The 57,671-nt window shown below is 42.2% G+C and carries 62 protein-coding genes and 1 pseudogene (1 of these 63 running past the window's edge); 18 read left to right on the top strand and 45 right to left on the bottom strand.

Annotated elements, in window-relative coordinates; all coding sequences use genetic code 11:
• From ACQ96U_RS24095 to ACQ96U_RS24120, 6 genes are all read left to right on the top strand, one after another.
• Positions 1–326: cytochrome P450 (locus ACQ96U_RS24095; protein WP_431723827.1), on the top strand; the 326-nt coding region annotated here is incomplete at its 5' end.
• A 41-nt stretch (positions 327–367) separates the two neighbouring features.
• A complete protein-coding gene (locus ACQ96U_RS24100; protein ID WP_431723828.1) occupies positions 368–922 on the top strand; it encodes a DUF6817 domain-containing protein in 555 nt (184 codons plus the stop codon).
• A gap of 92 nt (positions 923–1,014) precedes the next feature.
• Positions 1,015–2,361, top strand: coding sequence for a hypothetical protein (locus tag ACQ96U_RS24105; RefSeq protein WP_431723829.1), 1,347 nt, complete (start codon positions 1,015–1,017; stop codon positions 2,359–2,361).
• A gap of 458 nt (positions 2,362–2,819) precedes the next feature.
• Positions 2,820–4,100, top strand: a complete 1,281-nt coding sequence (locus tag ACQ96U_RS24110; RefSeq protein ID WP_431723830.1) for a YncE family protein — start codon at positions 2,820–2,822, stop codon at positions 4,098–4,100.
• A gap of 533 nt (positions 4,101–4,633) precedes the next feature.
• Positions 4,634–4,852, top strand: coding sequence for a YgdI/YgdR family lipoprotein (locus tag ACQ96U_RS24115; protein ID WP_431723831.1), 219 nt, complete (start codon positions 4,634–4,636; stop codon positions 4,850–4,852).
• A gap of 357 nt (positions 4,853–5,209) precedes the next feature.
• Entirely contained in the window at positions 5,210–6,010 is an 801-nt protein-coding gene (locus ACQ96U_RS24120; protein WP_431723832.1) for a DUF817 domain-containing protein, read from the top strand.
• Between the two features lie 56 nt (positions 6,011–6,066).
• On the opposite strand, the gene ACQ96U_RS24125 is transcribed toward ACQ96U_RS24120, so the two are convergent.
• From ACQ96U_RS24125 to leuC, 15 genes are all read right to left on the bottom strand, one after another.
• Positions 6,067–7,284: an O-succinylhomoserine sulfhydrylase gene (locus ACQ96U_RS24125; protein ID WP_431723833.1), complete on the bottom strand. Its 1,218-nt coding sequence runs from the start codon at positions 7,282–7,284 to the stop codon at positions 6,067–6,069.
• 44 nt (positions 7,285–7,328) lie between these two features.
• Positions 7,329–8,840, bottom strand: coding sequence for an amidophosphoribosyltransferase (gene purF / locus ACQ96U_RS24130; RefSeq protein ID WP_431723834.1), 1,512 nt, complete (start codon positions 8,838–8,840; stop codon positions 7,329–7,331).
• An 85-nt stretch (positions 8,841–8,925) separates the two neighbouring features.
• A complete protein-coding gene (locus ACQ96U_RS24135) occupies positions 8,926–9,450 on the bottom strand; it encodes a CvpA family protein (RefSeq protein ID WP_431723835.1) in 525 nt (174 codons plus the stop codon).
• A gap of 74 nt (positions 9,451–9,524) precedes the next feature.
• Positions 9,525–10,208: an SPOR domain-containing protein gene (locus ACQ96U_RS24140; protein ID WP_431723836.1), complete on the bottom strand. Its 684-nt coding sequence runs from the start codon at positions 10,206–10,208 to the stop codon at positions 9,525–9,527.
• 170 nt (positions 10,209–10,378) lie between these two features.
• Positions 10,379–11,650, bottom strand: coding sequence for a bifunctional tetrahydrofolate synthase/dihydrofolate synthase (gene folC, locus ACQ96U_RS24145; RefSeq protein WP_431723837.1), 1,272 nt, complete (start codon positions 11,648–11,650; stop codon positions 10,379–10,381).
• Positions 11,640–12,686 (bottom strand): acetyl-CoA carboxylase, carboxyltransferase subunit beta, encoded by a 1,047-nt coding sequence (gene accD / locus ACQ96U_RS24150; protein WP_431723838.1) that lies wholly within the window; start codon positions 12,684–12,686, stop codon positions 11,640–11,642. The genes folC and accD overlap by 11 nt, the downstream gene beginning before the upstream one ends.
• Positions 12,687–12,737: 51 nt before the next feature.
• Positions 12,738–13,541, bottom strand: coding sequence for a tryptophan synthase subunit alpha (trpA, locus tag ACQ96U_RS24155; RefSeq protein ID WP_431723839.1), 804 nt, complete (start codon positions 13,539–13,541; stop codon positions 12,738–12,740).
• 14 nt (positions 13,542–13,555) lie between these two features.
• Positions 13,556–14,776 (bottom strand): tryptophan synthase subunit beta, encoded by a 1,221-nt coding sequence (gene trpB / locus ACQ96U_RS24160; RefSeq protein ID WP_431723840.1) that lies wholly within the window; start codon positions 14,774–14,776, stop codon positions 13,556–13,558.
• Positions 14,769–15,392: a phosphoribosylanthranilate isomerase gene (locus tag ACQ96U_RS24165; RefSeq protein ID WP_431723841.1), complete on the bottom strand. Its 624-nt coding sequence runs from the start codon at positions 15,390–15,392 to the stop codon at positions 14,769–14,771. Before ACQ96U_RS24165 ends, trpB begins: the two co-directional genes overlap by 8 nt.
• A 71-nt stretch (positions 15,393–15,463) precedes the next feature.
• A complete protein-coding gene (gene truA, locus ACQ96U_RS24170) occupies positions 15,464–16,300 on the bottom strand; it encodes a tRNA pseudouridine(38-40) synthase TruA (protein WP_431723842.1) in 837 nt (278 codons plus the stop codon).
• Between the two features lie 21 nt (positions 16,301–16,321).
• Positions 16,322–19,306, bottom strand: a complete 2,985-nt coding sequence (locus tag ACQ96U_RS24175) for a FimV/HubP family polar landmark protein (protein WP_431723843.1) — start codon at positions 19,304–19,306, stop codon at positions 16,322–16,324.
• 260 nt (positions 19,307–19,566) lie between these two features.
• The gene (locus tag ACQ96U_RS24180; RefSeq protein ID WP_431723844.1) at positions 19,567–20,589 is read right to left on the bottom strand and encodes an aspartate-semialdehyde dehydrogenase; all 1,023 of its coding nucleotides are present in this window, start codon (positions 20,587–20,589) and stop codon (positions 19,567–19,569) included.
• Positions 20,590–20,699: 110 nt separating this feature from the next.
• Positions 20,700–21,779 carry a 3-isopropylmalate dehydrogenase gene (leuB, locus tag ACQ96U_RS24185; protein ID WP_431723845.1) on the bottom strand — a complete coding sequence of 360 codons (1,080 nt, stop codon included), beginning with the start codon at positions 21,777–21,779 and terminating at the stop codon, positions 20,700–20,702.
• Between the two features lie 46 nt (positions 21,780–21,825).
• Entirely contained in the window at positions 21,826–22,473 is a 648-nt protein-coding gene (leuD, locus tag ACQ96U_RS24190) for a 3-isopropylmalate dehydratase small subunit (protein ID WP_431723846.1), read from the bottom strand.
• Between the two features lie 9 nt (positions 22,474–22,482).
• Entirely contained in the window at positions 22,483–23,904 is a 1,422-nt protein-coding gene (gene leuC / locus ACQ96U_RS24195) for a 3-isopropylmalate dehydratase large subunit (protein ID WP_431723847.1), read from the bottom strand.
• Between the two features lie 207 nt (positions 23,905–24,111).
• Here leuC and ACQ96U_RS24200 point away from each other — a divergent pair, with 207 nt between their 5' ends.
• Both ACQ96U_RS24200 and ACQ96U_RS24205 read left to right on the top strand, forming a co-directional pair.
• Entirely contained in the window at positions 24,112–25,020 is a 909-nt protein-coding gene (locus ACQ96U_RS24200; RefSeq protein WP_431723848.1) for a LysR family transcriptional regulator, read from the top strand.
• Between the two features lie 75 nt (positions 25,021–25,095).
• The gene (locus ACQ96U_RS24205) at positions 25,096–25,599 is read left to right on the top strand and encodes a SixA phosphatase family protein (RefSeq protein ID WP_431723849.1); all 504 of its coding nucleotides are present in this window, start codon (positions 25,096–25,098) and stop codon (positions 25,597–25,599) included.
• Here ACQ96U_RS24205 and ACQ96U_RS24210 read toward each other — a convergent pair.
• From ACQ96U_RS24210 to prmB, 3 genes are all read right to left on the bottom strand, one after another.
• Positions 25,596–26,759 carry an MFS transporter gene (locus ACQ96U_RS24210; RefSeq protein ID WP_431723850.1) on the bottom strand — a complete coding sequence of 388 codons (1,164 nt, stop codon included), beginning with the start codon at positions 26,757–26,759 and terminating at the stop codon, positions 25,596–25,598. The two genes, ACQ96U_RS24205 and ACQ96U_RS24210, sit on opposite strands and share 4 nt — an antisense overlap.
• Before the next feature lie 22 nt (positions 26,760–26,781).
• Positions 26,782–27,912 carry a chorismate synthase gene (gene aroC, locus ACQ96U_RS24215; RefSeq protein WP_431723851.1) on the bottom strand — a complete coding sequence of 377 codons (1,131 nt, stop codon included), beginning with the start codon at positions 27,910–27,912 and terminating at the stop codon, positions 26,782–26,784.
• Positions 27,913–28,036: 124 nt separating this feature from the next.
• Positions 28,037–28,975, bottom strand: a complete 939-nt coding sequence (prmB, locus tag ACQ96U_RS24220) for a 50S ribosomal protein L3 N(5)-glutamine methyltransferase (RefSeq protein WP_431723852.1) — start codon at positions 28,973–28,975, stop codon at positions 28,037–28,039.
• A gap of 155 nt (positions 28,976–29,130) precedes the next feature.
• Here prmB and ACQ96U_RS24225 point away from each other — a divergent pair, with 155 nt between their 5' ends.
• Positions 29,131–29,763, top strand: a complete 633-nt coding sequence (locus tag ACQ96U_RS24225; RefSeq protein ID WP_431723853.1) for a Smr/MutS family protein — start codon at positions 29,131–29,133, stop codon at positions 29,761–29,763.
• 102 nt (positions 29,764–29,865) lie between these two features.
• On the opposite strand, the gene ACQ96U_RS24230 is transcribed toward ACQ96U_RS24225, so the two are convergent.
• On the bottom strand, positions 29,866–30,591 hold the full coding sequence (locus tag ACQ96U_RS24230) for a hypothetical protein (protein WP_431723854.1): 726 nt from the start codon (positions 30,589–30,591) through the stop codon (positions 29,866–29,868).
• Positions 30,592–30,841: 250 nt separating this feature from the next.
• Between ACQ96U_RS24230 and ACQ96U_RS24235 the strand changes: the two genes are divergently transcribed.
• Complete coding sequence (locus ACQ96U_RS24235) at positions 30,842–31,597, top strand: substrate-binding periplasmic protein (protein WP_431723855.1); 756 nt, start codon at positions 30,842–30,844, stop codon at positions 31,595–31,597.
• Here the strand turns inward: ACQ96U_RS24235 and ACQ96U_RS24240 are convergent.
• Both ACQ96U_RS24240 and ACQ96U_RS24245 read right to left on the bottom strand, forming a co-directional pair.
• Positions 31,586–32,494 carry a dihydrodipicolinate synthase family protein gene (locus ACQ96U_RS24240; protein ID WP_431723856.1) on the bottom strand — a complete coding sequence of 303 codons (909 nt, stop codon included), beginning with the start codon at positions 32,492–32,494 and terminating at the stop codon, positions 31,586–31,588. The genes ACQ96U_RS24235 and ACQ96U_RS24240 overlap by 12 nt on opposite strands.
• A gap of 71 nt (positions 32,495–32,565) precedes the next feature.
• The gene (locus tag ACQ96U_RS24245) at positions 32,566–33,834 is read right to left on the bottom strand and encodes an NAD(P)/FAD-dependent oxidoreductase (RefSeq protein ID WP_431723857.1); all 1,269 of its coding nucleotides are present in this window, start codon (positions 33,832–33,834) and stop codon (positions 32,566–32,568) included.
• A gap of 182 nt (positions 33,835–34,016) precedes the next feature.
• Between ACQ96U_RS24245 and ACQ96U_RS24250 the strand changes: the two genes are divergently transcribed.
• The 3 genes from ACQ96U_RS24250 (at position 34,017) to ACQ96U_RS24260 (ending at position 37,415) form a co-directional block, all read left to right on the top strand.
• Positions 34,017–35,018, top strand: a complete 1,002-nt coding sequence (locus ACQ96U_RS24250; protein ID WP_431723858.1) for a 4-hydroxyproline epimerase — start codon at positions 34,017–34,019, stop codon at positions 35,016–35,018.
• A gap of 83 nt (positions 35,019–35,101) precedes the next feature.
• Positions 35,102–36,727, top strand: a complete 1,626-nt coding sequence (locus ACQ96U_RS24255) for an aldehyde dehydrogenase (NADP(+)) (RefSeq protein ID WP_431723859.1) — start codon at positions 35,102–35,104, stop codon at positions 36,725–36,727.
• Between the two features lie 106 nt (positions 36,728–36,833).
• Entirely contained in the window at positions 36,834–37,415 is a 582-nt protein-coding gene (locus tag ACQ96U_RS24260) for a hypothetical protein (protein WP_431723860.1), read from the top strand.
• A 213-nt stretch (positions 37,416–37,628) separates the two neighbouring features.
• Here the strand turns inward: ACQ96U_RS24260 and ACQ96U_RS24265 are convergent, their stop codons facing one another.
• Positions 37,629–38,045, bottom strand: coding sequence for a hypothetical protein (locus ACQ96U_RS24265; protein WP_431723861.1), 417 nt, complete (start codon positions 38,043–38,045; stop codon positions 37,629–37,631).
• 177 nt (positions 38,046–38,222) lie between these two features.
• Here ACQ96U_RS24265 and ACQ96U_RS24270 point away from each other — a divergent pair, with 177 nt between their 5' ends.
• A complete protein-coding gene (locus ACQ96U_RS24270; RefSeq protein ID WP_431723862.1) occupies positions 38,223–39,404 on the top strand; it encodes a glycoside hydrolase family 5 protein in 1,182 nt (393 codons plus the stop codon).
• Positions 39,405–39,576: 172 nt separating this feature from the next.
• Here the strand turns inward: ACQ96U_RS24270 and ACQ96U_RS24275 are convergent, their stop codons facing one another.
• From ACQ96U_RS24275 to ACQ96U_RS24315, 9 genes and pseudogenes are all read right to left on the bottom strand, one after another.
• On the bottom strand, positions 39,577–39,999 hold the full coding sequence (locus tag ACQ96U_RS24275; RefSeq protein WP_431723863.1) for a hypothetical protein: 423 nt from the start codon (positions 39,997–39,999) through the stop codon (positions 39,577–39,579).
• A gap of 278 nt (positions 40,000–40,277) precedes the next feature.
• The gene (locus ACQ96U_RS24280; protein WP_431723864.1) at positions 40,278–40,535 is read right to left on the bottom strand and encodes a hypothetical protein; all 258 of its coding nucleotides are present in this window, start codon (positions 40,533–40,535) and stop codon (positions 40,278–40,280) included.
• Between the two features lie 77 nt (positions 40,536–40,612).
• On the bottom strand, positions 40,613–40,984 hold the full coding sequence (locus tag ACQ96U_RS24285) for a hypothetical protein (protein WP_431723865.1): 372 nt from the start codon (positions 40,982–40,984) through the stop codon (positions 40,613–40,615).
• A 112-nt stretch (positions 40,985–41,096) separates the two neighbouring features.
• Positions 41,097–41,279: a DUF6210 family protein gene (locus ACQ96U_RS24290; protein ID WP_431723866.1), complete on the bottom strand. Its 183-nt coding sequence runs from the start codon at positions 41,277–41,279 to the stop codon at positions 41,097–41,099.
• A 187-nt stretch (positions 41,280–41,466) separates the two neighbouring features.
• The gene (locus ACQ96U_RS24295; protein WP_431723867.1) at positions 41,467–42,525 is read right to left on the bottom strand and encodes a transposase; all 1,059 of its coding nucleotides are present in this window, start codon (positions 42,523–42,525) and stop codon (positions 41,467–41,469) included.
• A 100-nt stretch (positions 42,526–42,625) separates the two neighbouring features.
• Positions 42,626–43,198, bottom strand: coding sequence for a hypothetical protein (locus ACQ96U_RS24300; protein WP_431723868.1), 573 nt, complete (start codon positions 43,196–43,198; stop codon positions 42,626–42,628).
• A gap of 107 nt (positions 43,199–43,305) precedes the next feature.
• Positions 43,306–43,653: pseudogene (locus ACQ96U_RS24305) on the bottom strand (DUF6389 family protein); the annotation flags it as partial.
• Between the two features lie 155 nt (positions 43,654–43,808).
• Entirely contained in the window at positions 43,809–44,030 is a 222-nt protein-coding gene (locus ACQ96U_RS24310) for a hypothetical protein (RefSeq protein WP_431723869.1), read from the bottom strand.
• Position 44,031: 1 nt separating this feature from the next.
• Positions 44,032–44,268, bottom strand: coding sequence for a macro domain-containing protein (locus tag ACQ96U_RS24315; protein WP_431723870.1), 237 nt, complete (start codon positions 44,266–44,268; stop codon positions 44,032–44,034).
• Between the two features lie 289 nt (positions 44,269–44,557).
• Here ACQ96U_RS24315 and ACQ96U_RS24320 point away from each other — a divergent pair, with 289 nt between their 5' ends.
• Positions 44,558–45,520, top strand: coding sequence for an integron integrase (locus ACQ96U_RS24320; protein WP_431723871.1), 963 nt, complete (start codon positions 44,558–44,560; stop codon positions 45,518–45,520).
• 70 nt (positions 45,521–45,590) lie between these two features.
• On the opposite strand, the gene ACQ96U_RS24325 is transcribed toward ACQ96U_RS24320, so the two are convergent.
• The 4 genes from ACQ96U_RS24325 to ACQ96U_RS24340 all read right to left on the bottom strand — a co-directional run bounded on the left by ACQ96U_RS24325 (position 45,591) and on the right by ACQ96U_RS24340 (position 47,691).
• Positions 45,591–45,962 (bottom strand): hypothetical protein, encoded by a 372-nt coding sequence (locus ACQ96U_RS24325; RefSeq protein ID WP_431723872.1) that lies wholly within the window; start codon positions 45,960–45,962, stop codon positions 45,591–45,593.
• A gap of 147 nt (positions 45,963–46,109) precedes the next feature.
• Positions 46,110–46,541 carry a phage baseplate assembly protein V gene (locus ACQ96U_RS24330; protein ID WP_431723873.1) on the bottom strand — a complete coding sequence of 144 codons (432 nt, stop codon included), beginning with the start codon at positions 46,539–46,541 and terminating at the stop codon, positions 46,110–46,112.
• Positions 46,535–47,110 (bottom strand): hypothetical protein, encoded by a 576-nt coding sequence (locus tag ACQ96U_RS24335; protein ID WP_431723874.1) that lies wholly within the window; start codon positions 47,108–47,110, stop codon positions 46,535–46,537. The genes ACQ96U_RS24330 and ACQ96U_RS24335 overlap by 7 nt, the downstream gene beginning before the upstream one ends.
• Before the next feature lie 194 nt (positions 47,111–47,304).
• On the bottom strand, positions 47,305–47,691 hold the full coding sequence (locus tag ACQ96U_RS24340; RefSeq protein WP_431723875.1) for a winged helix-turn-helix transcriptional regulator: 387 nt from the start codon (positions 47,689–47,691) through the stop codon (positions 47,305–47,307).
• 145 nt (positions 47,692–47,836) lie between these two features.
• Between ACQ96U_RS24340 and ACQ96U_RS24345 the strand changes: the two genes are divergently transcribed.
• Complete coding sequence (locus tag ACQ96U_RS24345) at positions 47,837–48,742, top strand: alpha/beta fold hydrolase (protein ID WP_431723876.1); 906 nt, start codon at positions 47,837–47,839, stop codon at positions 48,740–48,742.
• A 219-nt stretch (positions 48,743–48,961) separates the two neighbouring features.
• Here the strand turns inward: ACQ96U_RS24345 and ACQ96U_RS24350 are convergent, their stop codons facing one another.
• Entirely contained in the window at positions 48,962–49,576 is a 615-nt protein-coding gene (locus tag ACQ96U_RS24350; protein ID WP_431723877.1) for a TetR/AcrR family transcriptional regulator, read from the bottom strand.
• A 74-nt stretch (positions 49,577–49,650) separates the two neighbouring features.
• Between ACQ96U_RS24350 and ACQ96U_RS24355 the strand changes: the two genes are divergently transcribed.
• Positions 49,651–50,106: a nuclear transport factor 2 family protein gene (locus ACQ96U_RS24355; RefSeq protein WP_431723878.1), complete on the top strand. Its 456-nt coding sequence runs from the start codon at positions 49,651–49,653 to the stop codon at positions 50,104–50,106.
• Positions 50,103–50,945, top strand: coding sequence for an ergot alkaloid biosynthesis protein (locus ACQ96U_RS24360; RefSeq protein ID WP_431723879.1), 843 nt, complete (start codon positions 50,103–50,105; stop codon positions 50,943–50,945). Before ACQ96U_RS24355 ends, ACQ96U_RS24360 begins: the two co-directional genes overlap by 4 nt.
• 211 nt (positions 50,946–51,156) lie before the next feature.
• On the opposite strand, the gene ACQ96U_RS24365 is transcribed toward ACQ96U_RS24360, so the two are convergent.
• The 9 genes from ACQ96U_RS24365 to ACQ96U_RS24405 all read right to left on the bottom strand — a co-directional run.
• Entirely contained in the window at positions 51,157–52,299 is a 1,143-nt protein-coding gene (locus tag ACQ96U_RS24365) for an OpgC family protein (RefSeq protein ID WP_431723880.1), read from the bottom strand.
• Positions 52,300–52,617: 318 nt separating this feature from the next.
• Complete coding sequence (locus ACQ96U_RS24370) at positions 52,618–53,157, bottom strand: GNAT family N-acetyltransferase (protein ID WP_431723881.1); 540 nt, start codon at positions 53,155–53,157, stop codon at positions 52,618–52,620.
• 139 nt (positions 53,158–53,296) lie between these two features.
• A complete protein-coding gene (locus tag ACQ96U_RS24375) occupies positions 53,297–53,965 on the bottom strand; it encodes an epoxyqueuosine reductase QueH (RefSeq protein WP_431723882.1) in 669 nt (222 codons plus the stop codon).
• 456 nt (positions 53,966–54,421) lie between these two features.
• Complete coding sequence (locus tag ACQ96U_RS24380; RefSeq protein WP_431723883.1) at positions 54,422–54,991, bottom strand: SGNH/GDSL hydrolase family protein; 570 nt, start codon at positions 54,989–54,991, stop codon at positions 54,422–54,424.
• 147 nt (positions 54,992–55,138) lie between these two features.
• Positions 55,139–55,447, bottom strand: a complete 309-nt coding sequence (locus ACQ96U_RS24385; RefSeq protein ID WP_431723884.1) for a DUF1330 domain-containing protein — start codon at positions 55,445–55,447, stop codon at positions 55,139–55,141.
• Between the two features lie 200 nt (positions 55,448–55,647).
• Positions 55,648–56,007, bottom strand: coding sequence for a nuclear transport factor 2 family protein (locus ACQ96U_RS24390; RefSeq protein WP_431723885.1), 360 nt, complete (start codon positions 56,005–56,007; stop codon positions 55,648–55,650).
• A gap of 94 nt (positions 56,008–56,101) precedes the next feature.
• The gene (locus ACQ96U_RS24395; RefSeq protein WP_431723886.1) at positions 56,102–56,566 is read right to left on the bottom strand and encodes a DUF1203 domain-containing protein; all 465 of its coding nucleotides are present in this window, start codon (positions 56,564–56,566) and stop codon (positions 56,102–56,104) included.
• Positions 56,567–57,279: 713 nt separating this feature from the next.
• Positions 57,280–57,564, bottom strand: coding sequence for a hypothetical protein (locus ACQ96U_RS24400; RefSeq protein WP_431723887.1), 285 nt, complete (start codon positions 57,562–57,564; stop codon positions 57,280–57,282).
• Positions 57,539–57,671, bottom strand: partial view of an immunity protein Imm33 domain-containing protein gene (locus ACQ96U_RS24405; protein ID WP_431723892.1) — the 3' portion only. Its footprint extends 110 nt past the window's final position; the window shows 133 of its 243 coding nt (coding positions 111–243); its start codon lies beyond the right edge, outside the window — the gene reads right to left on this strand; it ends in the stop codon at positions 57,539–57,541. Before ACQ96U_RS24405 ends, ACQ96U_RS24400 begins: the two co-directional genes overlap by 26 nt.

A 57,671-nucleotide genomic window follows, 5' to 3' on the forward strand; every position in this document is an offset into this window, starting at 1 on the left:
CGAAAGACTTTGAAATTCACGGAGTAGAGATTCATGCCAATGATAATATTGGCCTATGTCTTGGTGCCGCTAATCGAGATCCACGTATTTTTGAGTCTCCTCATATATTTAATATCCATCGCAAAGAGAATTTAACTTTAGAGTTTGGACATGGCCCACATATCTGCCTAGGTAAGCACTTGGCACATCTTGAAGGAGAGGCTGCAATCACAGAAATCATCAAACGGTGGCCAGGAATACAAGTCGCTCTCTCTGAAGAAGAGATTGAATGGGAACGAGATGCCGTATTTCTCAAGATCAAGGCTTTGCCAGTACGTTTGCTCTGAAGCTCAACATAATATAGCTAAAATTACTAGGAGAAAAACCAATGGCCGCCTTCATCGACCTAGTCAACTTTCTAACCACAAACGGCCTTGCAAGCACACCTCATAAAGGACGGACTTATCTAGGACATTCAACCCGAGTTTATATTTGCATGAAAGGTTGGGGCTGTGCGGATCATTCCTGTGATGCAGCTTTCTTTCAATCAGTCTATGGCACACAAATATGGCAACGTAAAACACTTCCTATAGAGCAGCGCTCAGTGCTAATTGACCTCATTGGTGAAAAAGCAGAACGGCTTGTTTTTGCAAGTTGCTTTATGGATCGAGAATCTTTTTATGAACAACTCCACGACAATAAGAAAACCTTTTCTTTAGAACATCGCAATAAGGGTGAACGAATAACCTTAACCCGACATCAGTTCGACGAGCTTGCGACTATTCAGCTTGCTGACTTTTTACAAGAATATCTTTTTGTGAACGGGTCACTACTCAGAAATACACCTGTAGAGGCTTTAGCCAAAAGAGCTTCTCGTGGTGGACTGAATGCTCTCCGCTGCATAATGCTAGAGGGTTATGCTCAAACTTTATGGGCAGCTTAATACTAGACCTTTAAATTTCATGCCTTTAGCCGAGTAACAACCTAAGAAAATAAGGGATTGTTGGTTTAATAAAATGCATCTGGAGAAGCTTAATGTCAATTTCAAAAATGGCCACGTTAGACGTCTATCGTCCACTCATTAATCAATTTATTCATTTTTTTCAGATTGAAGGTGCACCTCGAATTCCGCCAGGGTTTGAAAGGGAGATCCTTCTTAAAATCTTTGCCAAAGACTTTACTGAACGGGATCTTGCCTGGTCCATCACGGGAATGAGAGGTTGTATCGAACTTTTTGTTTTTATTCTAAGTTGTACACGATGTTTGCCAGAAAAGTGTCGTACAGCTTATACAGAAATCTCAGCCATTTACATGGTCAAATTTTTATTCGAAGGATTAACCGATAATTTGGCTATTAATCAACTTGATATCGAAGCACGAGGTGGTCAAGTAGTAAAACCATCTAGCATTCTTGGTGCGTATACTCTTTTTAATGAGGCCTTTTATCGGAAATTAGCAGGTGATCCAACCCCCATAGCAACTCTATTGCATCCTTTACGCGATATTACGGTTCATCTTTCGGATATTGCTCATATCAATCCTAAACATGTACAGAAGGTGCTGATGAGTGCATTTGATATCAAAGAATCAGCCGCATTAAATCTGGAAAAAGCCGAAATTTCACTTTATCCCTGGTGTGTTGCCAATATTGAAATGTGTCTGTTCATCAATGAATTAATAAAAGGCCACCCTCTTCATCATTTTGTGGTAGATATTTGCAAGAAACGCTACACAGGAATTAATCAGTTATTATTAGGCAAAGTTCAATCTCGTGATGAGTTGCTGGATATTCGCGGCGCAGAGATATTAGCAAGCGAAGATATTATTGCCAGATTACTTTATATTGAAAAAGGAACCGGGCATGACTTTGGTTTTTCTAAATGTATCACTGAAATTGAAGAAGCCGCCTGCTTCGTTCATCAAATCACACGACTTTTAAATGACTTCGGCCAACTCGTATTAATTGATACAAATGAAGTCAGAAATTATTTTAATGAACTACTCGAATTTCATGCCCATAGGCCAGACCTCACCAGCTTACAAACGTTGTTTCACGAGTGGCCTGGTGCGATGACAAAAATGCCGCGACTGACAAAAGACATTATGCTTTCCGAGATGAATATGGGATTTATTTGGAAAACGAATATCCTCTCTCAAAATGCAGTGCCTAAAACACTTTCAGACTATGTGTCACTCATTGCTTCCGAAGTTGAGTATTGGAATCAGCGTTATCAGGACATTGAAGCAAACTTTCTCCAATTACTCGAATATATCGATAATCGAACTGTTGACCATATAGCCTTTGATTTTTTGCGCAGCTACGCGGATTTCAACATTGCCTTATATTTAGCTAACTATAAAGAAAGTGACTACATGGTATAGAATTATACTATTAAATTTACCTTGTATAATTGCATATAAAATAATGCATGATGAGTATAGATTACACCAATGCAGCCTATGAATTAATTTTCAGGATCAAATGAATACCAGTGGTATTTCGATGCACACCCGAGGTAGACAAAGGCTGGATTTTAGGGGTGCCTTATTTAATTCCAAGTATTTAACCGTCAAATACTACCTTTCTCTTATTACAAAGACTTTTACTATCAAGCTAAAAAAACTTTTCTCAGTTTAGTCACAAAAGTTTCAGACTATTATCGTTATCATTCTAAACAGTTCAAGCAAAGCTTACTGATTCGATACTAAAAATAATAACCAGATAAGACAATAGACTGGCAAGTAATCTTCAATAGATAACTTTTTTAATAATTAAATCAATGCTTAACTGACGTATATCATTACTGCAGGGACATAATAAATATAAGAAGGAAGACATAATGCATTCATTCCACAGGTATTTACTTAGCCTCCAATCTCAACATTTAGCCAAAAAGCTGTATTCATCCATTATCTTATCTTGCTGCCTACTTCTCAGTAGCGTATTCCACAACACAATAAGTGCCGATGAAGTAAACTCACAAGGTCCCCGACGTGTTATTTTTGTAGGTAATAATTGGGAAGGTATGATCGATGTTATTGATGCTAAAACATATGTAAAAGTCGGACGTATCAATGGTGTACCGGATAAGCAGCAACGAATGACAGAAATCACTTTTAATCCAATAAAGTTGATCGCTTTCCAGGCCATTCGTCACCTGATAGGTGAAGGTCATGATCAGCTTGTTGATGATATGTATAGTACTAATGATGGTCGATTGTTGATTGTCTCCCGTCCCAGTTTTGCCGATGTTGTTGGTATAGATATCACCACCAACGACATCGTGTGGCGTTTCCCTGTTAAAGGCATTCGGTCAGATCATATGGCCCTATCTCCGGATGGCAGTCAAGTGGCCGTTTCTGCTTCAACCGGTAAAGTGGTCCATATTCTGGATGTGGAAACAGGCAAAGAATTAGGACAGTTTCCAAGTGGTGACTCACCTCATGAAAATGTTTACTCTCAAGATGGCAGCAAAATTTATCATGCTAGTATTGGCATGGTATTTACGCCTTTAGATGAATATTTTTTGGATTTCACCAAAGGTAAACGTCAATTTCAGGTTGTTGATACAAAAACGCTATCCCTCATAAAGCATTTCAACATGGCTGATAAATTAAAAGAAGCAGGCCTCCATAATTTAAGTCCAGCTATCCGACCAATGACACATACCCCCGATGAACGATTTTTTTATTTTCAATTATCCTTTCTCCATGGCTTTGTTGAATATGATATGCAAGAAAACAAAATAACCCGGCTGGCAATGCTACCCAATCTTGTGCCAGATATGCCCATTACTGAATACGTTAACGACTCCGCGCATCATGGCATTGCTATGAACAATACAGGAGACACTTTATGTGTAGCCGGCACAATGGATGATTATGTCGCATTAGTGGACCGTAATAGTTTTGACTACCAGGTGCTTACCGGGCTGGGAGAAAAGCCTTACTGGGTCACGAGTGATCAGACCGGAGAGCATTGCTATATTTCCTGGAGTGGAACTGATCAAATGTCTGTCATTAGCTATAAGTCACGAAAGGAAATTATTCGGATAAATGTGGGAGATCATCCACAACGAATTCGTGAAGGTTATGTACCCGCCATGTGGACAGGTTATTAATAGATTATTACTTTTATTGAACGATATTTCTTAATTATTAAATCTTTCAGGAGGCCGTTAAACAAACGCCTCCTGTTACCAAATAAAGTCTAAATGTTACAAATAGTGTCTCAGGATACTTCTACCCACACCTGTTTTCACAATCCCATTCCAGTACTGTAAACCATCATGTTACTAGACTTCAAACATAATTAAATTTAATGTTAATGGATCAAAATATTGTAGTTTTCTCCATAGTTTATATACCCATAGTGAAAGCCACATGGATTAAAGTTCTCCGTCTTGACATAAATATGATTACTGATAAACACATAGATTCCATTAACATCTAAGCACTATAGTTTCTCTTAACTTCAATGAAAACTGAAAGCAAAAAACCAAACCAATGTTCTATTTAATTTAATATTTTTCACTGCGTTGTAATAACAATAATGTTGCGATAATATTTCGTATCTGAAGATCAAATTCTTTGAAGCGTTCCTGTTTTTAACACAGCGTTTACTTTAACCATAAAGCAATAATGAGGAAAACGAATGAGACAAATTCTACTTGCATCCTGTCTTATTGGATTAATAGCAGGTTGCGCATCTCCACAAGTGATAAAAATGAAGGATGGCTCATCTGTCACAACACCTGATGAGGTTGAGTTTAATGAAGAAACTGGTTTTTACGAATATGAAGATGTTGATGGCCGCCTTCGCACAATAAATAAAGATGAAATAGTAACCATTGATAACGTGCATGAAGATTAAAACCACCTCCGGCTATGCCGGAGATTTCGTTATACGTTTTCAGTGTTAAAAATCTCCTTGTTGTCGATAACGACTTCCCTGTCAAAATTTCTTTTATTCCGTTAAAATAAATAACGACAAAAAAGTCCTTGTTCCTAATAAGTATAAGCATCATTCGCAAAGCATATAACTGCGAAATTGAGCATAAAACCGACGTATAAAATATACAAAAGCTGCTGAACTGGCTTCAGTTAACGAATAACCTTCCAAGAAATCCACTATAATCGGCGAGCTTCAGATTCAGTCCATGTCCACCCTATATAGGTCACATTGAATCAGAGAAGCAATATTTTTTGGTCGTTAACATCTGATGAAGTTATGCAGTTTAAAAAAATCATTAACGAACTTTGGCTATTTGGTTTAAAACAAGCCTATGCCAGTATTTTTGGTGGGTTTCTGTTATTTACAATGATTGTAACAAGTTACTGGTACCCGTTGGAAAATTTACACCGCTATGACTTTATTTTTATTTCAGCCATCGTTTTTCAAGTTCTACTGTTAATAACCAAGCTGGAAACACTTCGAGAATCATTAGTCATTATCGTTTTCCATATTGTGGCTACGGTCATGGAAGTATTTAAAACATCCGATGCGATTCAATCATGGTCATACCCTGAAGAATATCTCTTTGGCATTGGCAACGTACCACTATTTACAGGCTTTATGTATAGTGCTGTTGGCAGCTATCTCGCCCGTGTTTGGCGTATCTTTGAGCTGGAATATTCACATTATCCCTCAAAAAAAGCCACCGGGATTTTGGTAACACTAATTTACGTAAACTTTTTTTCCCACCATTATATCTGGGATTTTAGGTGGTTTTTACTTGGATTAACGATATTCTTATTTTATCGTATAAAAATTTATTTCAAAATTATCAAAACACACCGCCATATGCCACTCTTAGTAGGATGGTTTTTGGTGGCTTTATTTATATGGTTTGCTGAAAATATCGCTACTTTTACAAATATATGGTTATACCCACATCAATCAGCTGAATGGCAAATGGTTTCACTCTCAAAACTGAGTTCATGGTACTTACTCATGCTAATTAGTTTTGTATTAGTATCGTTAATTAATAGCGTCAAAATACGTCGGGTAGGCCATTTAAAGATCAATTAAAAGAAATAAAAAAGGTAGAGCATATATAACACTCTACCCTAATAACCATGCAACTATTATTTTATTGCATCAATGCCACGCTGCATGTCAGCAATCAAATCATTAATATCTTCTAGGCCCACCGCAACACGGATTAAATTATCAGTAATACCTGCTTGAGCTTTCTCTTCAGCAGATAAACGACAGTGTGTAGTCGTTGCAGGATGGGTGATGGTTGTTTTGGCATCACCTAAATTTGCTGTAAGCGATACCACACGCGTAGCATCAATAAAGCTCCAGGCTTGTTCCTGCCCACCTTTTACCCTAAAAGCTAATACACCACCAAACTTCTTCTGCTGTTGTTTTGCCAACGCATGCTGTGGATGTGATTCCAAACCCGCATAAAAAACCTGTTCAATTTCAGGTTGAGCATCCAGCCATTGAGCAAGGGCTAAAGCATTATCACAGTGGGCATTCATACGCAGTGAAAGCGTTTCCAAGCCTTTAAGGAAAACCCAGGCATTAAAGGGACTCATTGAAGGACCAGCAGCCCGCATATAAAGATGAACTTCTTCCAATAATTTAGCGGGGCCAACAACAACTCCCCCCATACAACGCCCCTGACCATCCAAAAACTTGGTGGCAGAATGTACAACAATATCCGCCCCTAACGTGAGCGGTTGCTGAATAATCGGCGTGCAAAAACAGTTATCTACGACTAATAAACAATCATTGGCTTTAGCAAGCCGGCTTAATGCTGCAAGATCAGCCACTTCACTTAAGGGATTTGAAGGTGTTTCCAAAAACAGCATTTTGGTTTCTGGTTTGATCGCTTCTTGCCAACGATCTAAATCGGTTAAAGAAACAAAATCAGTGGTCACCCCAAAACGCGCTAAATATTTACTGAAAATGGTAGTGGTTGTGCCAAAGACACTTCGTGAGCACACTACATGATCACCTGCTTTTAATAGTGACATGCACACACTTAATATAGCGGCCATACCTGAAGCCGTTGCCACTGCCCTTTCACCACCCTCCAATGCGGCCATGCGTGTCTCAAACATATGCACCGTTGGATTGGTATAGCGAGAATAAACATTGCCAGGAATATCACCTGCAAAACAGGCAGCAGCCTCAGCCGCGGAGTTGAAAACATAACTTGATGTCGTATAAATAGGCTCCGCGTGCTCCATTTCTGGACTGCGTTGATGTCCCATTCGAATGGCTTGTGTAGCAAGTTCAGTTGCAGAATAATCGAACTGGTAACGCTCACCTAAATAATCATATTTACTCATGGTTATTTCCACTTATCTACTACACAAAATTAACGACTTAATATTTAAGCATCATTATGTAAGTCAATGACTGTATTTTCAGCTACTTTTTTCTCTTTGGCGGCATCACTTCGCTGTTGATGTAACTGCTCTAAATAATCTGTCGTAATATTTCCTGCTATATACTGACCATCAAAAACGGAACATTCAAAACCATCAAATGTGGTACCTGAACCGTCTGCCACAGCATGTTGTAGATCTGTCAAATCCTGATAAACCAACCAATCGGCACCAATAATTTCAGCCACCTCTTGTTCCGTCCGATTAAAAGCAATTAGCTCATGAGCAGAAGGCATATCAATACCATACACATTAGGGAAGCGTATGGCCGGTGCAGCAGAGCAGAAATATACTTTGGCTGCGCCAGCATCACGTGCCATTTCAATAATTTGCTTACACGTCGTTCCACGGACAATTGAATCATCCACTAACAGTACATTCTTACCTTTAAATTCTAAGTCGATTGCATTGAGTTTTTGTCGTACTGATTTTTTACGCTCTTGTTGTCCTGGCATAATAAATGTACGACCAATGTAGCGATTTTTTATAAAGCCTTCTCGATATTTAACACCAAGTCGATTAGCCATTTGTAAGGCAGAAGTACGGCTGGTATCAGGTATCGGGATGACAACATCAATATCATGATCTGGATAGGTTTTAAGAATTTTTTCTGCCAGTTTTTCGCCCATTTTTAAGCGCGCTTTATAAACTGAACTGCCATCAATGATTGAGTCGGGACGTGCAAAATAAACATACTCAAAAATGCAAGGTGTTAATTGAGGCGATTCAGAGCATTGCATCTGATGCAATTCACCTTCAGCGCTAATATAAATCGCCTCCCCTGGCGCAACATCTGCAACTAAATCAAAACCTAAAGCATCCAGCGCAACACTTTCAGAAGCTAGCATGTATTCATAGCCATTTGATGTTTGCCGACGACCATACACCAGAGGACGTATACCATGAGGATCTCTAAAACCAACAATACCATGACCTACCAGCATGGCCACGACAGCATAGCCACCTTCACACCGATGATGTACTTGTTTGATCGCTGCAAAAATATCAGCAGGCTCAGGTGTCAACTTATTCAGCTTTTGCAATTCATGAGCAAAAACATTCAATAAAATTTCTGAGTCAGAGTGGGTATTGATGTGACGAAGGTCGGCTTTAAATAAATGCTCTTTTATCTGGTCAGCATTGGTAAGATTGCCATTATGCGCCAGCGTTATGCCATAAGGTGAATTAACATAGAATGGTTGAGCCTCTGCTGAGCTAGAGCTACCTGCAGTGGGATAACGAACATGGCCTATACCAATATTTCCTGCCAGCCGCTGCATATGTTTTGTTCGGAAAACATCTCGAACTAAACCGTTATCCTTACGTAAAAAAAAACGGTGATCTGAGCATGTCACGATCCCCGCTGCGTCTTGCCCCCGATGTTGTAACACTGTCAATGCATCATAAAGCGCTTGATTGACGTTACGTTTGGCCACCATGCCGACTATCCCACACATGCAGCTACCTCATCAGTTCTGAATGATCAAACTATAGTTTATAATTTCTAGGTCAGAACCTGTTAGAGGCTCTGTTATTGCAAAGCTAAGTGGTTTTTTGCTTAAGACTCACCTGGTCCAACACGGGTTGCAGCCAAGTCATCAAGGTATCCATAGACCAGTCAGCCATGTCTTTAAAATAAGGGATTAACTGGGATTGTTGCCACCAGGGATCTTGCTCAACCGGTGCAAAGCCAACAATACCCACTAACAGCACCACCACCACGACACCACGCGCCGCACCAAAAAGCATACCCAGTACACGGTCAGTGCCTGTCAGCCCTGTTGCTTTGACAAGCTCTGCTAACAGTTTGGTTATTAACCCTCCCACAACCAGGGTGACCAAAAACAGTACACTACAGGCAAGAATTTTTTGAACTGAAGGTGTCGCGACATAATCACTGAAGATATGCGCAAGACTGCCACCGAAGGTCCAGGCAATGATGACTGCCGCTACCCAAACAACCAGTGACAACGCTTCTTGCAAAAAACCACGTGATAAGCTGATAAGGCTGGAAATAGCAATAATGCCAACGATTAACCAATCCACCCAAGTAAACATCACTGCCATAAAAAATATTCACTTTATTGTGTCAGGAAATTGGCAGGCATTGTAACAGATGGTAGCCAAGCGCCCAAGCTTGGCTAAGGGGTATACCTCACAATGATTCCGTCCAACTGCCACTTTTCTTGTAATGCTTGCACAACAGGTTGCAGTTGCTTTTTCGTAAAACGAGGCCCGACAAAAACACGTGTTACCTGGCCATGTTTACTACTGGGTAATTTTTGACTGTAAGCTTTATAGCCTTCGGTCTGTAGCTTTTTCACTAATGAATCTGCATTACTGCTATCTGCAAATGTGCCTACTTGAATCGCCCAACTGATAGGCAAACCATTTTTATCCAGACTGGGTTTGTCTTGGTTATCAGCCTGATGTTGTACTACTTCCGTCTTAGATTGATCAAGGGTACTTTGCTCAGTTGCTTGTGGCTCAGTAACTTGTTGTTCTGAAGATGAGTCTTCTAAAACAACAGTCGCAGTAGCTAATTCGGCTGATGGCTTGCTCGTTTCTTCTGAAACAGCCGCGTCCTGAGTTTCATTTACCTGCTCAGGATTTGGATTAATTGCAGCTAATTCTTTCTGTGCTTGAGTCCTGGCCTCACCCACAAAATCAGGTTCAGCAATAGCCGGCGGTGGTGGAGGTAGCTCAGCACTGACTCGCTCATAGGTCGTCTTTTCATCAAAAAGCCAAGGCAAAAAAATAGCGGCAAACGCCACTAAAACGATGGCACCAACAACACGTTGTTTTAAACCATCATCAATAAACATGAAGATTCCTCGTACTTAAGCCTATTGTACGACGCCAACAGTATACTTACACCAGATAAAGTTTATGCATGATTAAACTTTATTCTGTTATGCTGGCTATTTGATTGTTAATTTTCTACACGACTTACAATGTATTTCTTTTGACAGCACTTTTCAGCTAAAGATGCACACTAAAGTTCAAGTGCATCCATTGCTGCCGCTACAGTATAAAAAGACCCCATCACTAAAATACGCTCACCTGCGGATGAACACTCAATAGCGCTCGTTAACGCATCGGCAACAGTCGCGTTTTGCTGTATACGATAGTGCAACGGCATTTCATCTGCCAACGCTGAACAGGGTTTAGCTCGAGGTAAATCAGGAATCGTGCTGATCCACCAGCTATCAACCATGGAAGCAAATGGTTTAACAACACCTTGGCTATCCTTATCAGCCATAATCGCTAACACGGCCTGCGTTTTAGCAGAAGACAACTGTTGTAATTGACGACTCAAATTTTCAGCCGCATGAGGGTTATGAGCAACGTCAAAAATCAACTCAATCGATTCACCTTGCGAGTTACGCCATGGTATTCGTTGAAAACGTCCAGGCACGGTTGCTTCCTGTAAGGCAACACAAAGTGCTTTATGATTAAGAGTAAAAGGCGACAAAGCCAGTGCTTGCAAAACGTTAACCGCATTAACCATCGTTAACTGTGGTGGAGGCAATAATGACCAGTTAACAGGCTGTCCATCAGTATCAACACCCATAAAAGTCCAGTGGTTTTCTTGCCAAGTAGCGTGATAGTTCTGCTCTCGACAATATAGGTGTGTACCCAGATTTTCTGCTTTTGCCAAAATACTATGAGGAACAGGTACTTCACCACAAACCGCCCACTGCTCTGAGCGAAATATTCCCGCTTTTTCAGCCGCAATGACTTCGGGATCAGAACCTAACCAGGCTTCATGATCTACACCAATGGATGTGATTATTGCCACATCTGCATCAATGATATTGACGGCATCAAGCCGTCCCCCTAAGCCAACTTCAAGCACCACGGCATCCAGTGGTTGCTGAGCAAATAACCATAATGCAGCTAAGGTACCAAACTCAAAGTAGGTTAAAGAAATATCCCCTCGAGCTTGGTCAATCGCTGCAAAAGCCTTGCAAAAATCCTGATCACTGGCGGGCTGTTGGTTAATAACAACCCGCTCATTGTAACGGCGTAAGTGGGGCGATGTGTAAACCCCCACTTTATAGCCATTATGTTGCAGTATGCTATTAAGTAAGGCGACTGTACTGCCTTTACCATTAGTACCAGCAACTGTAAAAACCCAAGGTGCAGGCTTACCAAGTGCTAACCTTTGCCAAACAGCCTGAACCCGGTCAAGCCCCAAATCAACCTCTTGGGTATGCAAAGACTCCTGCCAATGTAGCCAATCTTCCAGACAGCTAAACTTCATCTTTTTTTACTGACTCCGGTTTAGGCTCAGTGGACTCGGCTACATCATCGGTTAGATAAGATTCTGTCATAGCGACCGATACCCCCTCGGCTTCTTCACCTTCTGGTGTAACTTCTTCAAAAGAAGGCTCAGTATCAGCAACAGGATTACTGGTTTCTACTTTCACATCAGGATGTTCGGCATAGACCAGCTTAGCAATAAGCCCGGAAATACGATCTCTAAGCTCTGAGCGTGGCACGATCATATCTATCGCGCCATGCTCAAGTAAAAACTCACTACGCTGAAAACCTTCAGGCAATTTTTCACGTACAGTTTGTTCAATAACCCGAGGACCTGCAAACCCAATAAGCGCATTTGGTTCAGCAATATTAATATCCCCCAGCATAGCGAGACTTGCAGACACTCCACCATAAACAGGATCAGTTAATACTGAAACAAAGGGTAACCCCGCCTCTTTCATTTTTTCCAGTGCAGCACTGGTTTTTGCCATTTGCATTAGGGAAAATAAAGCTTCCTGCATTCGTGCACCACCACTGGCCGCAAAACAAACCAATGGTAACCGTTGTGCTAAACAGATATTAACTGCACGGATAAACTTCTCACCCACTACAGATCCCATAGAGCCTCCCATAAAGGAAAACTCAAAGGCTGCAGCAACTAAAGGCACATCTTTCACTGTACCCTTCATGACAATAAGCGCATCACGCTCACCTGTTTGTTTCTGCGCAGCACTCAATCTGTCTTTATATTTCTTACTATCTTTAAATTTAAGACGATCAACAGGCTCTAAATCTGCTGCAATTTCTTCTCGACCATCCAGGTCCAAAAAGTAGTCAAGGCGAATACGGGCAGAAATCCGCATATGATGATCACACTTAGGACAGACATCCAGGTTTCTTCTCGACTCTGGGGCGTAGAGAATGGAGTTACACTTTATACATTTCTTCCAAAGCCCTTCAGGAACACTACGACGTTTGCTGCTGTCATCAGGTCGTGAAAGCGATGGCAGAATTTTATCGAGTAGCCAATTAGCCATGTTTTCTCTCAAAATTGTTGCTAAACAGCGATTAATCGCCCTGGATAATTACTATGAATCCATTGCGTGGCGCATCTCAGCCAAAATAGCGGTAACCTTGGTGAGCGCCACCTCTTGGTTTTCTTGCTCTGCACCGATCTGAGACACCAGTGCACTACCAACCACAACACCATCTGCCAAGGCTGAAATAGCTTGAGCCGATGCCCCATCTTTAATGCCAAATCCAACCGCAATGGGTAGGGTTGTATGTTGCCTAATTAAATTTAAACGCTCAGCTACATCACTGACATTGAGTGATGCAGCACCTGTCACCCCTTTTAACGATACATAATACAAATAACCACTTGAGGCTTTAGCAATTTGTGCAATTCGTGCGTCTTGTGTCGTGGGTGACAGTAAAAAAATGCTATCAATATGATGTGTATTTAATGCCGTGGACAATAAGTCAGCTTCTTCGGGCGGCAAGTCTACCGTTAAAACCCCATCAACACCAGCCTCGGCAGCAGCATGAGCAAACGTATCATAGCCCATATTCTCAATAGGATTTAAATAGCCCATAAGCACAACAGGTGTTGACTGATCAGTTTGGCGAAACTTGGCTACCATTGCCAACACCTGTTGGATATTAATGCCATGTCGTAACGCACGTTCACAGGCAAGCTGAATGACCGGCCCATCAGCCATAGGATCAGAAAATGGGATACCAAGCTCAATAATATCCGCACCCGCCTGAACAAGGCCGTGCATTAAGGGTACCGTCAAAGAGGGATGGCTATCCCCTGCTGTAATATATGGAATTAACGCTTTGCGTTGCTTAGCCGACAGTGCAGCAAAACAGTCCTGTATACGACTCATGATAACTCCCCCTATTAAACCTGCACCCCGTCAAGCGCTGCTACAGTATGGATATCTTTATCACCCCGCCCTGATAAATTCACCACGATAGTCTGATCAGGCTTCATAGTAGCAGCCAATTTCTCAGCATACGCAAGGGCATGACTACTTTCCAACGCAGGAATAATGCCTTCTAATTGTGTCAGCTTATGAAATGCAGCCAGCGCTTCTTCATCAGTAATCGACACATAATTTGCTCGACCAATATCTTTCAACCAAGCATGCTCAGGACCAACACCCGGATAATCAAGGCCAGCAGAAACAGAATGTGTTTCAATGATTTGTCCATCATCATCCTGCATCAAGTAGGTCCGATTGCCATGCAGCACACCAGAACGGCCTGCACACAGAGGTGCAGAATGTTTACCCGTCGATAACCCTAACCCCGCAGCCTCTACACCATACATAGCGACCTGATGATCAGCAATAAATGGATAAAATAAGCCAATTGCATTTGAGCCTCCTCCGACACAGGCGACTAAAGCATCAGGCAAACGTCCGGTTTGCTCCATACACTGTTGCTTGGCTTCTCGACCAATCACTGCTTGGAAATCACGCACCATTTGTGGGTAAGGGTGAGGACCAGCCACTGTGCCAATAATATAGAACGTATCATCGACATGAGTAACCCAGTGACGCAACGCTTCATTAAGGGCATCTTTTAGGGTTTTTGAGCCAGATTGAACCGCTTCAACTTCAGCCCCTAACAGCTTCATTCGGTAGACATTGAGTGATTGACGCTCAACATCAACTGCCCCCATAAACACCTTACACTCCATCCCTAGCCTGGCAGCCACTGTGGCAGAAGCAACACCATGTTGACCGGCTCCCGTTTCAGCAATGACTTTGGGCTTACCCATAAATTTCGCTAATAAGGCCTGACCAATTGTGTTATTTACCTTATGTGCACCTGTATGATTAAGGTCTTCACGCTTAAGGTATATTTGCGCACCACCGATTGTGCGCGACCATCGTTCAGCATGGTAGAGAGGTGATGGGCGACCAACATAGTATTTAAGGTCGCGGTCGAACTCCGCTAAAAAGTCCTTATCCTTTGCAAGCTTCTGATAGGTTTCATTTAGCTCGTCTAGTGCCGCCATTAATGTTTCAGATACAAAGCGGCCACCGTATTTACCAAAATGACCATTGGCATCTGGTAAACTTTTTAAAACTTCCTCGGTTATATGCTCAGACACTGGCAACCTCTCTCACAAAAGCCAGAATTTTTTGATGGTCTTTAACACCCTTACTTATCTCAACACCACCACTGACATCCACCGCAAAAGGGTGAAGCGTTTGGATGGCTTGCCGAACATTTTCTGGTGTCAGTCCCCCGGCCATGATCAACGGCTGCTCCAAGTCATTAGGAATAGCCTGCCAATCAAAGCATGTGCCCGTACCTCCAGGTACTCCAGGCTGATAACTATCCAGTAAAATACCACAAGCTGTTTTATACTGCCCGATCACCGCGTTAATATCCATACCTGGCTGCACGCGAATTGCCTTTATATAGGGCCGTTTGAACTGTTCACAGAATTCCGCAGGCTCATTACCATGAAACTGCAGCAAGCCTAGCGGGATCACCTCTAAATGTTGCCAAACAAATTCTGCAGAGGCATCAACAAATAAACCTGTCACGGTTACAAAACCAGGCACTTTGCCAACAATCGCTTGTGCCTGAACAATTGAAACGGCTCTGGGACTTTTCGGGTAAAAAACTAAACCAATGGCATCAACCCCTGCAGCAACAGTAAAGACCGCATCATCAGGCTGAGTTATCCCACAAATTTTTATTCTTGTTCTTGGCTTCACCCTTATGCCCTTTTCTATGCCACTATTGATAAAATGAACGCTGACTTGTAGCTCACCACGCCATTTTTCCACTACTCTGGTAATAACGCAGATAAAAAGTAAGGTCCTAACGTCCCTCGTTCCAAGCCAAAGTGCTCAGGATAACCCACATCAACAAAATACAAACCATAAGGAGGTGCTGTCACCCCACCTTGGGTACGATCTTGTACCGCTAAAACCTCTTGAATCCAGCTTATTGGACGCTTACCACAGCCAATTGCCATCAATACACCCGCAATATTGCGGACCATATGATGTAAAAATGCATTTGCCTGCACATCAATAACCACCAACTCACCATAACGCTTTACGGTGAGATGCGTGATATTGCGACGAGGCGTTTTTGCCTGACAACCAATCGCTCGGAATGAGGTAAAATCATGCTCACCCACTAAGTGCTGAGCCGCTTCATGCATTTTTTCTGCATTCAAAGGTCGATAGTTCCAGGTCACGCCTTTGGCTAAAGCAGCAGGACGTACTGGTGCGTTGTAAATTACATAGCGATAACGTCGGTAGTTTGCACGAAACCGCGCATGAAACTCTGTGGAAACAGGTTTCACCCAGCGCACAGCGACCTGTGGTGGTAAGTTGCTGTTAGCACCAAATACCCACCCACGTAGACTACGATCAGCAGGACTATCAAAATGGATAATTTGATTGGACGCATGGACGCCTGTGTCGGTTCTACCCGCACAGACAACACTGACGGGATGGTTAGCGACCTTGGACAATGCCGTTTCCACTGCGGCTTGTACAGAAGGACCATGCTTTTGAATTTGCCAGCCTAGAAAAGGAGAGCCGTCATACTCAACACTGACGGCATAGCGCTGAGTGTCGGAATCAACAGACTGGAAAGTCGAATCCGACACTGAAGTTACTTCTTTTACCATTTAACCCATACTATTAATTAATGTCTGGGCTTCCTGTTTTTGACTGTCATTACCTTCTTGCATGACTTCATCTAAGATATCACGAGCACCCTCATGGTCTCCCATATCGATGTAAGCACGCGCAAGATCAAGTTTAGTAGCGGTCTCATCAGCACCCGCCAACAGCGCCATGTCATCTGCACTTTCAGCAACAGGTGCTGCTTTAGGTGCTTCTGGCACAGGCTCAGGCTTAGCCGCTGTAGGCTCTGGTTTAGCCTCTGCCACAGGGGCAGGTTTAACTTGAGGTTCAGGCTCAACCATTTTCTGAGTTACAGACTCTTCTTCTCCTACAGCACCCGACAACTCCGCTGCTAAACTTTCAGTAGCCGCATCCAAAGAAGCCAAATCGTCATCTAATTCAGCGCCAAGCATAAAGTCTTTTTCTTCGGATGTCAGTTCTGGTTCTGTAACAGCGGCTTCTGCTGCTTCATCACTCACCGAAAGATCAAAAGCTTCATCAAACGTTGCAATATCGGTATCTTCGATTTCAAGATCATCCAAACTGAAATCCATTTCAACGTCTTCTGTTTCGGCCAGCGATTGTTCAGGCTCAAGTTTCAGCTCTTCATCCAAAGCAAACTCATCCAAAGAGCTTTCCACTTCACCTGTTTCTAGATCCGTAGTTTCCAGATCCAGGCTAAGTACATCGTCTAATGATTCAGCACTTGCAGGCTCAAGACCTTCCAGATCAAAATCCAAACCTTCAGATTCGGCATCAACCTCTGCTAGTTCTTTATCGAGGTCAAAATCAAGCCCCTCAATTTCAGCATATCCAGCTTCCCGCTCTTGAGGATGAATCTCTTGAGAAGCTTCAGCCGCTTCATCCAGTGCATCTAAACTCAACTCTCCAGATAACTCATCGACTTCCTTTTCTAAATCATCAAGTGATAAGTCAAGCTCTTCATCCAGATCTGATGAAGCTAAAACACTTTCTTCCTCAGGCTCTTCAACGCTGGTCGGCTCTTCCAAACCCAAATCATCCAGACTCAACTCTTCGTCCAGATCATCCATGGTTAAAGTATCACCAGCCAATTCAGCTTCAAGGCTGGCCAGATCCTGATCGTCTGTAAAATAATCGATGCCTGTATCTGCGACACCAAAAGCATCAGAGGGAAACTTCCCTTTAAGCGCATTGGCTTTGTTGATTGCCCCCTGATCGGCTAATTCTTCAAGCTCAGAAAACTCTCGCTTAAAGGCATCCGCATTTTGCATTTCCGCATAAACCTCAAGCAGCTTAACCCGTAAGTCAGTCCTGCTGGGCTCATCATTAATTGCGTTACGTAAGAGGTCTTCCGCATGAGAGAAACGGCCATAAGCAATATAAATATCAGCCTCACCTAATGGATCGCTGGTTTCAGGCTTAACTGGCGCTGAGGGTTTCTCGTCTTTCTCTAGCGCAACCTCGGAAATTTTTTTTTGCTCCAGTTCCTCTTCTTCGTCGATCAGCATGGTGTCTGCTTCGGCGTCCAAGGATTCCTGATATAACTCTTCTTCTTTACGGGCATTACGGCGGGACAAAAACAGCAAGCCCAGCACCACCAAGACCACCGTACCACCTGCACCGACCAAGTACATGGGTTCCTGCAAGATACGATCAATCAAGCTGACTTCTGGTTTTGGTTGTGGCGTCTCAACGGTCTCAGTAGGAACAGGTTCAGTTTCAGGTTGCGGCTCTGGTTCGGTAGTAACCGCAGGCTCGCTGACTGGTTCAGGCTCAGATACTGCAGGTTGGGTTGTAGCAGACTCCTGCTCACTCAACTTCGCCTGTAATGCGGCGAGCTGCTCATCTTTCAAACTGAGCAAACGTTGTAATGTACCAATCTGATCTTCCAACTCAGTAAGCCTGGAAGTGATTTCTTCATTTTCACGACGGGCTTTGTCTAAATTTTCCTGAGTAACCGATAGCTCATTTTGTAATGTTTCCACCTGCTGTGCAGAAGGACCCGTTTGCCCTGTGTCACCGCCACCTTCTTCTTGTGATGCAGAAGGCGTTGCTGGCGCTGATACAATTTTTAATCGGCCCTCACCATCCCCTGCTTCCGCTTCTGGTGCAGCCGAAGCACGGCGTGTCGCATCAAGTTGGGGTGCCTGAAGATCACCTGTTTTCCAAGCTCGGGTTTGTTCCGCAACCAGTGAAACGGCTTCATTATGCGAAACCTGTTTGATTTGCTCTGAGCTTGGCACCCGAAGCACCTTGCCACGTTTCAGCAGGTTGATATTGTCATTGATAAATGCATCAGGATTGAGAGCCTGTATAGCAACCATAGTCTGGTGCACGGTCACATCACGAGATGGTTTGACTTGTGCAGCAATCTCCCACAACGTGTCATTTGCACGAATCGTGTAGTTATCACCATCTAAACCACCGGTAGTGGCCGGTTGACTGCTTGGTGTAGAAGAAGACCTTACGGGTTGTTCAGCACGGGGTTGCTGAGTTGGCGCGCTGGAAGCAGGTGCTTGAACAGTAGTAACTGGCTGCTGGCTAAATGTAGGAGGATCGAGAAGGACTGTATATTCACGTAATAAGCGACCACTTGGCCAATGTACCTCAACAAGAAAATTTAAATAGGGTTCACTGACAGGCTTACGACTGGTGACTTTTATATAAGACCGGCCGTTTTTTTGCACGACAGTTTGAAACTTTATATTGCTGAGAAAGAATATGCGCTCTACACCCGCACGATTGAAGTCCTCATTCGTTGCCAGATTCGGCAATATTTCAGAGGACCCCAATTCCCGCACTTGTATCAGCTCTATTTCAGCATCAAGGGGTTGGTTTAATGCGGAATTGAGGGTAATTTCCCCAAGTCCAAGAGCATTCGCTAAGCCAGATGTCATTAATCCGGCAGCTGCGACTGCTACTGCTAGCTTGCGCACCATAATTCTCAATCCTTTATTATTCGGTAAAGTCTTGCTCTGTTGAGCAGCCAGAGAATTCATACTCATCCCGACCCGTTTTTTTTCTGCCAGTTCCCCAGGTAACCATAACGTAGCTCACATAAGCAGCTTAAAAATATAAAATGCATCTATTCAAGAGATAGCACAAAGTGTCATTTTCTTGATGAGTATAAAACAGAATGGACAGATAAGTAGCCCGCTTACCTGTCCAGCATCACAACAGAACAAAATATTACTTCACAAAAAAATTGATAACTAGTTAATAACAAAATCTAGAAATTAGATGTAATAACCTTACTAAGTATCAATTATAAATAGTCTTTTATCAATATCTCAGCAATTTGTACACTGTTTAGCGCCGCTCCCTTACGCACATTGTCCGCTACAACCCACAAATTGAGACCCAGATCACAAGAAATATCTTCACGGATTCGCCCAACAAATACTGGATCATGGCCACATGCTTGCTTCACAGGTGTTGGATACCCTCCATCCTGATGCTCATCCATTAACTCGACACCTGGCGCCTTTTGTAAAAGAGATCTGACCTCATCTGCCGTAATTTTAGTGCGTGTTTCAATATGCACAGCTTCTGAGTGACCATAAAACACTGGCACTCTCACACATGTGGGATTAACCTTAATTTCAGAATCGCCAAATATTTTCTGGGTTTCCCACACCATTTTCATTTCTTCTTTGGTGTATCCGTTATCTTGAAATACATCAATATGAGGCAATACATTAAACGCAATTTGGGTTGGATAGACTTCAGCTTCAGCAGGTTGCCCATTCAGTAGTTTTGCTGTTTGCCCAGCCAGTTCATTCACAGCCTCTTTACCTGTACCCGAAACAGCCTGATAAGTTGCAACATTAATTCGTGTAATCCCTACTGCATCATAAATTGGCTTTAATGCCACGAGCATTTGAATAGTTGAACAGTTGGGGTTAGCAATAATATTGTGCTTTTTATAATCAGCGACAGCGGCCGGGTTAACCTCAGGCACCACCAGTGGTATTTCCGGGTCATAGCGAAAGTGTGAGGTATTATCAATCACCACACAGCCCGCCGCCCCTGCTTTAGGTGCATACTCTGCTGAAATACTGCCACCGGCTGAAAACAACGCAATCTGTACTTTACTAAAATCGAACTCGGCTAAGTCTTCTACAACAACTGATTTACTCCCGAATAACACAGTATTACCTGCTGAGCGACTACTGGCTAACGCATAAATCTTACCGACAGGGAACTTACGCTCAGCTAAAATGGCCAGCATAGTTTCGCCTACAGCGCCTGTTGCGCCAACTACAGCCACATCAAATGTTCTACTCATCTTGTGGTATCTATCCTATTTTTTATGAACGTTAAAATAAATGCACTGCTTTAAGCACACCTATTACACTACAGACTAATGCAAACTGTCGTAAATCACTATGCGAATTATCAATTTAGTGCTTTGATAACCGCTTCACCCATTGCTTGTGTGCCAATAACCACATCACCATCATGAGCAATATCAGCCGTTCTCAACCCCTGAGTTAGCACATCGGCTACCGCTTGCTCAATGGCTGCAGCTGCTTCCGGATACTGTAATGAGTGTCGTAACATCATGGCAACGGACAGAATCATAGCTAAAGGGTTCGCCTTATCCTGACCCGCAATATCAGGCGCTGAACCATGGCAGGGTTCATACATGCCCAGTCCAGACTCAGCAAGGGATGCTGACGGCAACATACCAATTGACCCCGTTAACATCGCCGCTTCATCAGACAAAATATCGCCAAACATATTGCCTGTCACCATCACATCAAACTGCTTTGGCGCTCTCACCAGCTGCATAGCGGCATTGTCGACATACATATGGGTCAGTTCGACATCAGGGTATTCAGCCGCTAACTCGTTCATGACTTCGCGCCACAACCCTGTCACCTCTAACACATTTGCCTTATCCACTGAGCACAGTTTTTTATTTCGACGTTGTGCTGCTTGAAAGGCCACATGACCAATCCGCTTTATTTCACTTTCACGGTAACGGTAAGTATTGAAGCCTTCCCGCTCACCATTACTTAATGTCTCAACACCTCGTGGTTGACCAAAGTAGATCCCTCCCGTTAACTCACGGACAATCAACAGGTCCAGCCCAGCCACCACTTCAGGCTTAAGGGTAGAGGCACTGGCTAAAGGCGCAAATAATAAGGCTGGCCGTAAGTTGGCAAACAACTTTAGCTGTGAGCGAATACCCAGTAACCCCTGCTCAGGTCGTTGTGGCCGGGGTAACGTATCCCACTGAGGACCACCCACAGCACCCAGCAAAATAGCATCACTTTGCTTTGCTGCCGCTAAGGTAGACTCAGGTAAAGGCTGACCTTCAACATCAACCGCTGCCCCCCCAATCAGTGCACTTTCCATTTTTATGGGTAGATTAAACTTAGCAGCAACAGTCTCCAGCACACGTATACCCTGTTGCATTATTTCTGGGCCAATACCATCACCGGCTAAGGTCAAAACACGTTTTGCTTGCATAGAAAGATCTCTTCTCAAAAACAGGCAAATACTGCCTTATAGTGAATTAGTGCTCTGCAAATAACCATGGAAATTGCTGCTGATGACGCACCTCAAATGCTTTAATCGCATCCGTTTGTTGCAGTGTAAGCCCTATTTCATCCAGCCCTTGCAATAAACAATTGCATCGAAATTCATCAATAGTAAACGAAAACTGTTGCCCATCAGGTAATGAGACTAACTGCTGTTGTAAGTCTACCGTCAGCTCAAGTCCATCTTTGGCAGCCTTTTCTGCAAGGAATATTATGTCCACTTGAGCTTGAGGCAGTACCACTGGCAAAATGCCATTTTTAAAACAGTTGTTGTAGAAAATATCCGCAAAGCTGGGTGCAATCACACAGCGAAAGCCGTAATCCAATAACGCCCATGGCGCATGCTCACGACTGGAGCCACAGCCAAAGTTACGACCAGCTAGTAAAATTGAGGCCTTCTGGTAACGAGGTTGATTCAGCATAAAGTCAGGGTTAACAGGACGCTGACTGCAATCCTGATCAGGCTGACCTTCATCCAGATAACGCAATTCATCAAATAGATTTGGCCCAAAACCCGAGCGTTTAATCGACTTTAAAAACTGCTTGGGAATAATCATGTCAGTATCAACATTGTCCCGCTCTAAAGGCGCAACCAAACCCGTTAATGTGGTAAATGCCTGCATGATTTCCCCCTACTGCCACTGTCTTATATCAACAAAATGACCAGCAATTGCAGCTGCTGCAGCCATTGCTGGACTCACTAAATGCGTTCTGCCACCAAAACCTTGTCGTCCTTCAAAGTTACGGTTTGATGTTGAGGCACAATGCTCACCCGCACCCAGCTTGTCAGCATTCATTGCCAAGCACATTGAACAACCAGGCTCCCGCCACTCCATTCCAGCATCCATAAAAATCTGGTGTAATCCTTCTTGCTCAGCCTGTGCTTTAACCAACCCTGAACCCGGTACAACCAGTGCCTGCTTAATGGTAGCTGCCACATGCTTACCTTTCACAACGTCTGCTGCTGCCCGTAAATCTTCAATACGAGCATTAGTACACGAGCCGATAAACACCCGATCCAGCTTAATATCACTGATCGCCATCCCAGGTTTCAATCCCATATACTGTAACGCTCGGTGAATACCTTCCCGACGGGCCGGATCTGTTTCCTGCTCAGGGTCTGGCACCTGACTGGTCACCGACGCCACCATTTCTGGAGAAGTACCCCATGTTACCTGGGGTTGAATATCAACCGATTGTAAAGTGATCACATCATCAAACTCAGCATCTGCATCGGATACCAACGTTTGCCAATACGCTACGGCTTGTTCCCAGTGCTCTCCTTGAGGTGCAAAAGGACGCCCTTGTAAATAATGAATTGTGGTTTCATCAACTGCAATCATCCCTGCTCGGGCACCGGCTTCAATGGCCATATTACAAACCGTCATCCGCCCTTCCATACTTAAGCTGCGAATACCTTCACCCGCAAACTCAATGGCATACCCAGTACCACCCGCGGTACCTATTTTGCCAATAATGGCCAGCACCACATCCTTCGCAGTCACACCATTTGGCAAAGCACCTTCCACCCGAATTTGCATGTTTTTCATTTTTTTTGTGACCAGGCACTGGGTAGCAAGCACATGCTCTACTTCGGAAGTGCCAATACCATGCGCTAAGGCCGCAAAAGCACCATGGGTTGATGTATGGGAGTCACCACAAACAACAGTCATCCCTGGTAAAGTTGCCCCCTGTTCTGGACCAACCACATGCACAATGCCTTGACGTTGGTCCTTCATGGAAAACTCATTAATACCAAAATGCTGGCAATTATCATCCAGGGTTTTAACTTGAATCTGAGAAATGGGGTCAGCAATACCAGCTATGCCATGCCTACGCTCTTGTGCAGTGGTAGGTACATTATGATCAGGTGTCGCCAGGTTAGTATCGAGACGCCATGGCTTTCGCCCAGCCATACGTAACCCTTCAAAAGCCTGAGGTGATGTCACTTCATGCAATAAATGTCGATCAATATAAAGTAAGGCAGAGCCATCATCTCGGGCACTGACAACATGGCTATCCCACAACTTGTCATATAACGTTTTGCCAGCCATTTGGCTATCCTCTTCATTTAGGCTAAACAGCAAACCCTGTGCTTGTGCTCTGAAATAATAACCAGGGCATTGGGCTATAAGTCACAGGCTATGCCAATAAAGGATTGTGATTATTGTATGCCTCCATGCTAATTTTTTGCCTCGAATAACACAAATTAATAATTTTTAATTATTGCATAAAAAAAAGGAATAGCTTAATGTTAAACTATGGACCCACAAACCTTACACGCATTTCTCGCAGTTGCTGAATCCAAGTCTTTTTCACTGGCCGCAGATCAGTTATGCCTAACACAGCCCGCGGTCAGTAAACGAATTGCGAATCTAGAGCAGTTATTAGATACCCGTTTATTTGATCGCTTTGGGCGACAAATTACCCTGACTGAAGCGGGTAATGCATTGTTACCACGAGCCTATCGTATCCTTGCCAACATTGAAGACACTTGCCGTGAGATTCGTAATCTCAGTGGTGAAGTGAATGGCCGGCTCGCGATTGCAACCAGCCACCATATTGGCTTACACCGCTTACCCCCCGTATTGCGTCAATTTAGCCGTACTTATCCTGAAGTCACCCTGGATATTCGTTTCTTAGACTCAGAACAAGCCTATGAAGCCATTCAGCATGGTGAGGTTGAGGTTGCCGTGATTACCCTGGCCCCCAGTCAGGTTGACCAAACAAGCAATGGCGCCAAACTGGTAACAGATTCTATTTTCAGCCAGTTAATCTGGCAGGACAAACTCAGTTTTGTGGTAGCACCAGATCATCCTTTGGCAAAACAGCATTCACTGACACTCGCACATTTATGCTCAACAAAAGCCGTTTTTCCTGGCAGTCATACCTTTACACATAGCATCGTCAAGCAAGCCTTTCGCGCTCGAGGTCTAACGCCAACGATTTCCATGACCACAAACTATTTAGAAACCATTAAAATGATGGTATCTATTGGACTGGCCTGGAGTGTATTGCCAGCGACTATGATCGATGATCAGTTAACCGCTTTGAATCCAGAAAATATCTCGCTTAATCGCAGCTTAGGCTATATTCACCACAGTGAGCGCACCCTATCCAATGCAGCCAGTGCATTTATAAAACAACTTAACAAACAAGTTGAACAATGAATTAACAAAACATAGTACTGGGCACCTCTAAAAATAATGACGTGTAATGAGGACACTTGATAAAGGAAGAAATACATGAAGGAACTCATTTTATTACGACACGCCAAATCAAGCTGGAAAGACAGTACGATCGAAGATTTTGACCGTCCTTTAAATAAGCGAGGAAAAACCATTGCGCCGCAAATGGGCCAAGTATTAGCGGATGTGGGTTGGATTCCACAATATATTATTGCCAGCCCAGCGAAACGGTGCCGATCAACCACTAAACTGTTACTGCCTTACTTTAAAATCAAACCCAAAAAAGTGCAGTGGGAAGAAATGATTTACGAAGCACCTACTTCTGCATTGTATACAGTCATCAGTGAAGTACCCGACTCGATTACCAGCTTAATGGTCATTGGTCATAACCCGGGTTTAGAAATGCTTGCCACTGAATTGGACAGTGCCTTCCCAGGTCATCTGACCACCTGTGCTGCAGTATGTATTGATCTCCCCATCCGCCATTGGCGTGATATTGGTCCTGATGCCGGGAAAGTGCGAGAGTGTTTACGTCCTAAAGACGTATTAAAAAAAGGTTAGCGTTCCTGAGGCAAAGCAATATAAATTACCCATAATCCAAAGATGCATACCAAACTGGCTATACTGAATGTCATCGTCGCCCCTAAACTATCCCAACCATAACCTGCAGCCAGCGCACCGAGTCCTGCACCCAGGCCAAAGCTAATGCCACTGTAAAGTGCCTGACCTCGCCCCGCCAGTTCCTCTGGGAAGTGGCGGTGGACAAATTCAATAGATGCCGCATGGCATGCACCAAAGGACAATGCATGAAGTAATTGCGCCAGAATAATTAACGCTAAGCTGTCTACCCACCAACCAATAATCAACCAGCGTAACGCTGCACCTAGCAGCCCCAGAATTAAACACCCACGAATACCCAACTTAGGCAGCAACTGATGCATAAATAAAAAAAGAATGATTTCAGCCAATACACCCAGCGCCCACAATGCACCTATGGCTGTATGGTTATAGCCATGATCCTGCAAGTGAATACTAAAAAATGTGTAGTAGGGTCCATGCGCCAATTGAACAAGTGCTGCGACCACTAAAAAGCCAAGCACAGGCCCTAATGGAAAACACGACACATTAGGTGTTAACAACGATGTTTCTGAAGCAATTTTAACCGGCTTTGGCAACATTAAACTAGCGAGCCATAATCCCCAAAATGCCAGCCAGACCAACCAAGGCACACTGTCCAGACTGATATAGTCCAGTAAACTACCCACACCAAATACAGCGACAATAAAACCAATCGACCCCCACAGTCGTATGCGACTATAAAACTGGGTTTGTCCCTGCAAAAAGCGCAGTGTAATCACTTCAAACAGTGGCAATACCGCATTCCAAAAAAAGCTAAAGCCAGCCATCACCAATGCCATAAGCCAAAAGTCTTCTGCCCAAAAGACGCCAGCAAAGGCCAGCACACTACAAAATGTACCCAGTCTTATGAGTTTTAATGAACAAAACAGATAGTCCGCCAGCAATCCCCACACCAATGGCGCAATGATTTTGGTCGCCATTAAAATGGCCAGGAGAATACCGATTTCACTAGGAGAAAAGCCTTGGCTTTGCAGGTAAGGAGCCCAGTAAGGCACCAAAATCCCTAAAATGACAAAGTACCAACCATAAACACCGGCCAGAGGACGCACTGGCACAGTGTTTGGAGAGTTGTCTACTGGCATAGACCAAACAACATTTTTATTCTTACTTACTACTGTCTGCTGAAGGCACCTGCGCGGGAATCACAGGCGTAGACACAGCAACATCCGCATTTTGACCACGGTGTCTTAAGTAGTGATCCATCAACACTAACGCGAGCATCGCTTCGGCAATAGGCGTGGCCCGAATCCCTACACACGGATCATGTCGGCCTTTAGTGACAACGGTGATGGGTTGACCGTGAATATCAATACTATCACCTGGCAAATGCAAACTGGAGGTAGGCTTAAGTGCAATGTGCGCGATGATATCCTGTCCACTGGATATACCCCCTAGGACACCACCGGCATTATTAGAGGTAAAGCCCTCCGGCGTTAATGCATCTCTATGCTCCGTGCCCTTTTGGGTGATTGAGTCAAAACCTGCACCGATCTCCACTCCCTTCACCGCATTAATACTCATCAAACCATGAGCAATATCCGCATCCAGTCGATCAAATATAGGCTCGCCTAAACCTGGCAACATACCCGATGCAACAACGGTTATTTTGGCCCCAATAGAATTACCTTCCTTGCGCAAGTCCTGCATGTAGGTTTCCAGCTCACTGACACGGCTGGGATCAGGACAGAAAAAGGGGTTGTTATTCACCGCCTCCCAATTCACATCGGCAAGACTGTCAGGCATCACCTTAATTGGACCTAGCTGTGACAAAAAACCACGAATGGTAATCCCTTTGGTTTGCAGATACTTTTTCGCTACGGCCCCTGCGGCAACCCGCATAGCGGTCTCTCTGGCAGAAGAGCGACCACCACCACGATAGTCTCTGATGCCATACTTCTGCCAATAGGTATAGTCAGCATGGGCAGGCCGAAACTGATCTTTGATATTGCCATAATCCTTTGAACGCTGGTCTGTATTTTCAATTAACAAACCAATCGGTGTGCCTGTGGTTACGCCTTCAAACACGCCAGATAAAATTTTCACCGCATCCGGTTCACGCCGCTGAGTAGTAAACTTTGACGTGCCCGGTTTACGCCGATCAAGCTCCTGCTGAATATCTGCCTCTGTCAGTGGTAATCCCGGAGGACAGCCATCAATAATACAGCCCAGTGCTAACCCATGGCTCTCACCAAATGTTGTCACTGTAAATAAGGTTCCAAATGTATTACCCGCCATGAATTGATTCTCTACTGCGTATTTACATTTACTGATTACTTGCTTCGTTTATTACACTCAATAAAACACTTAACATATTACCAAGCACAGTGATCGTCGTGCATTAATGCGTAAAAATGTATAATTAAAAATCACTCAGTGCCTGTTTAAAATCCACTTGAAATTGACGACATTGTGCTGCATCTAATAACAACACACCATCTCCACCATGCTCAAAAGCCAGCCAATTAAAAGGCACTTGGGGAAATTTATCCTGCAATGCCCACTGACTATTCCCTACCTCCACAATCAACAAGCCTTTTTCTGTCAGATAATCTGCTGCTTGTGCCAATATCTGTACGGCATGAAATAAGCCATCCTCACCAGATGCCAATCCATGCTCAGGCTCATGATGAAACTCTGGAGGCATATCATTTAAATCTTCAGCATCCACATAAGGCGGATTGCTCACAATAATATCGAACGGCTGCTGTGGTATGCCCTGGAACAAGTCCGCTTCTATTGCAGTGACGCGATCATCCAGCTCATGCTTATCAATATTAATGGTCGCCACCTGTAGTGCATCATGGTCTATATCAGACAGCACCACTTCGGCTTCCGGAAATGCATAGGCGGCGGCTATACCAATACAGCCACTGCCCGTACACATATCCAGAATGCGCGACACCGTTTGCTCACCCAACCAAGGCTGAAATTGTTGATCAATTAACTCAGCAATCGGTGAGCGAGGTACCAGTACACGCTCATCAACATAAAAGGGTAGCCCACAAAACCAAGCTTGATTGACCAGATAGGCACTAGGGATTCGTTCAATAACACGTCGGGAGACTAAACTAGCAACATGAGCTCTTTCTTCTATGGTCAGCCTGCTATCCAACACCCGCTGATCAATATCCCAGGGTAAATGAAGACTTTGCAAAATCAGGTGAACTGCTTCATCCCAACCATTATCAGTACCATGCCCATAAAATAATTCAGCCTCATTAAAGCGACTGTACGCCCAACGGATGAAGTCACGGACTGTTTCTAAACCGTCAAAAGCAAGCTTTTGCTGACCTACCACATTCGTCTCCTATTGGCCAAAGCTATTGACTATCATTAACGAGACGCTATGTTAACGCAAAGTTAACGATGATGCTGTTTTTCTATTCAAGTAGCGCATGAAGACAGTAACATTGTGTTTTTATTTTAGTGCTGTAGGTTTTAATGGTTTTCCTCATGGCTGATGCTAAACGTCCATCTGATGCTGTAAAAGCAGATACTCCAAATACGCCTAATAATAGCAGTGCACTCAATGAGGATGATAAAACCGTCTTTAATGAAGCGATGAAAGGAGTAAAGCGTTACCAGCACAACAAAGTCATTCATACCACCTCAGAACCCCACCCCCACCATGCGGCGTTACCTACTCGTCGCCTGGCGGCAGAGCAAGCAATCACTCAAGATGTTGATGGCTTATCCGACACTCTCTTACTTCCGCTAGGACCTGAAGAATCTGTTGAATATCGACGCTCTGGCGTACAACTCAGTCGTATGCGCAAGCTCAAACAAGGCCAGTTACCCGTTGAGTATTGCCTGGATTTACATGGATATCGTGTAGAAGAAGCTCGAACGACACTCATGGCCTTTTTGGGCTTTGCTCAAGCCAACAATATGCGTTGTGTGAAAATCATTCATGGTAAATCACACCGTCGCAAATCGTCTCGCCCTACCCTCAAAGATTACCTAAATACCTGGCTACGGCAGATCCCTTGTGTTCAGGCTTTTTGTACTACGCCATCGGTCGATGGTGGAACGGGGTCAATGTATGTCCTGGTGAACCGACAACAACACCGAAAAAATAATGTATAAAAACTAAAAACGGAATAATGAAGCTTCATTACTCCGTTTAATGATTCAGATAAAAAATTCAGTAAAAAAAAATTTAACCCATTAATTAAAACAGGTAATTACTTAAAACAGATAGTTTTCACCTTTGTTATTATCCCAATAGGTTTCTCCTGCAACCTGATAACGTAACGCAAATTCAATAGCCCGATTTTTGGGATAAATATAAGGAAGATAAAGTACCCAGGATTCACGCCCATCGTCTAATGCGCTAACGTAGCGACCAACAGAAGATTCATACCATTGATCACTATCCGCCAAACGGTAAACCATTTGCACTGTTTTTTCGTAGCCTAAGTTGGCAACCGCCACATGAACGGTCAAGTCTGCACACAGTCCATAACAGCCAAGACCTCTTCCCCTTTCCGCCGTCATAAATTGAACAGGCTTACGTTGGAAGTTTTCTTTGGCTAAAAAATTATGACCATAATTATTATCCCAATACCATGTGCCATTCGCCTGCATCCCCACCGCGAACTGAACAGGTGATTGCTGTGAAGGAATATTCACTTCAAAAAACCAACGCTCCTGGTTGTTATCAAGTGTCGCTTGATAATAGGCATCCCCTGTATACCATGACTGGCCATCAACCGTATATTTCACAACAACCTGCTTATCTGCCGCTAAGTTTTCTACTGTCATCGCCACAGATAAATGACCACATGCGCCATAACAACCCAGCCCTGTACCAATGGTGGCTTTTTCTAATTGAACCGCATGACCAGCCCAACTCATGCTCGATAGCAAGCAAAGCAAGCCTGTAAATAACCATTGATGAAATTGCTTTAACATAAACTATGTCCTTTTACATTGTTGCTCACCTCCCTGTAACCAGCGCATGTGTTATACCACAAAATACAAGACACTTGCTGTTTATTTCTAATATCTGTTCCACTTATCGCCTTCTTTAGCACCCATTTACCAGCCAATGAGGCTACTCAAGTGATGGTTTTTAAATCAACCAAAAACAGTTCAGCTATGCTAAAGACAAGACACAAAGATGGCTTTCAATTTCTTAAAGGAGAGCTAAGGTGCAGTTAGCATGAGGTCCATGAGACATCAATGGATAAGCATCTTGTTTGCAGCCATAACACTGAGTGTTAATGCTAAGGACTTGATAAAAATAGGATTTGTACCCCATGGTCCACCGATTGATGCCATGGAAGAGCATACGTTAATAGGCGGTATTGTCTTCGAGGTAGGCACCGCCATTGCCCATGAAGCGGGCTATATTGCGGTGTTCCACGCAATACCAACGAACCGTGCAGAAGAGTGGCTAGCAGAGAATAAAATTCATATGCTTTGTTTGTACAACAGACATTGGCTCAAAAAACCTGAACGTTTTATATGGGGACCCGATTTAACCCACTATCAGGAGTACTTTATCTTGAATAAAGATACGCCTGATATTAAAAGCTATGAACAACTACAAGGCATGACTGTTGCGGCACGCTTAGGCTACACCTATAGCCCTCAACTGGAAGCACTGTTCACAAAAGAATATTCAGTCCGCCTCAACCGACAGGATACTGATTCATTGTATCGTTTATTAACACTGAAGCGGGTTGACACCCTGATTGACAATACCTGGTCTTATTACTATCGGCAAAAGAACAACCCAGACTTTACTTTACGCTTATCAAGCCTCAGGGATGCTCACTACCCATTAACCTGCTTATGTGCAGAGCAGTCCCCTGAAATCAGTAAAACATTAGTGCAGAGTATGAATAACCTGCTTAATCAAGGCAAAATTCAACAGCTAATGGTGAAATACCTGTCACCTAAATTACATAATTGATAAGTCTGGGCGATGAGCCATAGCGTGCTCAACAAGATTGATCACTTGTTGCCGCGCTTCACTTTGTAAAGGGCGACGAGGTGCACGAACCCATTCAGCGCCTTGTCCACACAACTGATCCACCAATTTAATACATTGCACTAAGGTAGGTAATGTATCTAAGCGCAGCAATGGTAAAAACCAGCGGTATAATGCTCTTGCTTCAGCAAGTCGCCCCGCCTGAGCCAGTTGATACAGTGTGACAGACTCTTTTGGAAAGGCATTAGTAAGCCCTGACACCCAACCTTTTGCTCCTAACAGCAAACATTCCAACGCAATATCATCAACCCCACCAAAGACAATAAAACGCTCATCAAAATGGTTAAAAAGCTCAGTAATACGACGTGTGTCAGCTGATGATTCTTTAATTGCCACGATATTTGGACATTGGACCAATTGTGCCATCACCTCAATAGACACATCGACCCCATAAACCGCCGGATTGTTGTACACCATAATGGGTATATCCGGAAAATGGTTCGCCACTGTCTGATAATGAGTAATTGTTTCGGCTTCTGATGCTGAATACACCATGCCAGGTAATAACATAATACCATCAACACCCACTTGCTTTGTTTGTTGGATATAATGAATAACACCTTGTGTTGTATATTCAGCCGCACCAGATAATAAAGGAACTCGACCTGCTACCGCTTCTTTAACAGCGGATAACAATTTTATTTTTTCACTTTCATGTAAAGAGCAATTTTCCCCCACGGTGCCCAAGGCAATAATACCATGAACGCCCTCGCGAATAAGATGATCCACTTGCTGTTGGGTAGCCGCATAATTAATGGATTCATCTTGATTAAATTGTGTGGTTATCGCAGGAAAAACGCCTTTCCAATTGATATCCATCTTGGCTTGCCCCTCCTTGGGTTGATTATTATAGAACTCATCTTTGTAAGTATATTTTGTATTTATATGTATCAAAATCGAGATAATTGATACGGTGTTAAATCAATATTACTCCGTTTACCTGTCACCAAATGACTCACTAATAACGCGGTGATCGCCGCTTGTGTTAAACCCAGGTGTTGATGACCAAAAGCAAAATAAACGCCTTTATCTTCATCAATTACGGGTAAAGAATCAGGTAGTGATGGCCGGCAGCCCATCCAACATTGTGATGCACTAATTTTCTGCTCAGGCAACCCAGGTAATAGCGCCTGAGCATGAGGTAAAAGCATCTTAGCTCGCCGCATATTAGGGGGTAATGACAAACCTGCAAACTCTACCGTACCCGCCAGGCGTAGCCCTTCATTCATTGGTGTCATAATAAACTTACGCTCGCCAGAGGTAACAGGCATCGTAATAATATTTTGATAACCCTGTAAATTTAAATGGTAACCTCGTTCTGTATCTAAAGGGATTTTTTTTCCTGTTAACTGATAAACCCAAGGTTTAGACCACGCGCCTGTCGCAAGCACTAACCGAGGCACCCACCATGATTTTCCAGTCGTTGTTTTAACCTTAATGCCCTGATGTTTACCATTGTGTTTTCGCCTAAGCTCAAGTACTTCTGCTTGTTTAAATAATCCACCCTCACGACGAAAATAATTAAATAGTTGTGTCGCAAATTGCCAAGGATTAACCGTGTGCCACGTATCCGGAAAGAAAATGCCTGCTTTTATGTTGGTATTTAAGGCTGGCTCACTTTTTAAAACACACGCACCAGACATTAATTCATATTGAACCCCTTGCGCCTGCATAGCTTTTAATTGATTCAAGTAACTTAAATAGGCTCGTTGAGTTTCAAACACTAACATTGAACCCTGACAACGAATTAATGTTTTCAACCCTGTACGCGACAATAAATCACGATAAGCTAATAATGCATTATTATTTAACGCGGCTATGCCATTACTATTTTGTTGGTATTTTTGTGTCGACATTTGTCGTAGAAAACGTAACCACCAGGGCATGACCTTAAAGAAATAACGCCACTGAATAGCCACAGGACCAAAAGGATTTAACAACATAGAGGGAAGCTGCCAGGCAAGCTGTGGTGAGGCTAAAGGCAATACTTGTTCTGTCGCAAAATGGCCCGCATTGCCTTTGGATGCCCCCATAGCAGGAGGCTCACGATCCACTAAGACGACTTTAAAACCTTGCTCCTGCAAGAAAATTGCACAACAAATACCAATAATTCCCGCCCCTATGACAGCAATATCACCTTCTACTGGCATCTTTATCATTTTTTTTATCAGCCGAATCAAAAACAGGTAAAGATTAATTCATACTTATTCTTCTGATACTCTCTTAAAATAATGACGTTTAAATGACGCAAATTATTTTAAGAAAAAATGAATACATATTTTTGACTTTTAGATTAACCACTTTTACAGTAAATTCAAAACACAATAATAAGAGAAAAACGATGCGTAAAGGGACTTTTTTTTGTATTGATGCCCATACCTGCGGTAATCCAGTCCGTTTGGTCACCAGCGGTCACCCCCACTTAAAAGGGGAAACGATGAGTGAAAAACGTCAGTATTTTCTTCAGCATTATGACTGGATTCGGCGAGCATTAATGTTTGAACCACGTGGACATGCTATGATGTCTGGCGCTTTTTTATATCCGCCTTGTTCTAAAACAGCCGACGCCAGTATTTTATTTATTGAAACCAGTGGCTGCTTACCCATGTGTGGACATGGCACGATTGGTACTGTTACGGCTGCATTAGAATCTGGCTTATTACACCCTCAACACCCTGGAAAATTAATACTCGATACACCTGCTGGGACAATACATCTTAATTATAAAACACAAGGTAACTATGTCAGTGAAGTGACCTTATTTAATGTTCCCGCCTTTTTACTTCACCAGGATGTCAACATTAATTTCCCGGAATTGGGTGAACTCTCGATTGATATTGCATTTGGTGGAAATTTTTACGCCATTATTGACCCCCAGCCTAACTATCAGGGGTTAGCATCACTTTCTGCCCAGCAAATTTTACACTACAGTCCGCGTATTCGTGAGCTACTTAACCAAGCAGTTACCTGCCAACACCCCCTTGATAAAACCATTTCAGGCGTCAGCCATATACTCTGGACAGGTACGCCAACCCAACCTGAAGCCACCAGCCGTAATGCCGTATTTTATGGCAGTAACGCCATCGATCGTTCCCCTTGTGGTACGGGTACCAGCGCCCGAATGGCGCAGTGGGCCGCCAAAGGCCGCCTGGAAGCAGGAGATCAATTTGTTCATGAAAGCATTATTGGCAGCCTATTTACTGGACGAGTAGAGGCTATGACGGAGGTGAGTCACTACCCTGCCATTCTCCCCAGTATTACTGGCTGGGCTAAAGTCACGGGTCATAACAGCATTTGGGTTGATACCGATGACCCATATTGGCAAGGCTTTGAGGTAAAGTAACCTGTCATCAACCAAGGATACCATGGACTTTTGACTTTTTAGCTCTTCAACCGAATAACAAAACAACACGCAAGGATGCACCTATGTCACACATGTCGTCTTCCTCATCACTTCCCATGCTACCTTCACTTACTGGCTTGTCTTATATTGCCGGAGAATGGAGTAAACCCAAAGACCAACTTACCTTTAACGCATACAATCCAGCCACGGATGAACTCTTACCCACCCACTACTGTGAGGCAGACCAAAAACTAGTCGATTTAGCCGCAACGAAAGCACAGTCTGCCTTTACAGATTACCGCTCTTTTTCAGTTAAAGAACGCTCAAACTTTTTAAGCGCTATTGCCAGACAGCTTCAACAACTTGGACCTGGTATTATTGAGCAAGCCATTAATGAAACCGCTCTTCCTGAAACCCGTCTTACCAGTGAATTGCAACGGACCATTAATCAGCTCAAGCTATTTTCAGACCTTCTCATACAAAATCAAAGCTTACACCCCATTATTGATCGCGCCGATCCTGACCGTCAGCCTCTCCCCAAGCCAGATATACGACAAACACAGCTCCCCCTAGGACCCGTTGTCGTATTTGGCGCCAGCAATTTCCCTCTGGCATTTTCAGTCGCAGGTGGTGATACCGCATCAGCATTAGCCGCTGGTTGTCCCGTGATTGTGAAAGGCCACCCTCTACATCCTGGTACTGCCGAATTTGTCGCTTATGCTATTGATCAGGCCATTAAAGAAACAGCCATGCCTGCGGGTATTTTTTCTCTGCTGCAAGGACAGCAACATTCGCTAAGTGAAGCCCTGGTCAAACACCCCACTATTAAAGCCGTTGGTTTTACAGGCTCTCTACAAGCAGGTCGGCATTTATATAACCTTGCCTGCCAACGCCCAGAACCGATTCCTTTTTATGGCGAGTTGGCGGCCAGCAACCCTGTTTTTATCTTGCCTGATGCCCTTAAACAACAACATGAAGTCATTGCAGAAAACCTATGCAAATCATTTACCCTGAATGCTGGACAATTTTGTACGAAACCTGGTTTAGTTTTAGTAATTGATGATGAAAATTTATCAGTATTTATCGAAACACTGAAAAATCTGTGTGCACAACAACCCGCTCAAACCATGCTGTCTTCAATGATATATCAACATTATATTCAGCAATGTGATAAACGACAGTCGATACCTGGTGTTATTACCCTCACATCGGGCCGCCCCAGTCAAGGTGCAAATCAAGCCCAGGTGCAATTACTATCCACCTCAGCAAAACACTTTTTAAAACACCCAGAATTAGAAAAAGAGTTATTTGGACCAACAACACTACTTATTAAGTGCTCAACTCAAGAAGAGTTAATAGCACTGGCGAAGCAATTATCAGGGCAATTAACGGCGTCTATTTTTCAGCAAAATAATACGCCACTGGTTCAACAATTACTGTTTATTCTACAGCAACGCGTAGGTCGAATAATATTTAATGGTTTCCCTACAGGAGTGGAAGTTAATCATGCCATGCACCATAGTGGTCCTTACCCCGCTACGACCAATAATCACTTTACTTCTGTTGGCAGCCAGGCTATTCAACGCTTTCTACAACCTTGCTGTTATCAAAATACGCCAGATAAATTACTTCCGCCTGAATTACAAAACGCCAATCCATTAAATCTCTGGCGTTGTGTTGACGGTAAATTAATGCAAAGCGGGTGGTAAAATAAAGCTTGATACTGCAAAGTATACCTGTCGCTAATTATTTTTAATAATTAAGAAAAAATAAATATACCCCGAGCGATGGGTATTTACATAAGGACAGCCCCCAATGAAAATCATTAAACTATTATCCATTGGACTCATCATTATACCTACATTATCGATTGCTGAAGATAAATACGAACTTGGCATTCCATGGTGGGGTGGATATGGGCAAAAAACCGTTGTTAACTGTTCTAATACTTATTTTGCAAATAGCATTGCCAATTATGACCACGGCAATAATGATCAATCTGCTTACAAAGCTACCTGTCAAAAAATGAGTGACTTTTTATCCGGCTATAATGTTTCTCATACCGCATGTGTCACTCAACATGTCTCTTGGTGGGGTGGAGCAGGTTATAAAACGTGGTCTTACTGCCCTGATGGTAAATATGCTGTTGGCTTTGCAAACTACGACTATGGTAATAATGACCAGTCTGTCAATCAAATGCGTTGTTGTGGCATTGTTGATGGTCCAGCACAGCATAGTAGCAGTTATGTAAAAGAAGTCCTTTGGTGGGGAGGAAAAGGCGCAAAAACCCCTTCAGATTGTGATCCTGGATATTTCATTACTGGCATAAGAAACATTGATTATGGTAACAATGACCAAGCCGTTGTTCAAATAAAATGTACTATGCCACAACCATAATCAGCAATAGTTGTTGTATATTTATTTATGTGAATTAGTATCTAAAAACCCTTAAATGCAATACTCAACGGTTGATTTTATAGCAGTATAGTTTAGTCGACTGTTGAGGTTTATTATGTAGTGGCCAACAAAAACTGACCACGGTTTTATCGGTATTAAAAGCTCATTTCTTTTTGGTTTGCGACCATGCCCAACGCTAGGTTGATGCTGTTGCTATTCAGTTTTATACACTCGTCTTCTATATTCTTTTATTGATGCGTTTTCACAATCAACCGTTTGAATATAAAAGTTACGTTCAGCCCACATTATCTCCAGATCGTATACACAAAATGAATACTTATTGGGGTCCTCAACCCAGGCACCCCCTTCTTTTACTGACACAGAATGAAACAGTTCATTACCGTTTAACCACCAGCAAACGATAAGATACTCTCTTTCCTCACCATCATGAAATATGGCATAAGCTGGGATATCCGCCCAATTTAACGCTTTTTCATTTTTTACCGCCGCAAGCCTTTCAATATATTTTGAAGCATCTACTTTTGACCCAGAAAAAGAAATGGAATAAAGCTTCATACCATCTGGATCGGTGTATTCAGTTACACACTCAACCTTTCGTTTTAAAAACATCAATATCTCCCTAATGACTAACGTATCTCTTTGGGGTAGCTGAAAATTTTACACAATCTTGACATTTCTCCAATACAAATATGTTTTACTCGTGGTCTTTCAATTTCACGTTTATCAGTACGCTTCTCATTCCATATTCTTATGAGTGGCTTACAACACTATGTGAGACTTATACAAATGAAGAGTATCCTTATCTTTTGTATTTTACTTATTCAGCTTCCCTTCTTAAACAGGGCATCGGCATTCGATAAACTTTCATTTTGGAATGAACCACAACACGGAGCCAATAGCTTTAATCGTTTACCCCCCAATCAGGAATATTTCAATGCATTAAAAAACTATGGCGCAACGTGGGTTCGCTTAACGTATGATAAATGGAAAGGAGAAAATAAAGACTTTTTATTAGGTAATACTAATCATTATAAGACATTATCAGCCAAAGACCTTACTATCTTAATGGATACACTTGACCGCGCGAATAAAGCGAAGTTAAAAGTTGTCATCTCACCATTATCCCTACCCTACTTACGTTGGTCCCAAAACAATGGGGATCAGTATGATGGTCAGCTCTGGCAGAAAAAATCAAACTGGCTACTTGCTGCTAAATTCTGGCAAGATTTAGCTCGAAACCTTAAAGATCATCCTGCCGTCATTGCCTATAATTTAATCAATGAACCCACACCAGAAAAAAATAGTGGCTTGAAAGAACATGCCGATTTAGCCGCCATGAATGCCTGGTATAAAAAACACAAAGGCAGTGCTAGAGACATCATTGCATTTTATGAAACGATTATCCAAGCTATTCGCGTGGTTGACCCTAAGACACCTATAATGGTGGACGCTGGGTGGTATGCCGCTGCTGATGCTTTCAACTATTGGCCAAGCGCATTATCAGACAACCGAGTGCTTTATAGTTTTCATATGTATGAACCGTATGATGCGACCAGTGGCCCAAACCTTCGAAGGAAAAAACCTTATCAATACCCAGGTAATGTCCCTTTTGCAAATGGTGTCGAATACTGGGATGCTAAAAGGGTAGCTAAGTATCTACAACAACCTATAAATTGGGCAAAGACAAACAATATACCTAAAAGCCGACTCGTTGCAGGAGAATTTGGTTGTGTTCGGCAACTACCAGGATGTAAAACCTATCTTAAAGATGTATTAACATTTCTGGATCAAGAAAATCTTCACTGGGCATTTTATAGCTTTAGAGAAGATACCTGGGATGCCATGGATTACGAGCTTGGTACAGAAAAAGTGCATTGGAAATATTGGGATGCTATGGAAAAAGGCCAGCCTGATCCCATTAAACGACAATCCACCCCACTGTTTAAAATCATTCAAAATAGACTTTAGTTTTAGTATTCCCACGGTAGGCAGTAAGCTAAAGCCCCACAATAAACGGCAGTATTTACTTTATAAAAACTACAACATAACGCTGCATTGAGCTGCCGATGGCCAATATCATCTCAATAAATATCGAAGCCTGTTCCATCGGTCCGCTCTAATGCGTAGTTAGGTCGCACCTCTAACCACGCCCAGAACTGAGCGCCTTGCGAACATCAGCAAGCAGCTGGCGCAACGAACCTCGATAGAGCCATATAACTCCACAAATGCCGTAGAGCCCGAAGGACGCAAGGAAGTTCGCGGACCGCATGTACTCCAGGGCTACCGGGTCTTTGAAGTACCAATAGATGGCATAGCAGCCGTCGACTGTGAACCAAGTAGTAAACAGAGCCAGCGGGACGTGGCGCCAGTTTCGCTCCAGGAAGGTTCGTAGGCTACAAGGCGCTGTGAGGTAGGTAAACCCAGCCATGATGAAGCTGATCGAGACATCCCAGTCTGGGGCAGGCGTGTAGATTGAACCGAGGATCAAGAGTGCAATGCCGCAAGCAAGTGAGAACAGCTTCCAGGGCCTGAGGTACTCATTGAAGCTGTAGAAGTAGGCCATCCCGATCGCCTCTTGTGCAACCTAACGGATTGCTGTGGGGCGCGCGGTCGTTTTGCCCGTCCTTACCAGCAAATGGTTAGGTGATTAATCAATAAGATTGTCGAGTTCACCAGAAACCAAATTGAATATTTCACTCTGGTCCAACTCAACCTCTTCAAATGATCTGCAAGTTACTTCAAACATTACATCTTTAAAACATGCCACAAAATGCTTCTTTCCTCCAAATAAAATATCATAATGACGGGGATGGCACCTATTACCTTCCATTTGCGCCTTAATCAAAGGTGAGTTGATAACTTCATAAACCCATACAGCAAAGGGCCAAACTTGCTCAGAGGATGAGCACCTCTTGCTTCATCATTTGGGCCACCATACTTGATATTAGAAGAATCAAATTTTAGAGCCCGGATAATATCGCCTTCTTTTCCAAGAAAGAGATAGGTTTTATGTTGGGTGGCAATTACAAAGTTTTCATACATAAAGCTGTAGAGCCTGCTCAATTCAATTTCATTAATTTTTGGCTTTTTATCAAACATTATTTCCTACCTTGCCACACCTAACGTCGCAACTCTACGGCGAGGGAACCGAGTCCACAGTAGTGGCTTGTTCGCTTTTATTCATTTCCTATTGGGTATTGAGACAACATGATCCCAATACCAAGCTCCCCCGCTAGACGAAGCAGCTCTGATTGAAAAAAATCACTCTGTACAACAACATCTCTACGTTCGATGGCGAAATCCAAACATGCTTCTTCAATAGTTTTCACGCTCATTAGCTCTTTGAGCTCTTTTCGATTTACATTTAAATACTCAATAGCGTCTGCTTTTTGTATTTCAAATTCATCAAAGTCTGCTTCGCTCACAAGGTATCGTGCGCCAGAACATGAATTGATTTTACCATCTGGTTTATTTGGGAACTTTGGTTTGCCCTTTTCCCAGGTGGAGTCCGGCAATAAACCACTGCTTGGAAATTTATTTAAATTCATATTCGTTCCACTTATTCTTAAAATGCAGCTCATTTAGAACCTTACTTTTGCAAACGAACGCACTGCTTTGGGGCGCCATTTTTGAGAGTCCATAACAGCAGATTGTTCGCTTTTAATCACTATTCGGATAAGTTAATACTGCTTCATTTCCAAGATCTTCAACTGAAAATAAATGGTTTTTAGCCAGCTCAACATAAATCCACGCATCATGGGATTCTTTCAATCTCGATCTATTCAAAAAAACAGGACACCCACTTTTTGATGACAACCAACTTATAAAGCAACACATACACATATTTAAAATTAGCAGCAAATAGCTATATTAGTTGATTTTGAGTGTAAATTCATAAAGTAGATATGGTATCTCGATGCAAACGACACCCTACAAAAGTCTTTTGATAAGTAAAGCCTGTGAATGGTTATCAAATGTTCTTAAGTACACTATTCATTAGCGCGTGGTAATTTCTTTTCCTGCCATCATGTTAAGTATATTGAACACGACTGACCGAAAATAATTGCTTAGCAAGTCTAATGCCTTTAATAAATTTACGCTGCCATTGCACTACTGCTTTTTGCATACTATTTTCCGTTCCAACCACATCAATAAAACGCTTTTCTTTTCGGCTTACATACGCAAGCAATTCATCTTTATTGATATTTAAACGCTCAATAATAGGTGGCTGTTGCTCGCTGATGGCACCGCGTTTATTATCACGGATAGCGCGTCCCAACCAATCCACTAATTGCAAATAGTCTTTTAAACTGAAGGGGATTGTCGTTTTCTTTCCTTGTTTTTCATTACCTGAAAAACGTAATAGAGGTACAACAGGTAGGGTTTGTTTTGGCAATTTTGTTTTTCGTACAAAAGTCTGGTTTCGTGGTTTTCTTTTTTGTTGCCGCTTGGCCCACGTGATCATTCGTGCTTGGATCGATGTAAAATCTGATGCTTCCGGTGTATCGGCCATACCGGCACGGACAGGATTTAAGTCCACATAACTCATGCAGGTTAATAATGCCGATTCATCTAATAAAGCCTGACTTTTAAAACGTCCCTCCCAAAAGCGTCCTTTACAACCATCTTCATCATTGGCCCAACGGGCAATAGGCTCATTTAAACAACGCATAAACCAGGATAAATCCGATAACCGTTGTCGCCATTGCTGCACAATAGCATTAACAACGTTAAGTTCAGCTTTATCCAGCGTTGCTCCCGCTAAATAACGCTGAATCATAGGAGGGCCTTGATACAACTTGCGCCAACGACGAATCACTTCATCATCAGTCCATTGTTCAGCCTTTTCTTCATCAATGCGAACCACTAAATGATAGTGATTCGACATCACCGCATAGGCACAGATATCAATCGCAAACACCTTAACTAGCTCAGTCAGCCTTTCCACCATCCACGCTTTACGATGATCAAAATTTTGACCTGTCACTCTATCATCGCCACACAAAAAAGCGCGGCGTACACAGCGACAGATACAATGGTAATACGGTGTATCCTGAACACTCACCAACTGACTTCGTGGCCTAGTCATCCTTAAACCTCTAACTACAACTGATCAAATTTCAGACAACATCATAACCACACACAAAAGGCTATTTTTTGATCAATATCAAAAAGCGAGTGTCCTTTTCTTACCTTAAGTGTGACTTGCCCCACGCTACGAGCTTTTTAATGTTTACACCCATACCAGCAAAGTTTGGCTCAAGAATTAAAGCATCAACAAGAGCACCGTGCTCGGAAGCACGAAGTTCTCGTGCAACTGTGAAATTAGAAATTTCTTTCTTCTGCTCAATGTCAGTAAATATTTTTTCAATAAGTTCTATGACATCAGAAGGCTGTTTACAAACCTCTCTGATTTTAATGAATATAATGGAATCAGTGATTTCCGACTCTACTTCCTTTTCATTTGCCTCGATAAAGTACTTGGGGTGAACTGTAGTTATCATTAGCGCAGGTAATATTGTATTTGGCCCCTGACCATTGATTTTCACCCAGTTGAGAACCTCTGAGTAAAAATGGCTATCGGGAAGTCCGCGCACCATTACAGAATGGTGCTTTGCACAGAGAGACTCAATCTTAGGCAAGTTAGCCATCAACGTTTCAGATATAGGCTCTTCCCAATTGTAATAGTCGAGAACGTATAGATAGTAATCCCTCTCTTCTGAAAGGGGTAAATCTGATATTGCACTTACGTGAAGTCCCATACGTTTCCTTTACGCTTAACGCTTCGCGTAACCGGGCGCCCAAAGTTGCAGAGCGAAGCGGCGCAGCTTTGGGCGATCCGTGTTTACGCGTTTGTTAGGTGATGTATTCATTTTAGTTGCAGAGGAGTTTTTGTGCCGTAGTCATCATGCCCAACAATAAAAACGGGTATTTGGATATTTTCGGTATTCAGTTGTGACCATAGCACTGCCAACCATCTAGCAGAACAATCAACTACGATATTATTTGCCTCATAATCAATATCGAAGGGATCTACCGTTGGGATATAAGGCTCAATTTTACCTTCTACGTACTTGGGGTTAAATATATCTGCAACAGTGTCAATTGCCTTGTTTAGTACGTATAGGTCAGGGCCATCAAGATTTGCCCTAATTGAAAAGAAGCCATCGCCATCCTGCGCTGGAAATATTTCAAAATTCAACTGGATTGCCTTTTCTGGAAGAGACGCGCTATGACATCACTCATAGCCTTTAATGCGCTTTCTGAGTGCTTTTCCAATTCAATTGCTAACTGTCTTTCTAATTCCTGCTCTTCCATATTTTTCTCTCACCTAACGCTTTAATAACGGGACCCGCCAGGGGTCCCGTTGATTTATTTGTTAGCTGCTTTATACCTTACAATAATTACTTTCGCTTCACTTTCAATTGTCTCAAGCTCTGTAGACATGAGGTTTAGTGACCAATCTTCACCTCTATTACCAGAACCTGCTCCAATTAATGGAAATGCAACACTAGAGAATTTCTCTTTGTTCACTATATTCATAGCATTTCGAACTGAATGGATTACTGAATACTCTGTAGCCATCCAAAACATGTTAATACCTGCATTTAAATGGCAGGCCGCCGGCTGATGTAATCCTAGCTTCACCAAGTGGAATTGCTCCAAACTTTGCTACTTCTTTGAATGGGCCTGTTCCACCTCTTTTTTTAATAGCACCTGATACGCCTTGAGGCAGCAATAGCCACCAAGGAATAATATTCCTATTCCAGCTATTTACTATGACCTCAACATCTTGATCCAAGATGTCTCCATGTACTAATTCGTAATTCATCAGATCCCTAACAGCTAACTATTAATGAACGTCACTATGACGTAATACATTACGTCACGCTGACGTATAATACTTAAATATATTTTAACCACATCACATATTCAATACTAGATTAAATATTAAAAAACTAATTTAACTACTTGATTAATATGAATTAGTTATTTTTTAGCTGGGTGTTATACGTCAAAGTGACGTAATATATCACGTCACTTTGATGCATCTCTAATAATACTGTATATAAAAACAGTATTATGATACCTCAATGATCGATACTGCTTGAGGTAAAATCATGGCAAGCCCACTTCTAGAGAGAGTAAGACAAGAAATTAGAGTTCGGCACTACAGCTTAAAAACTGAAAAATGCTATTTATATTGGATACGCCGATACATTCGCTTCCATAACATCAAACATCCAGCAACAATGGGATCTGATGAGGTTAGTCGATTTCTGACCCACTTAGCCCTTGACAAAAACGTCTCATCTTCAACCCAAAACCAAGCTTTTTCAGCTTTACTCTTCCTATATCGAGAGGTGCTTAAACAAAGCTTAAATATAAAAAATACTATAAGAGCAAAACAACCTAAAAATTTACCTGTGGTATTAACACGAGAGGAAGTATCCCTTGTGTTATCAAAATTACATGGCAATCACTGGCTAATGGCTTCTTTATTATATGGTTCAGGCCTTCGATTAATGGAATGTGTTCGTCTTAGAGTAAAAGATATTGACTTTAGTTATAAAACAATCACTATTCGAAAAAGTAAAGGCGCTAAAGACAGAGTTGTTCCCCTTCCAAAAATACTGATTACTCCATTAAAACAACAATTAGAATCTGCCAGAATTTTACATAAGCAGGATTTATTTAGTGGCTTTGGTGAGGTTTATATGCCATATGCACTTAATAGAAAGTACCCCAAAGCAGGTAAAGAGTGGGGTTGGCAATACATATTCCCTTCAGGAAATTTAAGTATCGACCCTTACAGTAATAAAAAAAGACGCCATCATTTTGGAGAACAATCTTTACAACGGGCAGTTAAAAAAGCAGTAAGATTATCAAATATTCATAAGCCTGCAAGTTGTCACACGTTTAGGCACTCTTTTGCCACACACTTAATTGAAAGAGGTCAAGATATACGAACTGTACAAGAACTATTAGGACATGAGGATGTTAAAACAACTCAAATATATACGTATGTTCTACAAAAAGGCGGGCAAGCTGTCATAAGCCCTTTAGAAGACTTACCTATTTGAAATAAGCTTTATAATAAAAAGTTAGTGAGTGTGGTTCCTCAAAGATAAAAAGGGTTTATTTGCAATACAATTAAAGCATAATATCAAGCTGTGATTTTCGTTGCTTCACCCTACCCGCTTGTTTGATTAAACTGGATTTATTGGTGGGTCCAGCAGGCGTATGATCATGGGTTGATAAATCCAAAAACGCTTGCTCCACCACCGCCATAAAATCAGACAACAACTGCAGTACATTATCGCTTTCATTTCCTAGCCAAACCTTACCTCCGTCTTTAACTTGGGTAATTTGCTTAAGCTTGGCCAGGCTATGTTTAATACCATTGATATGCTCCTGCAAATCCTTACCTACCACTGTATGACTGTCATTGCCGGTAGCGACTTTTAAGTTATCAATGGCGGCCAGTTCTGCCGTGCCTCCTGAATGCAGCTTTAATGCGCCCATCGCTTCCAGCGTTTTGCTGCCGCCAATGGTTTCGGTGCTGTGTTCGGCTATTGTTGTCTGTTAGCTTTGAGTGTGGGTTTTCTGGTGAATGGTTTCCAGCTGATATTGCTGGCATTCATCCTTGATACTAGTATCTGTTGATCGTTCCTAAGCGGCGCTCTGGTCACAGCGTTGGTAGCTTAACCGATGTTGCTGCCAACGCTGTTCTTTCTGTTCCAGGTTGGGTAACGATAAACCATGAGGTAACACCTGTTGTATAAACGGCTTATTGGGTAAGCCATAGGCGAAGCCCACCACTACCTGAGTGCCTACTTCCGGTAACCCATAAAAACCTTGCTCCTGACCCGCACTGGCCATCGGTACCATTAAGCTGTGTAAGGTGGGTAGTTTCTTGTCGGGTTTGCCCTGGGCGTCTAGCACTTCCACATCCACGGCATAATGGGGCCTAAAGTCAGTACAGAGGTCACCTTCTTTTGGAGTATCACTGATCGCTACGACACGACCATAACGGGGTAAATGATACTTGCCTGCCAGCTCTGAAAATAAACTCAATACAATACGTTTAATGGCGTCTACCATGTCACCACCATTTGATTATTTTGCCATTGTGTTTTTTGAATACGGCGACCATCGACTAATTTCACACCAGGTCGAACTTGGGGTATGGCGGCGATTTGCGCACTGTTGTGCGACTGGTGATTAATTAAAAATTGGTCGGGGATTTTCACCGGTTTATTGGCCCAATAACTGTGTTGCCAGCTCCCAACATATATTTGGCCATCCCCTTGTTGTTGCCAGCAATAGTCCTCAATAACAAAGGCCTCCGCTATGGAGGCCATGGCAAACAGTCCATTATTCAGGCTGTAAAAATACGGTATTTTGGTAGTAACGTAAGATTGTTCTGGGGTAATAAAGGTTAAACCAGTGTGTTTGGCCATATGATTTAAGACATCATTTAAATGCACATGCCGTAAATTCATCGGTAATGGATAATGTAAAATTCCCGTCAATTCCCTGCAAAATAATTGCTGCTGCTGTTGGTCGACGGTAGTGATTTTTTCGATATAGCCTAAAAAGATTTGCTGTAAATTGTCGCCATAACCGATGGCCATTTTTACTATGAATTTTGGCGTTTTAACCAAACCCACTCAATATTCACTGCATTTTGCGTAAATCACACGGCTATATTGTAGCTAATTTTATGGTTAACTAATGGCTCCATAATTCATTAATTTTTCGATGCTTTGCATTGGCAAGATTAACCCCCTTGATTTCCATTGACTGTTGTTGGGAGCGAAGAGCTGTGTCGTTAAAGAATTTAACGATTAAAAGTTATTCATTGCTATCTTTTACTTTCTTCATCGTATTGTTGTCGTGCTTTGCGGATATCGGCATGATGATCATCTGCCCAGGATACTAACTTCCATACGGAAGCTGATAGGCCTTTTCCCAGCTCGGTTAGCTCATATTCCACTTTCACCGGAACCTGGGGATAAACTGTACGGAGTATAAAACCATCGCGCTCTAAATCGCGAAGTGTTTGTGTCAGCATACGTTGTGAAATCCCTTCAATACGTGACTTTAGTGAGTTGAAGCGATCCGGGCCATCAACCAACGCAAACAGAATCAGAATGGACCATTTATCACCGATTTGAGCCACCACATTACGGATGGGGCATTCCTCATTATTCAGAAAAACACGTCTTTCATTGTCTTTTTGTAAACCCATCGTGTACTCCCCGTAGGTTATCAAAAGGTAACTTAGCTACAGAATCCTGCCTTATTGTAACCTAACACTCTATATGACAACATAGTATATATTAGTAACCAACACTACAACCAATTACTTCATGGACATTAGTATAGGTACCGATATGACACAATCTATTTTAAAAAAAGCACTAACTCAGTATGCCTCGGATAAGCCTGAAACCTCTGAAGATCCGTTTTCACCACAATTTGTATCAGTAGGGAAATATGAAATTCGCTACATCCGCAAAGAAAAGCCGCTCGCACCTACCCTGCTACTGTTAAACGGCCTACCTCAAAGCATTCGCATGTGGGAATCCTCCATTGAAGCCTTCAGTGACAAGTTTGACATATTAGCCTTCGATATCCCTGGGTTTGGTTTATCACGAGCAAAAGAAGCAGATATGTCGCCTGGTAACCTGAGCGAAGTGATTGTTCAGGTGATGGATCACTTCAATATTGAACAAGCCCACTTAGTAGGACCAGACGTTGGGGTACCCATTGCCCTGACCGCCGTGATTAATCATGCCCAACGATTCCTGAGTTTAAATATCTTTGATGGACCAGGCAGCTACCCACCAAAACTGTCGCCTATTTTGATGGCAGTGATTAAATCACGCTTTGTTCGGTGGTTAGCGAAAGGTCTGAATAGAAAGTCTGTGATGAAAACTAATTTTTTAACCGCAGTCAACGAAGGATATCATCACTACAAACCGACTAAACGCGCGGTAAAAGAATATTATGACATTGCCTATGACGTTCAGGCCCACAAATGTGCGATTAGTTTCTTTGGCTCCTATTCAAAAGAACTGCCATGGATTGAGCAAAGACTGAAAGAAATTAAAGTTCCTACCTTGATTACCTGGGGCAAACAAGATCCGTTTGTATTAGTTGAAAACGCAAAATTTTTAGCCAAAAACATTCCTAATAACAAATTAGTTATATTTGAAAATGCATCGCACTTTTCTTCGGAAGATGCAGGGCAAGACTACGTGGATCTGTTAATTGATTGGATTGAAGGTAGCTTTTGATTGAAACCTGGGTGTGTCTACTGGCGTATAATCTGATCCAATTAAAAATAGCCCAATCGACCTTGGTGGTGGATATTTTCAGTTTTGATACTCAATATGCTCGATGACAAACAAGCCTATGCAGAACCTAGAGGTAAAGTGCGTGAAAAAGTCAGAAAAAAATGGACATCCTAATCCTAAAAAGTTTAAGTAAGTGCCATTAGAATCTGACCCTTTATTTTATTTCAAACCCTTTACAATGAACGCAGTAAGTCGATCAAGGTAAGCATTATCAGCTCGTTTTTTTGTGACAATAATGCGCCAATAAATGATGCTGCCAAGCGCATCAAGGGCAAGGTCTATGTCCAGATCCGCGGCAAGCTCCTTCCTTGACATCGCATTGCGTAGAACCGTCTCTGCACTGGATCGCCGTTGTGCTTGCACCGCGGATCTAATATGTGAGGCAAGTTCGGGGGTTCTTGGCAGTTCTGCGTGAAGATCCGGTAATATTCGAGTTACCAATGGGTGGCGTAAAATACGCCGTAACTGTTCCAACATAAGTCGAATATCACTATGCAAGTTGCCCGTATTAGGCGATGTGATCAAATCTGTACCAACCCGAGTTACACAGTCATTGACCATCGCTAGCTTAGATGGCCAGCGGCGGTAAATGGCCGCTTTCCCAACACCAGCTCGCTTGGCTACTGCTTCAATAGTAAACGCCGAATAGCCAACTTTAGCCCACTCCTCAAACATAGCTCGCTCGATTGCTTGAGTGACAGATTTCTGCATGACAGCAGCGCCACTGGGTGTTCGAGGTTTAGATTTTTTTTCGTTGATACGCTTGCGTCTCATCCATATCTCTCTTAGTATGTGATCATAACGATGATACGACACTGTTCCACCGAATGACCATAGGTTTGTTAAACATGACTGAAAGCGCTGATGAATTGTCCAGTTTTGTGGATATGCTTAAACAGGCACTGGGAGACAAGATTGACCAATCTGCAGATGGCTTCATTGCCATGATGGCAAAGGATTTCGTGATGGAGTTTCCTTACGCCCCAGAAGATGGAGTGAAAGAAATCAAGGGACAGGATGCGCTAGCCAACTATCTTGCCAACCTTCAAGATTTAATTGTGCTTGATCGGATCACTGTGCCCAAAGTTTACCGTGCTCAGAATTCTGATGTTGTGATCCTGGAATTCGAATGTCGTGGCCATGCTAAGAAAACTGGACGTCCCTACAATCAGCGTTATATTTCGGTCATTACGTTAAGAGAAGGAAAAATTCTGCGCTATGTAGACTATTGGAATCCTCTAAACGTTTTTGACGCCATTGGTAGTCTTGCTTCACTTAAACCTGCCGAGGAAAACAAAGAATGAATACCGTGCTGATAACCGGAGGAACAGGCAAAACAGGGCGCAGTATTGCATCTAAGTTATCTACGGCCAATGTGAACGTCAGGGTGGCATCGCGCTCCGGTGGCTCCGTCGTAAACTGTGAGAGTACTCGCTTCGATTGGAAAATCCCATCCACTTTTGACTCTGCTCTAAAGGACGTGAGCGCAATATATCTAGTTGCGCCGACTAATGTCACTGAACAACTCACCGCCATGCAACCCCTTATTGATTGTGCAATTGAAAAAGGAGTTAGCCGTTTTGTATTACTGAGTGCTTCATCTGTGCCAAAAGGCGGCCCCATGATGGGTGAGGTGCATGCTTATTTAGAGAAATCAGTGGATGAATGGGCTGTGTTAAGACCAACATGGTTCATGCAAAATTTTTCAGAGCAACAACATCTTCCAACAATTCGAAATGAGGGGTGCATTTATTCCGCCACTTGCAATGGCCGCGTTCCATTTATAGATGTGGATGATATTGCTAAGGTTGCAGTTGAAGCGCTATTGTGTCGTAACCCGCTTAACAGAGATTTGATCTTAACTGGCCCGCAACCCATTTCTTACGATGAAGTAGCACAAACGATTAGTTCGGTTATCGGCAAAGCTGTTGAACATGTAAAAATTACCGAACAACAACTTGCCGAACGGTTTGTACAATCTGGTATGGAACCCCATTACGCTCAAATTCTTGCAGCGATGGACACAGCTGTTGCAGAAGGAGTAGAAAACCGTATATCACTAGAGGTTCAAGAATTGACGAACTCAGAACCAGTAAATTTTAGGTATTTTGCTGAAAAAAATCGCCGTACTTGGACAGAATGAGAGGTAATGTTTAAAAAATTCTGTGGTATTAAGCTCACACGCAGTGTACCGGGAAAATCCGGCAAAAATTTGGAGAAAAAAGGACACCCACTTTTTGCCTCCAACCTTCCTGCATATCCTCATCCATGACTACCAGAGTACCGACTTCCGATACCCTGTTTCTCTCCAGCACTGGCCATCGGCACCATTATACTGAGCAAAATTGGCAGGGCTACGTTGCCAACGTTGTTCCTTTTGTTCTAGAGAGTGCTATTTTTTGTTTTTCTTTCCATACAGAATGTGCATATGCTGGAATCCATAAGCTAGCTAAACAAGCTCCGAATATGAGGATTTGCAAAAAGACGTTCAACTCACTAATTTGAGTTCTAAATAATGTGAGTGTATAAAGAAGAATTATATGGTAAGTAAACACATACAACGAGTGTTGTCCCAAATAGACTAAAGGCTTCTGATTGAAAAAACGAGGAAACTTATCTGCAGCCCTAAATAAAATATAGGCAAGTGTAATAGTATTTAATAGTCGTAATGGACCAAATGAAGAAATACTTGTCCAGTATTCTTGTAATGGCATAACTAATTGAAGATTAGATGAGTGTCGATGACAAAGCATAAAGATCGTAAAAAATAACGATATCATCAATAAACTTCTTGATTTAGGCAGTTTTAAGGTTCCTTTCACTAAGCAATAGCCAAATCCCAGGCCTAATACAAAAATCAATTGCCAGGCAAAAACTTCGAAATAGCCAAAATTCCACGGCAATTGAGGAAACCAAGCGTTCACCTGAGTTAATAATAGGCTCTGTGGTCTAACCTGAGCAAGAAGCCAAAAAATAAAACTACAACTAATAATAGTTTTAAATTTGCCTAGTAAGAATGCTTTCAATATAAAGGGAGTGATAACTAAAAATAAAACATACACAGGTATAATATCAAGTAAATTAGGTAGGGATGTAAAAAAAACGCCCATTATTAAACTAATTACAGGACTTTCAACAAAGTCGGTCATATATGGATTTTCTGCCCACCTTGAAGTAATACTTGGAAAACAGTAAATAATTAAGGCTGCCAATGTAAAACATAATAAATGCCAAAGGTATAACTCTCTGGCTCTATGGAATAGCTTAAAACATGCATATCCAAAGGATTTATTTGCTATAGCATTAGTGAAGACAATACCTGATACTAATCCAGATAGAAAGAAAAAGCCTTCTGCTGCGGTTACATATCCCGCAAAACCATACGTAATATTTGACCAACCTTCAAGGTAAGAAAATGGTAGAAAGAAAAGGTGGTCTACCGTCATTATTAACAGCATCCAACCTCGAAAACAGTCTATTTGAAGAATCCGATTCATAAAACTACCTTGTAAATACTTGCTTAAATGTATTGATAATAGGCTGTAAAACAAACTAATATTAACTGTATCTATTATTAAATACCATGCTAAAAGTAAAATTTAGCCACAAACTGTTTCATCTGATATCATCAGAACCGCTCACTGTGCAGGCATTTCAACTGCGTCTCTATCCCTTATTGGTACATAATACACCAGTCTTATATTGACACTTTTAGCCAAGAATAGCGGTCCACTCATAAATACTACGTGATTATTCAAATGAAACTCTCATGACGGCTAACGTCCAGCTTAAGAGACGCACGCTTTTTGCGCGTGCTACTCAATGCCGTTGTTCGCATCATTCATATGTAACCAGTCGACTTTATTTAATTTCATCCTGATAACATTCCAGCTTTCATTTTGGAATTGTCGTGCACCTTTATTGAATTGAAACTCAGTAAAACCTATACTTTTGTAGACATCGATTGCAGACGTATTAAAATCAAAAACACCCAGTGTGACTTCAGACAAATGCATATTTTCGAGAGCAAATTTAACAGCCTCTTTCACAATCGCTTTACCGAAACCATTACCACGATATTTTTGAAATATTAACACTCTACCGAGAATACAACTCGCAGCACTGTAATCAATATCCATCAGTTGAATATGACCAACGGTTTCAAGAGTATCTGATCTGATGGCTTTAAAGGCTGGCTTCACTCCGTTGGTATTTGCCAACGTATCATTTAGCTGAGCAACATCCAGGGGATAGGTATATTTGGGACCTGCCCACTGAAGGAGAAACCGAGCATCAGGAATCTCGGCTATCAACTGACTAAAGTCGTCTTCATTAAATGGGTGTAACGCTATCAATTCATACTCCAGGATACGAACATTGCATTAAGGTGTGAACAACGCTACCACCATACCTAAACCATTGCACCTTAAACACAAAACCCAACCTTGAACTGAAAATACCAAGTGTTGAGAATCCCTGTTATTTTATCTCTGCCTATTCTCCGTCTACACCGTAATATTGAACTCCTATTTTAATGCGATCTCGCCCTTGAGAACGTCGGTGTCGATTAGTGTCACGCAAAGAGTAAACGCAACCACAATACTCTTGCTGATAAAATTGCTCGCGTTTGCTGATTTCAATCATACGCTGGCTGCCGCCCTGCTTACGCCAGTTGTAGTCCCAATATTGCAGTCCGTGATAAGAAGCAGCTGCACGATGTCCACAATCGTTAATCTGATCCATGTTTTTCCAGCGAGAGATACCCAATGAACTACTGATCATGGAATAGCCATTTTCATAGGCATAAAGAGCAGTACGTTCAAAACGCATGTCAAAGCACATAGTGCAGCGAACTCCTCTCTCCGGCTCATTTTCCATTCCTTTGGCACGGGCAAACCAATTGTCAGTGTCATAATCCGCATCAATAAAAGGCACACCATGTGTTTGAGCAAATCGAATATTTTCCTCTTTACGGATCTCATATTCTTTAATCGGATGGATATTCGGGTTATAGAAGAAAATAGCGTAGTCAACGCCAGTGGCATGAATTGCCTCCATGACTTCACCAGAGCAAGGGGCACAGCAAGAGTGGAGTAACAGCCGATCGGTTTCCACATTAAATTCTTCAGGCAAAGGCAAAGGCATTCGGTTAAGTTTAGTCATACAGATATAATACCTAGCAATTCTGCTTTAAAAAAACTGGTAACGTCACATCAGTCGCATAATACAGAGTTCACCTGAAACTATTGCAGAGCGTGTTTTGTATAAAATGCAGCCATGAGAGATACCCAAAAAGCAAGTACCCATTTTTTCCTGATTCATTTCACTAGGGCCTGTTAACATGGACACTTGCAACCTTTTTTTTCGATTTCAATATGTTGCAGTCTTTACCGGATAAAAAGCCTTTAATCAATGACTCAACTTTTTGCTTGACCAAAGTTGCGCCATAATCTGACAAATCCATATGTTTTGAATGCTCTATTTCAATTACGCAACTATGATATTTATCTTGCTCTTCTTCTGTTAATAAGACACTTTTCACCTCAGAATGCCTAACACCTTGCTCACCCACACACCGAAATTTGACGTAACTGAGGTATATCAACGTACAGCAATTTATTATAGATATGCTGCCTCACTAATAGCTTTAGAAACCCACTCTCCAATTTTTGCATTGCCTATTTCATTGAAATGAATACCATCGGGAAGCAGTATATCTGATAAAACCTGCTTTGAAACCTTGTTGTAAAGATCATTGACCCTCAAATTGTATTTTTCTGCAAGCTCAACTGATGCCCTATTGTACTCAATGATATCGTTGAGGAACCGACGGGAATCCTTAAACGCATTGTGCACTATTTCATCTACAGGCGTAGATGTTGCCCAAATTACAGACAATCCTCGCTGTGCTAATCGGCCAAATATAGATTCTAAGTTTTCACAATACTGCTCTTTTGAACTGACAGGGTTTTCCTGACCAGGGTTATATCGAACATCATGCAAACCACAATTAATGTGTATTATATCGAAATGTTCCTTAGCCAACCAGGAATCTAGCTTCTCCTTCACTTTAATTGATGATTCGCAATTCTCCAAAGGAGAGGAAAGATGTAAATCTTTACTTAGATTCTTGATCACGTACTTTTCACTATTGATGCGTATGGAATCACCAATTAAAAATACTCTCAATTTGAGTCCCCATTCTGAGATGCATAGATTTTTTAATCACAAGCAAATCTTGGCTATCTTAACTTTTGATTAATTTTAACACGTGGTTATGCTGCCCTACAACGGGCTAGCACAAGCCTTTAGTTATGTTTAAGCCCCCATATTTATTTAGCTTTTTGCTATATCTTCCCCTGCCACCAACATAAAAGAGCCTTCTTTAGTACCATTAATTCTTTTTCCTTTAAAAGGTTGATACTCATCACTTTCATAAAACGCATGAGCAACCTCTTTAGATGGAAACTCAATTATCACTATATTATTAGGTTGAGTTTTTTCTCCCTCAATAATCTCAATATTAGCTGTTCGAGCTAAATATTTACCACCTACAGATTCGACCATCTTTGTCACCTTTTGGAGATATTCTGGTATCCAAGACGGGTCGGTAATATTTATTTCAACAACTACGTAATATTTCATTCTTCTATCCTTGCTCTATTAATCCCTAATTGTAATGAATACAGCCATTCTTATACGTCAGTATAATGTGATACATTTTAGCTCGATTTTTGGGCAAATACTCCAAATTAAAGTCATATAAGCTATTTCGTTACTGTAATGTAGCTTCAAATATACTACCTCTAAAACCTACCGCCCTCTTATGCCCTTTAGTGAATACTTTAGAAAGCACTCTTCCACTGCTCAGTATCAATAAACCAACGCTCTTCGAATATTTTTTCGCCATTGAATCTGAACAGAACAGTCAACTGTGAATTCACTATTTTATCTGAACTCCACTCAACAATAGACACGACTTCATTTGCGCCTTCAATATGACGCATTGAGTTAATGGAAAAACCTGGTGGAAATATTTGCCCAAGAGAGTCAAGTGCCTTACGAAATGCCGGAAGTCCTTCTAGAATATCATCTTGCCCTGGCATAATAAACGACATATCGTCTTCATAATCAGTCACCAATGCATCAAAATCTCCGGCAGCAACTGCTTCCCAACCTCGTTGTACGATATCTGATAAAGCCATAACGCCTCCCCTCTTTTATATTTATTTAAGTTTGGACAACATTCCTATTTTACACCAACCCTAAACGGCAAGTGTTGTTTGTTTGATGCTTTTGTTACGCCCTTACCACTGTACAGTTAAAACAGCCTGGTTTGGCATTATGAATTTGGATATAGTCGACGTCAGCATTTTGGAATATACCTTTGATATGCCTCTCAAGCACTTTTCCCTCAATAACGTCTGCTTCTAACATTGTTCCATCTTTGCTGTAACCTCGGACTGATAGAAGTCGGTGGCGAAGCATGTGTGGTATCTCATTGACTTTGGTTTCAGCTGTTATGGCATTTTCTCTAACAAAAATTGGCCCTGAACTTTGATAGGGTGTTGTTACTTTATGGTGCGTATAAGTTAACACCAAAATGCTTTCTCCCACTTTTACATCTTCGAGCGATACACGACACGGGTAACCTGGGCAAGTATCAACCTCTAGCCACTTTGCATTTGCAGCTTCTAACTCACTATTACTCAATGAATTAAATAAGCTGCTATCTAAAGGTAAAATTAAAAAATCAGTCTTCATAATTATTCTCAAGTAACTTTTTTCGAAAATATACTTATTAATTTGTGATACTCACAACCTAAAACTGGACAAGTAATTTTAAGGGACATCAAAGTGGAAGGATCGCTACGAAAGTTGACCAAAAATTGAGCGCAACACACGTAGGTATAAAGAAAATCAACTTCCAAATTTCCATGATTTCTACCTGATGAAACTAATGCCCTGCACAAGGTCAGACAGATAAGTTCAGCGTTTTGGCTGCAACCAACCAAAACAGAAAAAAGGCACCGACTATTTATACCACTAAAATTCAGCCCAACAACAACTCACTTCCAAGCAGCTCAAGAATAAATCATATGAATCTGATCAAGGATCTGAAAAGCTGCTTGGTCAGGAATAAATCGTTTGCCGTTGGAAGCAACAGCCAAACTCCATTACTATACCCCTACTACTTCATAAGCAGTTTCAGAGTATCATAGCTAAAGCTAACCGGCTAAAGCCGATGGCTTTAATCTTTTAGGAGACTAATAAATGGGATGCTTGTCACTATAAATTTCAGACTGGTTTTATTCTTCAGTAGCCAATTTTGTAGGGATCTAAACTGGGTTGGGTCGAGTATTTGGTTAAACTTGGATGATCGGTGGAATCGTGTGTCAAACACAAAGAACTTCGTCAATCCGTATGAAAACGAATATTAATACTCGCGGCATCCACCTGCACATGATGTATCTGGGTTATGTTTGTGTTGAAACTCCCAGTAAGCCTGCATTACGTTGAGCAACGTGATCTTGGGAATTAAAAGTCATATCTTGATCGAAGTTATTTGTAATTTCATGATCATCCAAAATCATGTACTGAGCAGGTTGGGGTGAAAATGGGATATCAGCATAAATCTGATCCCCGCAATGAATCATAAAACGAGCCTTCTTAGCAGCTGCCAATTCTGAAATTCGCGACCAAGGCTTATCAGGATTTTTTATTTTACCTTCCTCCTTACATGCTGATAAGCTCCGGGTCATACCATACATCCTCATACTCTCCAGAAACTAAAAACCTATACCCCGGAGGTAATGATAAATATTGCTCTACTTCAGGTAGGTACTCCTTAATGTGGCTAACATGTAAA

This window comes from Zooshikella sp. RANM57, from assembly GCF_050749885.1.
Taxonomy (GTDB): domain Bacteria; phylum Pseudomonadota; class Gammaproteobacteria; order Pseudomonadales; family Zooshikellaceae; genus Zooshikella.

Bases quoted from the DNA above. Each gene is read 5' to 3' on its own strand.
- ACQ96U_RS24270 (WP_431723862.1), top strand. From the start codon at position 38,223: ATGAAGAGTATCCTTATCTTTTGTATTTTACTTATTCAGCTTCCCTTC.
- ACQ96U_RS24260 (WP_431723860.1), top strand. From the start codon at position 36,834: ATGAAAATCATTAAACTATTATCCATTGGACTCATCATTATACCTACA.
- ACQ96U_RS24330 (WP_431723873.1), bottom strand. From the start codon at position 46,541: ATGGTAGACGCCATTAAACGTATTGTATTGAGTTTATTTTCAGAGCTG.
- ACQ96U_RS24345 (WP_431723876.1), top strand. From the start codon at position 47,837: ATGACACAATCTATTTTAAAAAAAGCACTAACTCAGTATGCCTCGGAT.
- trpA (WP_431723839.1), bottom strand. From the start codon at position 13,541: ATGAGTCGTATACAGGACTGTTTTGCTGCACTGTCGGCTAAGCAACGC.
- ACQ96U_RS24325 (WP_431723872.1), bottom strand. From the start codon at position 45,962: ATGGGCGCATTAAAGCTGCATTCAGGAGGCACGGCAGAACTGGCCGCC.
- ACQ96U_RS24360 (WP_431723879.1), top strand. From the start codon at position 50,103: ATGAATACCGTGCTGATAACCGGAGGAACAGGCAAAACAGGGCGCAGT.
- leuB (WP_431723845.1), bottom strand. From the start codon at position 21,779: ATGCAAGCAAAACGTGTTTTGACCTTAGCCGGTGATGGTATTGGCCCA.
- ACQ96U_RS24235 (WP_431723855.1), top strand. From the start codon at position 30,842: ATGAGGTCCATGAGACATCAATGGATAAGCATCTTGTTTGCAGCCATA.
- ACQ96U_RS24355 (WP_431723878.1), top strand. From the start codon at position 49,651: ATGACTGAAAGCGCTGATGAATTGTCCAGTTTTGTGGATATGCTTAAA.
- ACQ96U_RS24295 (WP_431723867.1), bottom strand. From the start codon at position 42,525: ATGACTAGGCCACGAAGTCAGTTGGTGAGTGTTCAGGATACACCGTAT.
- ACQ96U_RS24205 (WP_431723849.1), top strand. From the start codon at position 25,096: ATGAAGGAACTCATTTTATTACGACACGCCAAATCAAGCTGGAAAGAC.
- ACQ96U_RS24100 (WP_431723828.1), top strand. From the start codon at position 368: ATGGCCGCCTTCATCGACCTAGTCAACTTTCTAACCACAAACGGCCTT.
- ACQ96U_RS24280 (WP_431723864.1), bottom strand. From the start codon at position 40,535: ATGTTTGATAAAAAGCCAAAAATTAATGAAATTGAATTGAGCAGGCTC.
- ACQ96U_RS24115 (WP_431723831.1), top strand. From the start codon at position 4,634: ATGAGACAAATTCTACTTGCATCCTGTCTTATTGGATTAATAGCAGGT.
- ACQ96U_RS24375 (WP_431723882.1), bottom strand. From the start codon at position 53,965: ATGACTAAACTTAACCGAATGCCTTTGCCTTTGCCTGAAGAATTTAAT.
- ACQ96U_RS24175 (WP_431723843.1), bottom strand. From the start codon at position 19,306: ATGAGTATGAATTCTCTGGCTGCTCAACAGAGCAAGACTTTACCGAAT.
- aroC (WP_431723851.1), bottom strand. From the start codon at position 27,912: ATGGCGGGTAATACATTTGGAACCTTATTTACAGTGACAACATTTGGT.
- ACQ96U_RS24110 (WP_431723830.1), top strand. From the start codon at position 2,820: ATGCATTCATTCCACAGGTATTTACTTAGCCTCCAATCTCAACATTTA.
- ACQ96U_RS24120 (WP_431723832.1), top strand. From the start codon at position 5,210: ATGCAGTTTAAAAAAATCATTAACGAACTTTGGCTATTTGGTTTAAAA.
- ACQ96U_RS24310 (WP_431723869.1), bottom strand. From the start codon at position 44,030: ATGTTTTGGATGGCTACAGAGTATTCAGTAATCCATTCAGTTCGAAAT.
- leuC (WP_431723847.1), bottom strand. From the start codon at position 23,904: ATGGCTGGCAAAACGTTATATGACAAGTTGTGGGATAGCCATGTTGTC.
- ACQ96U_RS24340 (WP_431723875.1), bottom strand. From the start codon at position 47,691: ATGGGTTTACAAAAAGACAATGAAAGACGTGTTTTTCTGAATAATGAG.
- accD (WP_431723838.1), bottom strand. From the start codon at position 12,686: ATGGCTAATTGGCTACTCGATAAAATTCTGCCATCGCTTTCACGACCT.
- ACQ96U_RS24135 (WP_431723835.1), bottom strand. From the start codon at position 9,450: ATGGCAGTGATGTTTACTTGGGTGGATTGGTTAATCGTTGGCATTATT.
- ACQ96U_RS24365 (WP_431723880.1), bottom strand. From the start codon at position 52,299: ATGAATCGGATTCTTCAAATAGACTGTTTTCGAGGTTGGATGCTGTTA.
- ACQ96U_RS24225 (WP_431723853.1), top strand. From the start codon at position 29,131: ATGGCTGATGCTAAACGTCCATCTGATGCTGTAAAAGCAGATACTCCA.
- ACQ96U_RS24255 (WP_431723859.1), top strand. From the start codon at position 35,102: ATGTCACACATGTCGTCTTCCTCATCACTTCCCATGCTACCTTCACTT.
- ACQ96U_RS24385 (WP_431723884.1), bottom strand. From the start codon at position 55,447: ATGAAATATTACGTAGTTGTTGAAATAAATATTACCGACCCGTCTTGG.
- ACQ96U_RS24350 (WP_431723877.1), bottom strand. From the start codon at position 49,576: ATGAGACGCAAGCGTATCAACGAAAAAAAATCTAAACCTCGAACACCC.
- ACQ96U_RS24395 (WP_431723886.1), bottom strand. From the start codon at position 56,566: ATGAAGACTGATTTTTTAATTTTACCTTTAGATAGCAGCTTATTTAAT.
- ACQ96U_RS24245 (WP_431723857.1), bottom strand. From the start codon at position 33,834: ATGATAAAGATGCCAGTAGAAGGTGATATTGCTGTCATAGGGGCGGGA.
- ACQ96U_RS24210 (WP_431723850.1), bottom strand. From the start codon at position 26,759: ATGCCAGTAGACAACTCTCCAAACACTGTGCCAGTGCGTCCTCTGGCC.
- ACQ96U_RS24290 (WP_431723866.1), bottom strand. From the start codon at position 41,279: ATGTGTATGTGTTGCTTTATAAGTTGGTTGTCATCAAAAAGTGGGTGT.
- ACQ96U_RS24250 (WP_431723858.1), top strand. From the start codon at position 34,017: ATGCGTAAAGGGACTTTTTTTTGTATTGATGCCCATACCTGCGGTAAT.
- ACQ96U_RS24315 (WP_431723870.1), bottom strand. From the start codon at position 44,268: ATGAATTACGAATTAGTACATGGAGACATCTTGGATCAAGATGTTGAG.
- ACQ96U_RS24400 (WP_431723887.1), bottom strand. From the start codon at position 57,564: ATGACCCGGAGCTTATCAGCATGTAAGGAGGAAGGTAAAATAAAAAAT.
- ACQ96U_RS24140 (WP_431723836.1), bottom strand. From the start codon at position 10,208: ATGTTTATTGATGATGGTTTAAAACAACGTGTTGTTGGTGCCATCGTT.
- ACQ96U_RS24390 (WP_431723885.1), bottom strand. From the start codon at position 56,007: ATGGCTTTATCAGATATCGTACAACGAGGTTGGGAAGCAGTTGCTGCC.
- ACQ96U_RS24240 (WP_431723856.1), bottom strand. From the start codon at position 32,494: ATGGATATCAATTGGAAAGGCGTTTTTCCTGCGATAACCACACAATTT.
- folC (WP_431723837.1), bottom strand. From the start codon at position 11,650: ATGAAGTTTAGCTGTCTGGAAGATTGGCTACATTGGCAGGAGTCTTTG.
- ACQ96U_RS24275 (WP_431723863.1), bottom strand. From the start codon at position 39,999: ATGGCCTACTTCTACAGCTTCAATGAGTACCTCAGGCCCTGGAAGCTG.
- purF (WP_431723834.1), bottom strand. From the start codon at position 8,840: ATGTGTGGGATAGTCGGCATGGTGGCCAAACGTAACGTCAATCAAGCG.
- leuD (WP_431723846.1), bottom strand. From the start codon at position 22,473: ATGCAGGCATTTACCACATTAACGGGTTTGGTTGCGCCTTTAGAGCGG.
- ACQ96U_RS24200 (WP_431723848.1), top strand. From the start codon at position 24,112: ATGGACCCACAAACCTTACACGCATTTCTCGCAGTTGCTGAATCCAAG.
- ACQ96U_RS24105 (WP_431723829.1), top strand. From the start codon at position 1,015: ATGTCAATTTCAAAAATGGCCACGTTAGACGTCTATCGTCCACTCATT.
- ACQ96U_RS24300 (WP_431723868.1), bottom strand. From the start codon at position 43,198: ATGGGACTTCACGTAAGTGCAATATCAGATTTACCCCTTTCAGAAGAG.
- ACQ96U_RS24285 (WP_431723865.1), bottom strand. From the start codon at position 40,984: ATGAATTTAAATAAATTTCCAAGCAGTGGTTTATTGCCGGACTCCACC.
- ACQ96U_RS24180 (WP_431723844.1), bottom strand. From the start codon at position 20,589: ATGAGTAGAACATTTGATGTGGCTGTAGTTGGCGCAACAGGCGCTGTA.
- ACQ96U_RS24320 (WP_431723871.1), top strand. From the start codon at position 44,558: ATGGCAAGCCCACTTCTAGAGAGAGTAAGACAAGAAATTAGAGTTCGG.
- ACQ96U_RS24230 (WP_431723854.1), bottom strand. From the start codon at position 30,591: ATGTTAAAGCAATTTCATCAATGGTTATTTACAGGCTTGCTTTGCTTG.
- ACQ96U_RS24125 (WP_431723833.1), bottom strand. From the start codon at position 7,284: ATGAGTAAATATGATTATTTAGGTGAGCGTTACCAGTTCGATTATTCT.
- ACQ96U_RS24265 (WP_431723861.1), bottom strand. From the start codon at position 38,045: ATGTTTTTAAAACGAAAGGTTGAGTGTGTAACTGAATACACCGATCCA.